At 37.7% G+C, this 57,671-nt stretch carries 45 protein-coding genes (2 of these 45 only partly in view); 30 read left to right on the top strand and 15 right to left on the bottom strand.

What is annotated here, in order from left to right:
* Positions 1-1,214, bottom strand: partial view of a DASH family cryptochrome gene (locus ACUN24_RS20185; RefSeq protein ID WP_445564137.1) — the 5' portion only. It extends 202 nt beyond the left edge of the window; only the first 1,214 of its 1,416 coding nucleotides appear in the window; its start codon is at positions 1,212-1,214; its stop codon lies off the left edge, out of view.
* A 520-nt stretch (positions 1,215-1,734) separates the two neighbouring features.
* Between ACUN24_RS20185 and ACUN24_RS20190 the strand changes: the two genes are divergently transcribed.
* The 4 genes from ACUN24_RS20190 to ACUN24_RS20205 all read left to right on the top strand — a co-directional run bounded on the left by ACUN24_RS20190 (position 1,735) and on the right by ACUN24_RS20205 (position 3,647).
* On the top strand, positions 1,735-2,307 hold the full coding sequence (locus tag ACUN24_RS20190; protein ID WP_445564138.1) for a hypothetical protein: 573 nt from the start codon (positions 1,735-1,737) through the stop codon (positions 2,305-2,307).
* Positions 2,308-2,320: 13 nt separating this feature from the next.
* The gene (locus ACUN24_RS20195; protein WP_445564139.1) at positions 2,321-2,491 is read left to right on the top strand and encodes a hypothetical protein; all 171 of its coding nucleotides are present in this window, start codon (positions 2,321-2,323) and stop codon (positions 2,489-2,491) included.
* A gap of 27 nt (positions 2,492-2,518) precedes the next feature.
* Positions 2,519-2,932, top strand: coding sequence for a hypothetical protein (locus tag ACUN24_RS20200; protein ID WP_445564140.1), 414 nt, complete (start codon positions 2,519-2,521; stop codon positions 2,930-2,932).
* Between the two features lie 292 nt (positions 2,933-3,224).
* Complete coding sequence (locus ACUN24_RS20205; RefSeq protein ID WP_445564141.1) at positions 3,225-3,647, top strand: hypothetical protein; 423 nt, start codon at positions 3,225-3,227, stop codon at positions 3,645-3,647.
* A 682-nt stretch (positions 3,648-4,329) separates the two neighbouring features.
* Here the strand turns inward: ACUN24_RS20205 and ACUN24_RS20210 are convergent.
* Positions 4,330-4,605 (bottom strand): helix-turn-helix transcriptional regulator, encoded by a 276-nt coding sequence (locus tag ACUN24_RS20210; RefSeq protein WP_445564142.1) that lies wholly within the window; start codon positions 4,603-4,605, stop codon positions 4,330-4,332.
* A gap of 298 nt (positions 4,606-4,903) precedes the next feature.
* On the opposite strand from ACUN24_RS20210, the gene ACUN24_RS20215 reads away from it, so the two are divergent.
* The 4 genes from ACUN24_RS20215 (at position 4,904) to ACUN24_RS20230 (ending at position 7,851) form a co-directional block, all read left to right on the top strand.
* The gene (locus tag ACUN24_RS20215) at positions 4,904-6,028 is read left to right on the top strand and encodes a hypothetical protein (protein WP_445564143.1); all 1,125 of its coding nucleotides are present in this window, start codon (positions 4,904-4,906) and stop codon (positions 6,026-6,028) included.
* A gap of 200 nt (positions 6,029-6,228) precedes the next feature.
* On the top strand, positions 6,229-6,813 hold the full coding sequence (locus tag ACUN24_RS20220) for a hypothetical protein (protein WP_445564144.1): 585 nt from the start codon (positions 6,229-6,231) through the stop codon (positions 6,811-6,813).
* Positions 6,814-6,925: 112 nt separating this feature from the next.
* Complete coding sequence (locus ACUN24_RS20225; RefSeq protein ID WP_445564145.1) at positions 6,926-7,354, top strand: MauE/DoxX family redox-associated membrane protein; 429 nt, start codon at positions 6,926-6,928, stop codon at positions 7,352-7,354.
* A 119-nt stretch (positions 7,355-7,473) separates the two neighbouring features.
* A complete protein-coding gene (locus ACUN24_RS20230) occupies positions 7,474-7,851 on the top strand; it encodes a hypothetical protein (RefSeq protein WP_445564146.1) in 378 nt (125 codons plus the stop codon).
* 58 nt (positions 7,852-7,909) lie between these two features.
* On the opposite strand, the gene ACUN24_RS20235 is transcribed toward ACUN24_RS20230, so the two are convergent.
* Genes ACUN24_RS20235 through ACUN24_RS20245 form a run of 3 tightly spaced genes read right to left on the bottom strand, consistent with a single transcriptional unit; the run spans position 7,910 to position 13,138 of the window.
* Positions 7,910-9,277: a RagB/SusD family nutrient uptake outer membrane protein gene (locus tag ACUN24_RS20235; protein WP_445564147.1), complete on the bottom strand. Its 1,368-nt coding sequence runs from the start codon at positions 9,275-9,277 to the stop codon at positions 7,910-7,912.
* Between the two features lie 17 nt (positions 9,278-9,294).
* On the bottom strand, positions 9,295-12,561 hold the full coding sequence (locus ACUN24_RS20240) for a SusC/RagA family TonB-linked outer membrane protein (protein WP_445564148.1): 3,267 nt from the start codon (positions 12,559-12,561) through the stop codon (positions 9,295-9,297).
* Position 12,562: 1 nt separating this feature from the next.
* Positions 12,563-13,138 carry a TlpA family protein disulfide reductase gene (locus ACUN24_RS20245; RefSeq protein ID WP_445564149.1) on the bottom strand — a complete coding sequence of 192 codons (576 nt, stop codon included), beginning with the start codon at positions 13,136-13,138 and terminating at the stop codon, positions 12,563-12,565.
* A gap of 642 nt (positions 13,139-13,780) precedes the next feature.
* Here ACUN24_RS20245 and ACUN24_RS20250 point away from each other — a divergent pair.
* The 4 genes from ACUN24_RS20250 (at position 13,781) to ACUN24_RS20265 (ending at position 16,827) form a co-directional block, all read left to right on the top strand.
* Positions 13,781-14,053 carry a helix-turn-helix domain-containing protein gene (locus ACUN24_RS20250; protein ID WP_445564150.1) on the top strand — a complete coding sequence of 91 codons (273 nt, stop codon included), beginning with the start codon at positions 13,781-13,783 and terminating at the stop codon, positions 14,051-14,053.
* A gap of 100 nt (positions 14,054-14,153) precedes the next feature.
* Positions 14,154-14,882 (top strand): LytR/AlgR family response regulator transcription factor, encoded by a 729-nt coding sequence (locus tag ACUN24_RS20255; protein ID WP_445564151.1) that lies wholly within the window; start codon positions 14,154-14,156, stop codon positions 14,880-14,882.
* A gap of 505 nt (positions 14,883-15,387) precedes the next feature.
* Positions 15,388-16,224, top strand: a complete 837-nt coding sequence (locus tag ACUN24_RS20260; RefSeq protein WP_445564152.1) for a sensor histidine kinase — start codon at positions 15,388-15,390, stop codon at positions 16,222-16,224.
* Positions 16,225-16,260: 36 nt separating this feature from the next.
* A complete protein-coding gene (locus ACUN24_RS20265; protein ID WP_445564153.1) occupies positions 16,261-16,827 on the top strand; it encodes a hypothetical protein in 567 nt (188 codons plus the stop codon).
* Positions 16,828-17,050: 223 nt separating this feature from the next.
* Here the strand turns inward: ACUN24_RS20265 and ACUN24_RS20270 are convergent, their stop codons facing one another.
* From ACUN24_RS20270 to ACUN24_RS20285, 4 genes are all read right to left on the bottom strand, one after another.
* Complete coding sequence (locus ACUN24_RS20270; protein WP_445564154.1) at positions 17,051-17,275, bottom strand: hypothetical protein; 225 nt, start codon at positions 17,273-17,275, stop codon at positions 17,051-17,053.
* Positions 17,272-17,496 (bottom strand): hypothetical protein, encoded by a 225-nt coding sequence (locus ACUN24_RS20275; protein ID WP_445564155.1) that lies wholly within the window; start codon positions 17,494-17,496, stop codon positions 17,272-17,274. The genes ACUN24_RS20270 and ACUN24_RS20275 overlap by 4 nt, the downstream gene beginning before the upstream one ends.
* Positions 17,497-17,536: 40 nt before the next feature.
* The gene (locus ACUN24_RS20280; RefSeq protein WP_445564156.1) at positions 17,537-18,622 is read right to left on the bottom strand and encodes a DUF932 domain-containing protein; all 1,086 of its coding nucleotides are present in this window, start codon (positions 18,620-18,622) and stop codon (positions 17,537-17,539) included.
* Between the two features lie 104 nt (positions 18,623-18,726).
* Entirely contained in the window at positions 18,727-19,107 is a 381-nt protein-coding gene (locus ACUN24_RS20285; RefSeq protein ID WP_445564157.1) for a single-stranded DNA-binding protein, read from the bottom strand.
* A 161-nt stretch (positions 19,108-19,268) separates the two neighbouring features.
* Here ACUN24_RS20285 and ACUN24_RS20290 point away from each other — a divergent pair, with 161 nt between their 5' ends.
* From ACUN24_RS20290 to ACUN24_RS20335, 10 genes are all read left to right on the top strand, one after another.
* Positions 19,269-20,174, top strand: a complete 906-nt coding sequence (locus ACUN24_RS20290) for a DUF4238 domain-containing protein (protein WP_445564158.1) — start codon at positions 19,269-19,271, stop codon at positions 20,172-20,174.
* Positions 20,175-20,228: 54 nt separating this feature from the next.
* Positions 20,229-20,834 (top strand): hypothetical protein, encoded by a 606-nt coding sequence (locus tag ACUN24_RS20295; RefSeq protein ID WP_445564159.1) that lies wholly within the window; start codon positions 20,229-20,231, stop codon positions 20,832-20,834.
* Between the two features lie 375 nt (positions 20,835-21,209).
* Positions 21,210-21,944: a hypothetical protein gene (locus ACUN24_RS20300; RefSeq protein ID WP_445564160.1), complete on the top strand. Its 735-nt coding sequence runs from the start codon at positions 21,210-21,212 to the stop codon at positions 21,942-21,944.
* A 119-nt stretch (positions 21,945-22,063) separates the two neighbouring features.
* Complete coding sequence (locus ACUN24_RS20305) at positions 22,064-23,338, top strand: hypothetical protein (RefSeq protein ID WP_445564161.1); 1,275 nt, start codon at positions 22,064-22,066, stop codon at positions 23,336-23,338.
* Between the two features lie 266 nt (positions 23,339-23,604).
* Positions 23,605-25,359 carry a site-specific DNA-methyltransferase gene (locus tag ACUN24_RS20310; protein ID WP_445564162.1) on the top strand — a complete coding sequence of 585 codons (1,755 nt, stop codon included), beginning with the start codon at positions 23,605-23,607 and terminating at the stop codon, positions 25,357-25,359.
* Between the two features lie 3 nt (positions 25,360-25,362).
* Complete coding sequence (locus tag ACUN24_RS20315; protein ID WP_445564163.1) at positions 25,363-27,978, top strand: DEAD/DEAH box helicase; 2,616 nt, start codon at positions 25,363-25,365, stop codon at positions 27,976-27,978.
* Positions 27,979-28,776: 798 nt separating this feature from the next.
* Positions 28,777-29,298, top strand: coding sequence for a hypothetical protein (locus ACUN24_RS20320; RefSeq protein WP_445564164.1), 522 nt, complete (start codon positions 28,777-28,779; stop codon positions 29,296-29,298).
* 282 nt (positions 29,299-29,580) lie between these two features.
* A complete protein-coding gene (locus ACUN24_RS20325; RefSeq protein WP_445564165.1) occupies positions 29,581-30,177 on the top strand; it encodes a VOC family protein in 597 nt (198 codons plus the stop codon).
* 858 nt (positions 30,178-31,035) lie between these two features.
* Positions 31,036-31,611, top strand: coding sequence for a hypothetical protein (locus tag ACUN24_RS20330; RefSeq protein WP_445564166.1), 576 nt, complete (start codon positions 31,036-31,038; stop codon positions 31,609-31,611).
* A 114-nt stretch (positions 31,612-31,725) separates the two neighbouring features.
* Positions 31,726-32,370, top strand: a complete 645-nt coding sequence (locus tag ACUN24_RS20335; protein ID WP_445564167.1) for a hypothetical protein — start codon at positions 31,726-31,728, stop codon at positions 32,368-32,370.
* 588 nt (positions 32,371-32,958) lie between these two features.
* Here the strand turns inward: ACUN24_RS20335 and ACUN24_RS20340 are convergent.
* Positions 32,959-36,699: a YobI family P-loop NTPase gene (locus ACUN24_RS20340; RefSeq protein ID WP_445564168.1), complete on the bottom strand. Its 3,741-nt coding sequence runs from the start codon at positions 36,697-36,699 to the stop codon at positions 32,959-32,961.
* Positions 36,700-37,771: 1,072 nt separating this feature from the next.
* On the opposite strand from ACUN24_RS20340, the gene ACUN24_RS20345 reads away from it, so the two are divergent.
* Positions 37,772-38,311: a phosphodiester glycosidase family protein gene (locus ACUN24_RS20345; RefSeq protein WP_445565148.1), complete on the top strand. Its 540-nt coding sequence runs from the start codon at positions 37,772-37,774 to the stop codon at positions 38,309-38,311.
* A complete protein-coding gene (locus ACUN24_RS20350) occupies positions 38,295-38,885 on the top strand; it encodes a hypothetical protein (RefSeq protein WP_445564169.1) in 591 nt (196 codons plus the stop codon). Before ACUN24_RS20345 ends, ACUN24_RS20350 begins: the two co-directional genes overlap by 17 nt.
* A gap of 269 nt (positions 38,886-39,154) precedes the next feature.
* On the opposite strand, the gene ACUN24_RS20355 is transcribed toward ACUN24_RS20350, so the two are convergent.
* The 4 genes from ACUN24_RS20355 to ACUN24_RS20370 form a co-directional block, all read right to left on the bottom strand.
* Positions 39,155-39,985 (bottom strand): hypothetical protein, encoded by an 831-nt coding sequence (locus ACUN24_RS20355; RefSeq protein ID WP_445564170.1) that lies wholly within the window; start codon positions 39,983-39,985, stop codon positions 39,155-39,157.
* Between the two features lie 90 nt (positions 39,986-40,075).
* Positions 40,076-41,170 (bottom strand): DUF4238 domain-containing protein, encoded by a 1,095-nt coding sequence (locus tag ACUN24_RS20360; protein ID WP_445564171.1) that lies wholly within the window; start codon positions 41,168-41,170, stop codon positions 40,076-40,078.
* A 202-nt stretch (positions 41,171-41,372) separates the two neighbouring features.
* Positions 41,373-45,386 (bottom strand): hypothetical protein, encoded by a 4,014-nt coding sequence (locus tag ACUN24_RS20365; RefSeq protein WP_445564172.1) that lies wholly within the window; start codon positions 45,384-45,386, stop codon positions 41,373-41,375.
* Positions 45,376-46,521 (bottom strand): SIR2 family protein, encoded by a 1,146-nt coding sequence (locus ACUN24_RS20370; RefSeq protein WP_445564173.1) that lies wholly within the window; start codon positions 46,519-46,521, stop codon positions 45,376-45,378. The genes ACUN24_RS20365 and ACUN24_RS20370 overlap by 11 nt, the downstream gene beginning before the upstream one ends.
* A gap of 283 nt (positions 46,522-46,804) precedes the next feature.
* Between ACUN24_RS20370 and ACUN24_RS20375 the strand changes: the two genes are divergently transcribed.
* From ACUN24_RS20375 to ACUN24_RS20400, 6 genes are all read left to right on the top strand, one after another.
* Positions 46,805-47,029 (top strand): hypothetical protein, encoded by a 225-nt coding sequence (locus ACUN24_RS20375; protein WP_445564174.1) that lies wholly within the window; start codon positions 46,805-46,807, stop codon positions 47,027-47,029.
* Positions 47,030-47,221: 192 nt separating this feature from the next.
* The gene (locus ACUN24_RS20380; protein ID WP_445564175.1) at positions 47,222-48,472 is read left to right on the top strand and encodes a hypothetical protein; all 1,251 of its coding nucleotides are present in this window, start codon (positions 47,222-47,224) and stop codon (positions 48,470-48,472) included.
* Positions 48,438-48,926 carry a three component ABC system middle component gene (locus ACUN24_RS20385; protein ID WP_445564176.1) on the top strand — a complete coding sequence of 163 codons (489 nt, stop codon included), beginning with the start codon at positions 48,438-48,440 and terminating at the stop codon, positions 48,924-48,926. Before ACUN24_RS20380 ends, ACUN24_RS20385 begins: the two co-directional genes overlap by 35 nt.
* Positions 48,923-50,785, top strand: coding sequence for a DUF3732 domain-containing protein (locus ACUN24_RS20390; RefSeq protein WP_445564177.1), 1,863 nt, complete (start codon positions 48,923-48,925; stop codon positions 50,783-50,785). Before ACUN24_RS20385 ends, ACUN24_RS20390 begins: the two co-directional genes overlap by 4 nt.
* Positions 50,786-50,887: 102 nt before the next feature.
* Entirely contained in the window at positions 50,888-51,799 is a 912-nt protein-coding gene (locus tag ACUN24_RS20395) for a hypothetical protein (RefSeq protein WP_445564178.1), read from the top strand.
* Between the two features lie 422 nt (positions 51,800-52,221).
* On the top strand, positions 52,222-56,724 hold the full coding sequence (locus ACUN24_RS20400) for an AAA domain-containing protein (protein WP_445564179.1): 4,503 nt from the start codon (positions 52,222-52,224) through the stop codon (positions 56,722-56,724).
* A gap of 823 nt (positions 56,725-57,547) precedes the next feature.
* Here the strand turns inward: ACUN24_RS20400 and ACUN24_RS20405 are convergent.
* A protein-coding gene (locus ACUN24_RS20405; RefSeq protein WP_445564180.1) for a hypothetical protein crosses the window boundary here: on the bottom strand, positions 57,548-57,671 show its end. Its footprint extends 185 nt past the window's final position; 124 of the gene's 309 nt are visible here — the last part of the coding sequence; the start codon falls outside the window, past its right edge — the gene reads right to left on this strand; the stop codon is at positions 57,548-57,550.

Consider the following 57,671-nt stretch of genomic DNA (forward strand, 5'->3'; position numbering starts at 1 on the left):
TGGTGGACGGGGTTGGTGTACCAGATCTCAAATGCCTGCATATGCCAGTTCATCCAGTTGGAACTCACATCGTAGTCAATCAACTTGCTTTCAAAATACGCTGCTCCCCAGGTCCAGTCAATCTTTAAATCGTGTGTGAGATAACTGGCACAGTTTACCCTACCCCGGTTACTCATGTATCCCGTCTGATTCAGTTGCCGCATGTGGGCATCTACAAAAGGAATTCCCGTCTGGCCTGAGCACCATCTCTCAAACTTTAGAGGGTCATTTTCCCAAGCTATTTCTTTGTTCTTATACCCTTTAGTCTTAAATATCGCAGTTCCTAACCGCATCCCCTTGAAGGTAAAGTAGTCCCTCCAAACCAATTCAAAAACCAACCACCAGGTACTTTGGTTTTTCTTGACTTTTGATTCGTACGCTTTTAACGTCTCATAGATCTCCCTGGCGGATATGCAACCCAAAGCCAGGTAGGGCGAAAGTTTTGAACTGTAATCCAGTCCATCTGATTTGTTTCTGCTCCACCTGTATCCTGTAAGCAGCTCGGATTTGAACGTATAATATTGCAGCCTTTCCAAGGCCGCAGTTTCGCCACCCTCCACTATCGGACTTGCATCTTTATATTCCTTTTCCTGCAAGCCATAAAGCTTATAAGAAGGAAGCCTTTTTGTTTTTACATCCTTAACAGCATTCAGTTCGAAAGGTGGGTCCATAGTTTGCCTGGGCTCGGCTTCACGTCCGGCAGGAATTCTATAGGCTTTGTTGGTTAGTGGAATCTTAGAAATCGTAAAAGGTATATCATCTTTATGGTACAGTGTTTTGCCCCAGAAAAAATGAAACGCTATGGCCGGAAGTCGATGCATCACCGCCTTAACTAAATTCAATTCGTAGGGCGCATATTCCTCTTCTCCATAAATGTCAGTTATCTCATAGGCTTCAACCAGCTCGGGTATAGTATTTATTGCTGAAGTTTCTGCAATAACTAGATGTCCGCCTAGAGATTCCAGGTTCTTTCTTAAATCAAGAACAGACTGACGCATGAACTTAAACCGGACAGCATCTTTTTTTCGGAAGCCTAACCCTGATTTTTCATAATCGCTTTGCTCAATACAATAACAGAAAACCAAATCGCTGCACTGCTGGTGAGCCCTAATCAGGGCTTCATTATCATGCAATCTTAGATCATTCTTAAACCAAACCAGACCCCGTCTTTTCATTTTAAAATTTTATGTACCTCAAACTGTGCAATGGTCAGGAGCTCCACGGTTTGCATGATTAAACACGTGGGTGCTTCCAGGTAATTGTAACACTATTCCCTATGTGAAAGTTTACGTAAAAGGTTCCTAACATTCATCATTGGCACAAAAAAATAAAACTTAACTGTCTGATTCCTGTTACATAAGAAGATTAATGAAGAAGAAACCCTTATACCTCCAAATTTTAATTCGGCTGGCATTTTTAATACTGCCAATAGTCGCCTTATATTTTTTGGTTGTGTTTAATTACAACCCCCACGAAAACGATGTAAATGGCGAACATCGACACACCATGGGCCCGATGTTTGGTTTTGTGATTTTCAGTAGCATTATCGCAGGCATTTGGCTAACAGCTGTTATAATAGAATTGATTTACAGGTATTTCAATAAAGATAAAAGAGTGGCTTATTGGCTTATCTTTTTAGTTGTTGCGGCAAGCACGGGCATTTTGTTTTTTGTATAAAATCCACTAATTCGACATATGAAATACTTCACCTTCTTATTCCTCCTATTAGCAAACGTTGCTTTCGCACAAACCACCCGTAAAATTGTAAAAGATTTTGATGGGGATGGAAAAAAAGACAGTGTATTTATAGATAGCGATAAAGATATTTTAATGCTTTGGCTATCTACACAAAAATATAAACGAGTAGAGAGCAAAAGAATCACACACCTGAATTTTGGTAATACATTGGTGGCAACCACCGAAGGTTTTGAGTTTTGGAACGATTACGATCGCTCAGGTTTTATCAGTGTGTTTGCATATGATAAAATAGCTAAGAAGATGCGGTTAGTACAAATGCGCAGAAGTGATGATCTATTAGGAAGAGATCATCCTAACGAAGGAATTTACGAATCGAGTGTAAACCTAATTACTAATAAATATGTGGGTATAATTAGGACTGAGATTAAGGGCAAAGTTGTTAAAACCATGATTAATGCTGAACTCGTTTTTCCGAAAACCTATTTGGAAACGTTTAGTGATTTGATAAATTTTGATTATCAAGATAAGTGTATCGCACTTTATAATAAAAGAACATTAAAGAAAAAATAGTATTTGATGATTTATGGGAATACAGGTATTAAATAACGATGCAGCTTTAGATGCAATAATTCGAAATGTCGAGTATTTATCTCAAGAAGACAAAATCGTTATTCGCAAAATGGTAAAAAATCTTAGTGAAAGTAATCCTGAACGTTTCAAAAATAAAGGTGATATTATTATCTCTAAATTATAACCGGAGAAGACCTAAAACCCTACGATCATGAATGTACTTCTGGCAATTCAATTATTATTAGTATCGCTCTTTCTATTATTTTTTTTCGTTTATTTATTTGCTACGAGAAGATTTATCACTGGGGCTATCAGGACAAATGCAAAGGTTTTAAGTATTAAACGTTATCAAGCTACCAAATCTTCTGTTTTTATCCCAACACTTTCATTTATGGATCAAACAGGACAGGAAATAACTATTGAGGCCAATATGTCGGGAGCCAGCTCTATGTTTCGCAAAACTTATCAAGCAAATGATATGATCGCTATTTTATATCAGCCATCAAACCCGAAAAACTTCATCACCGATAACCTGAGCGGACGATATATCTACACGTTCAAAAAAGCCGCTCCTGCTGTTTTAATACTCATCATAGCAGGGATGATTTTCATATTCACCAGATAAGGTCTCGAGAACAGGAAATCACAAAGGATACTGTTAACATAATGGACTTTTGTTTCATGCGGCTAATCACTTCATCCGAAACAACGCCACCCACGTTATCAAAATAGATGTCAACTCCTTCGGGGCACAGGTCATCCAATGTCTGCCCAATGTTGGCATTGCTCCTATAGGTTACTGCAAAAAGCATTAACCAGAGTCCTCCCCCACCTGAAATTTTAAGACAATGTGAGTATCATTTATTCGAAGTTTTGACTACTTTGGAAATTCAAAAACACTTTCCAACCATGCGCAAATGTTCTTCACAAAACTCAATAGAAAGACCCGAATTTTCTTGATTCTGCAAAGCACTGCAATGTTGATAGGTACAATGGCACATTTGACATGGGTCATTAAGAATGGATTCTTGTCAGTAAATTATCATGCACCTGTCTTTGCTAAGTTTTTTTGGGATGGGTTGACTTTTGTAGATCCAATTGCCGCGATCCTATTGGTTATTAAACCTAAAATTGGAATTTGGATGACTTTTATAATTATTACAGTTGATGTTTTTCACAATTTTATATTGTGTTTTAGAAATGCTCCGGATTCTAATTATTTTTCTTATTGGATTACTGGTAACTGGATGCTTATGTGTCAGATTTTCTTTCTTTTATTTGTGTTAGTAACTTTTAAAAGTAACATAAAGGAAGTGAAAATTAAATCTCTAGAATCTTAGTCTCCACTCCTCTAATAATCAATACTATATAGATTTAACCAAGTTTATTGGCAGCGGATTAAGAATTACCCACTTTAATGCCACTTCGCAAAGAAAATTTAGTTGATCAGTTTCTGCATAACCACTTTTTCTAATTTTCTGTACAAGTAAAGTTACTTGTATGCTGTATTGTCTCATTGTATTTATTTTGTATTTATTTTCCAGGCGAGTGGTAGTTTAAATCGCTGTTCGCCTGGTTATATCGATTACGGATTGTCTGCTAAACCATTAATTCGTTGAAAGCAAGCTCAAGTTTATATTTCATAAAGACGTAACAGTTGAAAAATCGGGATATAAAAAATAAAAAATGTTTTACAGAGGCATAAACATTTTGAAGTATTAACCTGCGTATTATTCGTAAAATGCCGAGCGCAAAAAACATTCTGTAATGGCGTTTATAACGCTGGCCGTTTATATTTTAAGAATGGCGTTGGCGATGAAAAATACACAAACCAGTCCTAAGAAATATTAAACAAAGAAGTACCAAAGCATTCCGGGGTTCTTATAGGAAAGATTATCAAAGTCGATTTTTAGGAAAAAAAAGATAAATGCGGTCGAACTGTAAAGCAGTTAATTTACTGCTATACGATGAGTTAGGAATATCTGTGGAGAATACTAGAATCTCCACTTTTGATCTTGCCGATCAGATCCTCCCCCTTCTCTTACTTTCCAAAAACTCCTCCCTCAGCTCACTTTTATAAAACCTGTCCCCACCTGGTAGCTTACTTGGCTTCAAGATCCCCTTTCTTACCTTTCTCTTATAGGTACTTTCACTTATACCAAGATACTCCATCACTTCAAGCCGGGTCAGCATCTGATCCTCCGGCAGTTTTAATTGGCCATAAGACTTAGTATATATCAGCTGCATAAGTTCATAAATTTTGAGCAGAACGTCCAGGATTGCATTTAGTTTTTCCATATCGGTTTCCGTTAAATCAGATAGAAAAATCTGGTTTTGATACAATAAACAGTTGATGCAAAAAGAATAATCTATGATCAAAGTGTCAAGTTGCAATACAGTGGTAAAAGTTACCACCCCATTTTTACACGCAATAAGAGCGAGTCTATATAATCATTAAAAAACCTTACCTAATAAATTTATCACGGCAGTAGCATCATTCATCCCTTCAGGATAACTCCTAGTGTAGTTTATTTACTAAAAAGCATTATCCCAACTAAATTTAGGAGAAAACTTAACGCCTCCTAAATTTTCAAATATGGATTTTCAACTGGATTATTTTAGACAGATTATCTATCTCATCAGCAACAACCTTGATCTTGATGATGATGATTTGACAACGCAGGCAGGGATAGAGGAAGAAACCCAAAGGATAATTAAAAAGATCGATACACACCAACCCAATGACATTTACACCTTCACCGATTTTATCCACTTTCAGCTTGGGGCATTAACAAGGACGGCTAAGGAAATAGAAGATATTATTTCATTCAAGGATGACCTGTCTGCTGATCTGGAAAAGCTACTTGAATTAATGCTAAATGGAATAGAAACCATCATTTGGCACATATACACTTACTTCCCCGACCAGTTTGATTATCACGCCCTTTTAACCAAAAAGAGAATTTCAGCTCATGTGAAACAACTTGATATAACAATTGAAGAATATCTTTTATTGTTTAAAAAATCCAATATAGACCAGGAACTCATCGAAATATTGATAGATGCACTATACTTAAGGTTGGAAGATCCCCCACGCTTCCGGCATTTAGCCTTCAGCAACCAGCTACTTCATTATCTTAACCAGCATGTAAAAAAGGATCTTCAAAAGGAAACACTAATAAATTACCTAATCTCCTGGAAATTTAACCATCCCAGGTTCTTTGAATATTACATACATAATATAAGCGGAAAACTTAGGGATTCTGTTACCATTTCAGAACATTTCAGGGAACTTATCTTTCTGAAAAAGCAGATCTCCCAGGTGCCAATTGAAAATACAATTCCCTATAACCCTCGTCTACCCCAAATAAACCGTTCACTGCTCCAGGTGATCGAATCTGAACTTGACTTTATGAAACAACTTGATTTCCTTAACTCAGAGCTGATGAATTCAGGAATACTCGACGCTAAGTATAAAGTCTCACTTTCTGTAAAGCAGCTGGCCTACCTTATTTTTCTTGCTGTAGAAGTGGGTATCATAACCGAGCGTAAAGCTAAAAGGGTACATGAATACATTATTTCGCATGTCAGTACAACAGAAACGGAAAGAATTTCGGAGAAAAGTTTCAGTAACGGCTATTACGTTCCAAATTCTGTCGATATCGGCATTGTAAGCGATAAGTTGGCTGAGATGCTTGCCAAAGCCCAAAGCCAATTTTAATCTTCATGATTACAAACTCCCCCTCCCAATAAATCGATGAATCTACAGGATTAAAAGCGTTTCCACGCAAATAAATAATGAATCAATGCCGGAATATCAAAATCAAAAAACTTCTTATGTTCATTTTTTGGGGTGGTATGAGGTGGTAGAAAATACCACTTGACCAAGCATTGAAATCCTTTTTATTTGGATTTAAAAACATGGATTACGAATCATTTTACACAAAGCTTAACGGGTACCATCCATTGAGCAGTTCGCTGAGGGCCTATCTAAAAGTTGTTTTAAGGGAGATCTGTTTAGTTGACAATAAGCCCATTGAGACACTTCACTGGAAGGACTACCCCCTGACATTCATCAGCAAAGGGACATTAAAAACAAAACTGGAAAGCAAGATTGATCCAGGAAGATCTCTATTGCTTTTCCATTTTGAAGGCATGGTCCTGCCACAGTTCCTCGAGAAGAACCTTGAGGACTTTCAACTAAAGACAACCACCATCAGTGGAGCTACATTGATGGCAATTCCCTCGGGCCACCTACACAATCTTTACAAACTGTTCCCGGAATTCCACAAAGTGATCGAAGGAATCAACCTAAATAATTTTACAGAACTTTTTCATCTGGCCTTCGACATCAAAAATGTAAAATCAGATGACCGCCTGGCTGCGTTGTTAAAACTCCATCCGAATATGTTTCAGCTGGCCTCATCGAAAGATATCGCCGATTCAATTGGCATGCATGCCCACACACTCAGTACACTGAAGAATAAATACTTCAACAACAAATAGCCTTCAATTCCGATTCAGGAACTAAAATCTGAATTCCGATATGCATTTGTCCATAAACAGGAACCCTAAAACAATCCGGCTGTGCCCAACTTTGATCGGTAATCATAAAAAAATGAAAGAACATATTATAAAATTTGCTTCAAGCTTGCTTATAATCCTCTGGATCTATACAGGTGGATCAAAATTAGTAGACTTCACTTCATTTGCGCACCAGCTCGCGCTGCAAAATTTTTCACCGTTTCTAACAGATATTTTAAAGTATACCATTCCCATAATGGAGGTCTTTACGGCGGTTTTGCTTTGTCTCAAAGTAACCTTTAGGGTTGGTTTGGTGCTATCCCTGATAATAATAGGCAGTTTTACGGTTTATACCATATTGGTCCTTACAGGTTTTTACCCCAAAATACCCTGCAGTTGTGGGGGCATAATCAAGACTTTAAGTTGGAGAAATCATTTATTCTTCAACCTGTCCATCTGTGCCATCAATATCACTGCGCTCAGTTTATCGATAATTAAAGAAAGGAGGCCTCGGCAAGTATAAGTATCGGGAACGCCCAGGGAAGTAAAGTACCTGACCCTGACCGAAAGGTCCAGCAATAATACATTACTTAAATTAAAGTGGCGCAGCCACAATCCCTAAATGTCAAAAACAACTTTAACATGAAAAATTCAAAAAAAATCTCGTCAGGCTTCTTAGCCTTAGTTTTCGGAATTGCATTGGTATTTACCCAATCCGCATTCAAAAACCCTACCTCTGCCAAAAGCGGTAAACGCATCCCTGTAACGGTATATTACCATGGCCCGGATTTTAGCCAGGCCAACGTGACTACTGAAAGCAACTGGAACACAACCCCAAATACAGGCGGATGTGACAGCGAACCTGAAGTTGCCTGTGCTGTAACCATTGATTCCGACTACTTATCAGGCAGTACTTTGAGGACAGAAGCCGATTTACAGGCCCTCGAGTCAACTTCAAGCAGATACTATATTTCCGGATCCGATGATCCATCAGCTGTTTATGTAAATAAAACCTTTTAACCAGCTATTAACAAGGTCAGGGCCATCCGGCCCTGCCTTGCTATTAACTAAACCTAATTCAATTCTGTGGGATACCTGTTTCCGCTATAATATCATCCGGCAGGGGAAGCGCATAAAAAGGCGCATTTGGTAAAAGCTCAGATAGTTCTCCATTGACCAATCTCTTCAAAGTGATCCCTGCTCCTATTTTGTTCAGCCGTTTGATATCAGACCACCTGATATTCCTCATCAAAAGTTCCTTCCGCCGTTCAGCGCGGATTCTGCTAAGTGCATCTGCTACATTAGATGCAGCAACAGGAACATAGGCCACGGTATTCTTCCACCTTGATTTTAACAACAGGTTAAGATCATCCATCGCCCCACTCAGGTTTCCAGCAACGGCCCTGCCTTCAGCCCTGGTAAGGTAAAGTTCATCAGTGGCAAAACCACTAAAAAAACCCGTAGCGCTGGAACTGTAGCTTCCCTTGAACTGTTGATAAGCTCCGTTGGCACGAAAAAATGCCCGCTTACGGAGATCATTGGCGGAATACGAGGCATATAGTACGGTATCGATCTTAGCCCTGGTTGTATTCAGCAATCCAAAACCAGAATACATTTCAGTATAAAATACGGTCTCCTTGTTGAACCTTCTAAAAGGGATATTCTGGTCTAAGCCAATAATATCCGGATCCCCGTTATAATCCATCAACCCGCCTTTTATTTTCAGGCATTCATCAGCGTACACCGCCGCATGTTCATAATCATTCATATAAAGATAAACCCTTGAAAGAAGCGCATAAGCTGCAGCCCTGGACGGTCGCAGCTGATTCAAAGGCGTCTCCGGGAGCAAAGAAAGAGATTCTTTTGTATCAGCGATAACCCTATCCAGGCAGTCCTTAACGCTGGACCGAACCGATCTTACATTAAAATCAGAACTAAGCCGGAGCACAATACCTGGATCAGTTAGAGAACCTGTTCCATCATAGGCAGCCCCAAAATTTACAGTAAGAAAATAGAAATAATAACTTCTGAAAAACAGTGCCGAGCCTTTAACATTGTCCCAGTCTCTGCCATTCTGTGAATTCCGCACAATACCGCCCAAGAGATCCAGGCAAAGATTGGCGTTATATATCGGCAGATAGGCTGTCGACCAGTCATTGGCAAAACGGTAGGGACTTTTTTTCCATCTGTAGATATCCTGCATCTTTTCCGAAATTGCATCATAATTTGCTTTGGGAAAAAAGAAATCATCACAGGAATTTTCACCATAAGATGGTGTCCTGGCCAGATTCATCAGGGTTGCATCATCAAGTACCCCCTGAAGGTCAGCAATGTTACCAGGGACCACCAATTTCGCATCGGACTTGACATCCAGATATTTTTTGCAAGCAGCAAATGTTATTATGGTCATCACGGCCATAGCTAACAAAACATGTATTTTTTTCATATTTATCCATTATTTGGTTAAAACGTCCCCCTAACACCCAGTGTGTAAGCCTTAGTAGCCAAAATCTGATTCTGAAAATCCGGATCAGCAACAGATTGATCAGCCTTCCATAACAGGCCCAGATTGGCAGCATTCAGAAAACACTCCAGGTTACGGAAAGGGAACTTCCACTTTATCGTATTTACAAGCCAGCTGAAATTCACATATTCAAGCCTGATATTATCTGCCCGTACCACATTGGGTTCAGCAACAGAATAAAAAGAATCCCTGGACGTATTCAGCGGATAGATAAATGCCGGGACTGTGGTCAACATTTCATCACCAGGCTTCTGCCAGCGTAATCCAAAGTCAGCATGTCCGATCCCTGAATTTACCAGCGTGGAGTATTCTATGGTCTTTTTCATTGCATAATAACCCAACCTGTAAGAAATGTTAAAAGAAACGCCAAAAGACTTATACCTGAAGGTATTGATCATAGACCCAAAGTGTTCCGGTGATGCAGATCCAAAATACTTAAGATTCCCCCCTGTCAGGTTCGCCTCGTTCAGCATCGCCACGTAATCTGTACTCAGCTTACCATTGAGGTACCCCTGCGGATTTCCAGAACCATCAAGCCCTCCCCATCTATAGGCAGAAATCGCGTAAAGCGGCTTGCCCACTATCGGATTGATCGACGCACCAGCGCCCAATAAACTGGCTAACGCGTTTATATTCCTTTCCAGGTACTTTGTCGTCTCACTTCTGTTAAAATTGTAATACAGATCAGTATTCCAGCTAAGCGCAGCTCCCGCTACATTCTTGCTGTGCAGCTCTGCATCTATTCCATAGCCCTTCATATCGGCAACATTGCGCATAAGCTGAGGCGCACTCCCCCATGTGGTATAATCATAATCAGCAAGTCCATAAAGATCCGTTCCCTTCTTCAGAAAGTAAGAAACCGAACCACTTAACCTTTGCCCTTTTGAAGCAAAATTCACCATAAGGTTAAACTGAGAAAGTTTCTCCCACCTCAGATCAGGATTATTGATGCTCCGGATCCTGGCAAATGGAAGTCCTAAAACCGCATTTGTACCGTAAACACCAACAGGTAATGCCGTTTTAGTCAGATCCACATTGCCGCTGTAGCCAAATGTCCCTGTAACGCGCAGCACAGGCAGCCAGTCAATATGGTAAAAACCCTCATCTGAAACAGTCCAGCCCAAACCTGCCGACCATAACGGTTTCCAACGGTTATTGGTATTAGCCCCAAAAATATTCGAGCCGTCCCGCCTGATACTGCCCGAGAATGTATACTTGCCCTTGTAGGTATAACCGACATTGGCATACATACTGATGAACCTATATTTTAAACTCGATAGCGCATCCCCCGATCCGATCTGCATTGAATTCCCCGTCACAAAGTCTTGGAAAATACCCGTATAGTCCACATTCCCAAAGCTCAGCGGATCCTCCTGGTAACCATAAAACATATTGGCATTACCTTTAGTATCACCCTGCCTAGCTTCAGTTCCAGCAATTACATTTAGGGAATGAACGCCAAAGAGTTTATTCAAACTCACCTGAACCCTACCTGTTGCCGAACTAACCTCCTCGTCCGTAGTCCGCAGCGTCCCCCCGCGCGGGATATTATATCTCAGCGTGCCAGTAGAAGGAATGATCTGACTGAAAGAATTAACCAGATTCCGTGCATAAAAACTCTCCGCATCAGAAATATAGGAAACCCTGGACCGCTGGTTCTGCTGCTGATAACCCACATCCAGGCTTAGATAATCGAATATCTGGTATTTAAGCAAAAGGCTTCCAAATAGATCTTGTCTCGAAGAAGTATTATAAGAATGCTTATATTCTTCAGTAGGAAAGTAATTCCAGTCCAATAACCTTCCCCTACCCAAAGTATCCGTAAAGGACGGCCTGTAAACCTGGGGCCACCGCAGCGGTTCGCCATTCTCGCCCCGCAGCCTAACATAAGGAGGCTGGCGGTTGGCATACGCCAGCACCCCGTATTCAGGCGCACCTGAACGCGAACCAGAAGAGTTGATATACAGGTTAGTAGAAAGACTCAACTTTTCATAAAGCTTAAAGTCCTCACTTACCCTCAAGTTATACCGGTGTGATCGTGCAAAATTCTGCTCCCTGACATGATCATAAGCTCCAGAAACAGTATAGGCATGCTTAGGGCTTCCACCCCTGATATTGACACCATATTGCTGCGTCAATGCGTTGGTATAAAATTCATCAAGGTATTCCCTTCTCAAATCAACTGTTTTTAGCTTCTCCAATTCGAGGTTAACCTGTTGGGAACTGATCTTTCCTGACCGTTCGGCCAGCAAAAGTTCCACCACAGGAGTCAGCGACTGATATCCCGTTGCTATCTGGCTATCAAAGAAACCTCTACCGAAAAGCAGTTTTTCAACATCTATATAATCAGAGGAACCCATCTGTGAAACCTCCGAAAGATCCGGTAACGCCCTCAAAGTAGCGTTTGCGGTAAAACTGATTGTTCTCGCCTGATTAACACGGCCTTTCTTGGACGTAATAACGATCACGCCATTGCCCGCCCTGGCGCCCCATATGGAAGCAGCAGAAGCATCCTTTAAAATTGATATATTTTCAATATCAAACGGATTTATATTGGCAATATCTCCATCATAAATAAATCCATCCAGTACAATAAGCGGATCCAAGGGGCCATTGATTGTACCCAAGCCCCTGACCGAAATTCCTGTTTTATTCTGTGGATTGCCGTTTGCTTTACCCACATTCAGCAGCACCCCCGAAGACTGTCCAATGATCCGATCGAGGACATTCGTCCCCGTCCGCGCATTAAGCTGTTTTTCATCCACCACCGAAACCGTACCGTTTATTTCATTTGGCCGCACCTTTTGATAACCTGTATTGATCTCAACCTGCCCAAGATCCTTAATGTCCGGCACCAGTCTGATTTTTACGGGTTGATCGGCATCAGAAAGATTTCTGATAATCCGTGTCGTGGTAAAATACCCAAAGGCCGATATGGTAACCGTATCAGGAAACTTCCTGATCGGTATTGAAAAATTCCCCAGCGAATCAGCCGATGTACTGATACTGGATTTCGCCCTTATAAAAATCTGCACCCTACTCAGGTCCGGAGCAAACACGTTCCCCTTAAGCACAGCCAGATTGACCTTAGGCCTGCTCCCTCCAACCTGAGCCAATGAGCTGGAAACCTGCAGAAAAAACATCAACAAAAAAGCAACTAAAGGAACACCGGACCTCCACAAATATTTGTTTATTAATCCCATCATCTTAAAATTCCTTAACAGGTATAACAAGATCCAGACCGGCGATGAGCCTGGCAATATTTTCATCCGTTACCGCCCTGGCATTGGTCACCGCCTTCAAGCGCCTGTCCGCCCCGATCCACACCACATGGGGATAAAGCTTATGGGGAAAAAGGACCTGCGTAAAAGTCCTTTCTGAAATTACCGGCAAGTGGACCTCCTCACCATCTGCTATCCTCTTTTCCAGAAACAGAGCGATATTTTCCACAGAATCAACATTTGAATCATTGACCAACAGCACCTGCAGATTCTTACCATACTTCTCCTGATATTTTTCCATCTTCGGAAAACCCTTAATGCAGCTACTGCACCAGGTCCCCCAGAAATCCAGGATCAAAGCCTTACCTTTCAGTGAAGACAAAACAAATGGCTTTCGATCGCCATTCACAAGATTTTGAAAGAGAAAGTCCGGAACCTTTTCCCCTACCTTCAATGGGATTTTTCCGTAAGGACTATCAATTTCTTGTTTTTTGCTTTGCGTATACCCCTTAAAAAAAAGGCATAGCACAGCCATTCCGATAAAAATTATCGATTTTTTCATAATTGTTCAGTTAGTTGATTAATAGGAAAACAGATCTAAAAGCAATTTTAGATCAAATAGAAATGCCTACAGCTGGTTTAAGAACCAATACCCAATCCATAATTAAATTTAAGCGTTGCCACCTGCAGGCAGAAGCAACATCATTCAGGATTTTTGGGTTTCAGTGCATACATCCGATCGAACGGGCATGAACACAGGAAAGAAATTTGAGACGATAAAAAAATAAGGATACCTGGGCCGTAGAAAGATAATCCACACCTAAAGTATTGGTCAATCACTCGGAAAAATGGATTACTTTTTTTCATACCCGTATTGGTTATACGAGTCTCTAGGAATGAAAAGCACTATAGCTGGGCTCTAAATACCGGACTGCAGGCTTCTGACGACCTTGGAACGATATACAATAGAGCCCATAACGCTATAGAGTGTACGAAAGTACGCAAAATATCGTCATGGGCATTAATCTATTGTCTCTTCCAATAGCAATTGTCAGAATTTGCAGTCGAGACTCTTTAATTAACACCAAAAAAATGTTGAGTTGATATTAAGGTATACCTACTTCAACGATAAAGATACAAAAAAATATTTATTGTGGCAATATTGCCACGAACATATTTTTAGATTAATTGGAATTTCATCCCAATGAGAGCGCGTGATGAAAAGTATTTTGAAATTATAGGAAAAAATGTTCGCCATTTCCGAATTTCAAGAGGGCTATCACAACAATCCCTTGCTGTTCTTTGCGACAAGATTGACCGTTCAAAAATTAGCGACATCGAAAACGCTAAAGAAGATTTCATGATGTCGACTTTGCTCGAAATTTGCGAAGGACTGGAAATTAGTCTGAATGAAGTAATTCAAGATCATGGAGACAGTTTTTACTCAACCATGGGTAGGAATTCTTCTGATAATTAATAAATACCAATTAAAAAACCAAAATATCCTTATTATTTACCTTTTAATTATTTAGAAAAAATGAAATAAATAAAGTATCCATCAAATCATCCTACAGCCTATGAAAAACAAGGTAAGATGCGTGATCATCGACGATGAGAAACACGCAATTTCGCTACTCAAAACCTACATCGGTTCAATGCCTAATCTTGAACTGTTTAAAACCTTCAACAATCCGCTCGAAGCCCTGTCAGGCATCACCGTTGAAGACGACATCGACATTATCTTCCTGGACATTGAAATGCCACATCTTTCAGGAATAGAACTTGCGAAGGAACTCAGGCCAAAAGCCAGGTCCATTATCTTTACAAGTGCTTATAACAGATCGCTCGAGGCCTTTGAAGTCAGGGCCAACCATTATCTGCTCAAACCACTTAACCTCGCCAAATTTACCCAAACCGTCATGGGTATAATAGATAACGAACTTTCCAAAGCCGACGGACAGGGAAAAAACATTAAATTTTTTAAGACAGGTGGGAAGGGGAAACTTTCCAGGATCAATAAACATGATATCCTTTATTTTGAAAGTGCAAAAAACTATGTCAGTATGGTTACAGCGGAAAAGAAAGAACTGATCTACCTGACATTAAAAGAAGTTGAAAAAATTTTCTGCAAAGATCTGTTTTACAGGGTACACCGTTCACACGTAATCAATGCAGATAAAATCCAGAAGATAGTGGGCAATACGATAAATCTGGGACATGGCTATCAGGTGCAGATGGGAGGCACCTACAAAAACGGACTTTTAAGATTTTTGGAAGAAAAGACTTTGTTAACCGGCCGGATTTAACACATCTTTCTATTTAACCGTTAACATCTAAGTGCGTTCCGGTAACTCTAATGGAGAGGCTGGTCACAGTTGGATCAGTGCTCTTGAGATTTCGGTCTCCTGCCGTGCGGAAGATAAAAACTGTTTTTTTCTTCAGCTTTTTTTGATTTTGTACCATAGTTTTTATTTATTAAAAGTTGTAACCCCATAGAGACAGTTTTTTCACCGTCAATAGAATAATGGAACTCCGTAAAATTATTACCTAATTAAAAGTACATTGTATAGTATAAAAAAGCACAAGATCCATTTGATCGCCTGGACAATCTTCATCCTATCCGAAATAATCATTATAGGATTTGCCACTGGTGTGTTCGGAAGTGTACAAAACTATATTACACATTATATAGTAAATATAATACTTTTCTATTTCTGTTCCCACATAGCTTACCCAATTATTTTTAGAAAAAAATTCTATTGGCTGATCAGACTTCCTATCATAGGTGGTATAACTTTTTTATGTTATCTGATGATTAACTATGCGATTGATAATCTGTTGATAAAACACCAAACTTGGAAGAGCATCCAAGAACTCGGTATGGGTTATAAATATATTCTCGGTGCATTGTGGAGAGCTGCACAATTTATGGGGCTTGGAGGCTTTTATTATCTCTTCCTCGTTTATCAAAAAGAGGTCAAAACCAGGGAGGAGGCTGAAAAAGCACGTTTCCAGATTGAACTCTCCAAAAGGGAAATGGAAGCAAAACTCGAACAGTCAAGAAATTCCTACCTAAAGGCACAGATCAACCCCCACCTACTCTTCAATACGCTCAGCTTTATCTATCAGGATATACTGGCCAGCTCGCCAAAAGCAGCTGAAGCAGTAATGACCCTATCAGACCTCATGCGTTATAGCATAAACTGTGAATTCACAGAGTCCACTATTCCACTGGAAGAAGAAATAGCACAGGTAAAAAGCCTGATCAGTCTTCACAGTACACGCTTTGAAGAGGAACTAAGCCTGACTTTTGAAACCGGAGATGGTACAGAAAAAATAAAGTTTATTCCGCTAGTTCTAGTTACCCTTGCAGAAAACATTTTTAAACATGGGATCTTTCTCGATCCCCAACATCCAGCTAAGTTAGCAGTCAGCCTGGAAAAAGGATTTCTTAATATCAGGTCACGTAACCTGTCCGACAGAAAACGTCAGACCATTAACATGCACAAAGGGTTGGAGAACATCCGCCAGCGGCTGGAGATCGCATACGGAAATGCTGCAAAGATGCATTATGGAATCGAGGATGGATATTTTTTGCTTGAGATCTCAGTCAGGATAGCCCACCCGTTTCCAAAAGATCAATTTTAATCCAATGACCAATTTAATTCAACAAATAGATACCACATGAAAAAAAACTCAATACTACTTTTACTGATCATCTGCTCCGCACTCTATTCTAAGGCTCAACTCCCCCAGACCAAATCTGTCTTCGGACGTCTATATACAGTTGAGGATGGCCTACTTCAGGTTCCACCTAAAGAAAAATATGCAAAGGTTGCGGACAGCCTGGATAAAAACCTCGAAAAGAACCAAAATGACACGGTAAGCCTATTTAACCGGGCATTGATCTATTATGCCTATAACCAGATGCTGGCAGCGCCTTACCAGCGCACCAAAGGTACGCTGGAAAACATGACCAGGGCAAAAGAGCTGATAGAAAAAGCAATAAGAACGGGTATGAATGATTTCAGGGCAAAGCAGCTCAGGGCACAGATTTACAGTGAACTCTGTTTCCGTTTCACGGGCGATGAATCCTGGATGTTCAATAAAGTACAGTTCGCCTCAAGAAAGAAATTATTCGAAAGCTACAAGCTGTTAGCCAACCGCTATTTTGATGAGCTTGCGGCGCAGGACAAAAACAATGCTTACGAATATAAAAAAAGGAAAGTAGACTTCATATATAACCATTAAAAGAGGCCTGCTATAAGGTAGATCTGAAATCCTGAAATCGGACAAAATTAAAGCAATTTCCAAAACGGAAACCGTTTAATCTTTTTTTTCGTATACTTGTTTTGTAAGGGGTGAGAGCCTTACATCAACTTTCAGTTGAGAGCGTTAATTTAGATTGGGGTAATCATTAATTTGATTATCCCTTTTTGCTTTATAAACGCGGGTTATGTCCTGGAAAATATAATCACATCTTAAAAGCGGCAGTCGGTTTTTGACCGGGCAATGTGCCATGGAAAACCGATGCCGAAAAACGGGCGGGCGAAGCCCGCCGCCAGGCAATTTTTAAAAAGCTTATAACCGTATCTGCTTTGAGCAGATACGGCCAAGGTTCAGAAAAAAAACCGGTTTTCCATGACGCCAACCCGTAACATCTGCCATAGGAATGATGCTTACCAAAATTTGTTCTCATTGTTTTACCTCCTTTATTTTTCTAAGTGCTATGCGCTTATTTCTATATAAAATCTCATACCCATTGTTACCGATTACATCTTTAATGATATTCTCTGCATGGCGGATGCGAACGGCATCACCTGCCGACATGCCCATTGCTGACAAATTATCGAAATGTGGCAAAGTCTGTGCAATTTCTAGTAAAGCACTATAATCTGTATTTTCTGCCAACCTGCTCATGATCTTAAGTTTTATGGGAGCGGAAACCGCTCCCGATGAATTAATTCAACTGAAAGGCCACATTGCCATTTTTCCCAAGGTCTAAACAAAGGTCAAAGGCTGACTGTCCTCTCTGCTTGGCAGTTCCCTCAATGATGGATTTAAATTTGGCTTCGCGGTCCTTAAACTTGCGGGCATTCTGATAGTAGCCCGTCACCGCATTATACGCCCCGAAAAGTGTGCCTTTGGTAGTATCGATCAACTGCGAGGGTGCACTCATGGCGTAACCGTAAACCTCATCCACAATATTCTTATATACGCTTGAAGTTTCATCGATCAGTCCTTTTTGCAGCTTGTCCAAAACCTCCCTGTTCGGTGCCATTGCCGTCTGCACCAGTTTTTTTAGTTCGGCATCAGTAATGCGCACCTTTGCCCAATGGTTAAAGATGGATTCCATTTCGTCCCCGATCCTACCCGAAATACCCATCAGGGTATGCGCCTGTTTAAGCCTGTCCTTAGCCCCTGAAGAATGACGGATACGAACAACATTAGACGAATTTTTCAATGCAGCATTAAGCGTATTGTTACATACGATACGCACAGGGGTAAAAGCCGCGGTAATGCTCCCAAAACCATCATGCGAAGTGGTCAGAAATAAGTATTGCTCGATCAGGTCATCCTTTCCCACCTTAATATAAGAGGGCAGTTTCGCCGTAATAAAAATACGCTCCCCCTTACCCAATGCGCCTGCAGTCTCGTAGAGGATACCCTCGCTACCGCCTACGATGCTATCAAAGAATGAAAATGCCTCTATATTCTGAACTACTTTATAATCCTTGCCTACCACCCCGAGCACTTCCTCGGTGTCCGTCCTAACCGTTGAATAATAGTTCGGCACCAAAATATCGGGCAAAAACCCGTCATACATTTCCTCCCCATCAGGACTTTTAAAAGTTGCAAGATTATGCGAATCCACGGTAAACAAAGGCCGCTTCTCCACTGTATAATCAAGCCCTGCAAATTTCAAGGCTTCGGCCGAATTGGGATAAGATTCCACTATGGTACCCAACCTGTGCCATGCTTTTTGCTTTACCGAAAAAAAACTGTGTTTATCTGTTCTGCTGTTATAATTTAAGTGATGTGACATGATGAAAAATTTTAAATTAAAGTTTAATTAAATTGAAAGCGTTAACCTTAGTCAAATAATGATCTTTTAAAAGGCAATGCCCCCGTCAAAGGCGCCAGGATTACCTAACTGCGTTTCTTCACTCTTGGCGACCCTTCGCCTCTATTTCTACGCGTTGGCACAGCTGCCTTCCCATTACCTCCCGTCGAACCTAACAGCTTAACTTCTGAGGTATGAAAGGTCAGCGATGCTTTGGCCTCGCCGTCACCACTGATATAGGCATGGGCACCCACCCTGCCGTAAAGCTGAACCCATCCCCCTTTTTTAAGGTATCCTGCAATACCCGTGTTCAACCAGTATGAACACTCAAAAAATGTAGTAATCTTCTTTTGTTCGCCACCACTGCGGTAACTGTCATTGATAGCAATAGAAAAGTTTACCACTTTCCGTTCTCCGCTCAACGTCTTTACCGTCGCATCTCCTGTTAATCTTCCTGTAATTTCCATGATCAAAAAATTTTAAGTTTTACATTGTTTTTGTTTCCTTTCCTTTTCCCAAAAAATCTTTTCAAAAGAAAAAACGGAAAAAAAGAAAGTCCGGAAAAACGGGTGCATAGAGAACGGAGAGCTATAAGTCCCGGAGGGTGTTCTGGCGCAGCCAGAACATTATGCGCTCGCAGAGAAAGGAGCGCCCGAAATTCACGGCCTTTTTATCCGTTTCGATTGGAAAGAGTGCAAGCGCGTTTAATCGATCCGTTAAGGATAAAGTTTTCGTTAAGTATATAAAAAGAAATGTACTAACATCAAGTAGTACAAGTAAGATTCTTCGAGAAAATTATATGTATGAATTTCCGATTTTAAATGAGCTGGATTTAGGAGAGCTAAAAAGGTTTATCTCCAACCTAAATTTTAATGATAGCGAAGTAGATGAAATCTTCTTGAATTTTGTAACTATCGTTAGTAGGGCATTTAGAGTTGGTAAATTACCCAATAGTGATATTCCTAAAATAAAAAATGGATTCTTCAGGAAAACTATAAAAGAAGGTTTTGAGCCCTTTTATACCCAAACTGAATTATTAGGCCAGGATTTGGTTGCTATTACAAGTGCCGAGGAATTGGCAAGCTTGCTAAGTATTGACTACTCAAAAATTTCTCTTTTTCTACTATTACAATATTTTAGAACTCAAAACATGAAAAGTAAATTATCAAATTTACTATCCAAGGATTCCGAACCACTTAGAAAAGCAAAATCTTTGCTGACACCAATCTTGATGGCATATGATATAGCGAGCCAAAAAACACCCAGCTTTAAAATTTTAGTTAATAGTAGTACTGAAAGTTTTGTCACCAGTGAACAGCCAGTAATTAATATTGCTAGGGATACTGACGAAAAAGGCAACTATTTAGATTTTGTACTATACTATCCGATAAATCCAAAATTAGCTATTGAAGTATCGTTCTCAAATGACGAAATGTATGTTGAGCGTGAAAGCTGTGATCATATTGGAGTACAATGGCACAATAAAATAATGCTTGAAAATGATATAATCATAAGTGATATTAAGTTAGATTAGTGTTGTGAAATCTCAAATAACTATTATATTTATTTAAAATTAAACGTTCCTATTTTGGCTACCAATAACGACAAATACAAAAACGACTTTCAAAAGCTCATTGAACTTGGGGGCAGTCTCTTTAATGCTATGCAGTATGAGGTATTTCCCGAAGAATTTAAAAAACAGGCAAAAAATGCCCTGAAAACAAACGAAAAGGTAGAAACTTTCATAAAGAAACTTCCAGATTTCGGCCCGGGTTACCAGAAATGGTATTCTGAGTCCGTTAAGCTGATTAAACAGCTTTTACCTGATCGTTTAGCGGACTTTGTCCGGCACTATGAAAAACCAAAAACTCGTAAGGAACTGACTTACGGAAACTATGTTCTTGAGGATTACCTTCAGGGCATGACCGTTACACACGGATATGAAAAAATAAAAATAGTAGGGCCAGATGCCGCAATTACGCAATTCCGTCAGCAAATCAATATCCTACAATCCCTTGAGGCCCGTTTCGAAAGCACTCTTTTTGATATCAAACAGTTGGTGCAGGCCGACCTTTTCGACACAGAGCTGCAATCGGCCAAAGAACTGCTTAAACATAAAATTTGCTCGTGCGGCTGGAGCACTGGCCGGGGTAGTGCTGGAAAAGCACTTGGCCCAGATAGCAGATGCCCATAACCTGACTTTAAAAAAGAATCCTGCGATCAACGAACTGAACGAAACACTAAAGAACAATAATGTCATCGATACCGCTCAATGGCGTTTTATCTAGCATCTAGGTGATATTCGTAATCTCTGTAGCCATAACAAGGAGAAAGAACCTTCGCAACAGGATGGGGAAGACCTGATTTCCGGCGTAGACAAGATCATTAAAACCGTTTTTTAAATCCAAAAACTGATTAAATAAATAAGACTATAATTATTTCTTATATTTTTCCTATGGACATCATTTTAAGAATCAATAATATAGAAAGCTAATCAGTTATTGTTTTATTATCTATATTATGGAAATATAATACACATCTTTGAAGCAAAAACTGGAAGAATACAGATATGGAAATATATAAAGCAGCTGATAATATATACTGGGTTTTCAGTTCTTCGGCTCAAGCTGTTGCAGCTTTTATCGGTTTTATATCTGCAGGATTTTTCTTTAGCCACGACCGGATGGACAGGGAAGTGGAGAGAGATGAAACATTGCTTGAAATCTATGCTGAGATTAAATCTCAGCATTTTGAAAAACTATGTAGCTTACTATGGTTGACTGGTCTTTCCATCATTTCTAGTCTGCTGATAGTATTTGTTAATGGATTTGATACTGGTAACTTTATTTATATTTTTGCCTTCATTGTAGCCTTACTTAACGGATATACAATTTTCCGCGCCGTGACACTAGTAATAGATATGGTTAATCCAAAAAAGGTTGAAAAAACCGCTGATAAACTTATTAAAGAAGAAACCAGCAGCGATGTAACAGGATCGTCTACACAAAACCTTTCAATAGGCAAATTCCTCGAAAAGTTTATCGAACTCGAACAGATTACCAGAAGTCTTCTAGAAAAAAAAGGTGGGGCTAATCATTCCTTATCCGTATCTCCAAAATTTTTGCCGTTTTCAACGGTAATCAGACAACTCAGTCAACTAGGAATTATTAAACCTACAGAGTTCAGTAGATTAAGTAAAGTAACCAAATTGAGAAACCTTGTTTCCCACGGGCAAATGGAAAAAATTAGTACCAGGGAGGGGAAAATTATTGATGACCTAATACAGCAGTTTAAAATGTTATAATACCTAAAACTAATTTTTGGATCTTAGTCTCAAAAAAAGAATATTTCTTTCCCCGTTATTTTTCCATTAATTTAAATTCAAGTAAATTACTTATTGCAACCTCTCTTAAAAACAAACAATTGGAAGAACCAAAAAGTACATACATTATCGGGTTTGAGGAAATTTTTATAAAGGAGGATCCAGGAAATGGTAGATGCATTTGGTGTAACAAAGCACAAAAATTCAATACCGCGCACATTTTATCTAAAAAAATCATAAGGAAAAATCACCCTTCAAATGTTCTTAAACGTTCAGTATGTACAGAGTGCAATAGTTATTTCGGGAATAAGATAGAAGACTGGTTTTATAAATATTCTCCTTTAGGTACATGGGCTAATCAATTAAATCGACCAGCAAACAATATATTAAGTAATTTAAAGTATGTACCGAACTTCCTTTGGAGCGATCAGATAAAGGAATGGATCATTGTTCATCATGATAAGGTGAAAGACATACTCGCTACTCAAATTCTGCTTAACGCAGAAAATAGGCTACTAACGCTCCACTATGATCAAAGCGGAAGCAAACAAGTTAACGACGTCTTTAAAATTAACCTATCGATTAGAGAGAAACTAATTAATGGAGAATTTACTGAGTATTTGGACCATAAGCTTCCGGAGAATTTTAGTCCTCGGATTATAATTTACAAAGACAAACTGATCTTAACGACTCGTACACTCGAAGACAAAGCGCGGTTAGTGAGTAAAGTAAGTGCAGAAGATGAGAACTCAAGTGACTTCCAATTGGCACACATTAATCCAAATATACTCGATAAACTGACAATACAATATAGTTGGTCACTTCAACGGTACTTTATATTATGTGCTAAAATTGGTTTTGAATTTCTAAGCCAGATAATCGGGCAAGAATTTAGCCAACACCGCCGTTTCGACGATTTTAAAAAAGGAATACACAAAGCTAGGCTTGATAAAATTATCATCCCTTTCATTGATGGGAAAGGATATCTAGTCAATCGACTGACACCGCCTGGATGGGTGGGTTATGTAAAAACAGCGAATAGCATTTCAGGATTTCCCATAATGACAGGCCAAAAAAAGAACTGCCATAGTATTTTTATATACAGTATGCAAGGTTATCTACTATTCGATGTAAAACTTTTTGCTATCGAACCCTGCCAGCTCATAATCGCTAAAAATTGTAATCTGAATGAAGTATATCATATTGAATATGATATAACAGAACAAAGTTTAAGGTTTTTTAAATTGGAAAAAAACAGAGTAATTATTAATAAAAATTTAGACTTTGAAAAGGCGCTTGATACTATCCGAAATGACCAACACTTGTCAATGGTCACATTAAGAGATTATTCGCCTCCTTCATTGTTAAAACAGTAAAAAAGCGTGGGTTCTTTGAAAAAACGACGTTATCAAAAACCAATTTCTAACTTACAAATCAAGCTCAAAATTAACATTACATAATTAGATCAAAGTAAAAAACTGTCTCAATAAACGAACTATTCGCCAGCTTTAGAGCTATTAATCCTCCGTAAAGCATTGGGCATAAAATAAATGAACTACTCAATAGTATCAATGAAACACGGACAAAAACAGACTTAAAAAAATTATCTTTACGGCTAATAACAAACAATTTAAATATATAGATGCCAACATTACACTGGATAGGAAAAGATAAAGTTATCAATCATCACATGGATGTTCCGTTTAAAGTATTGGACCACTCCTACGGTTTTGACAATGGAACACAAACCGAAGAAGAAACTAAAAGCGGAAATAAAATAATACATGGCGACAACCTTGAAGCACTAAAAGCCTTACTGCCAGAATACGAAGGAAAAATAAAGTGCATTTACATTGACCCTCCATACAACACGGGAAACGAAAGCTGGGTGTATAACGATAATGTAAACGAACCAAAAATCAAAAAATGGTTAGGGCAAGTCGTAGGCAAAGAAGCGGAAGACTTAACAAGACATGACAAGTGGCTTTGCATGATGTATCCTAGGCTCAAACTATTACAAAAACTACTTGCTGAAGAAGGTTCACTTGTTATTAGTATTGGTTATCAGGAAGTTTTTAATTTAATGCCAGTCTTAAAGGAGTTATTTGCTTCAAAACAGATTGCTTGTGTAACAATTCAAACCTCAGGGGGTAAGCCATCAGGGTCTTTCAATTATCAACATGAATTTTTAATATTTATAGTGCCGAATGACTTTGAAGCAAATCCAATGAATTTCACAGGTGGTAAAGAACGAACACCATTTGAAGGATTAACCCTTGCTACATTTGATAAGACACAAAGACCTAATCAAACCTATCCAATTTTTGTAAATATTGAAACATCGAATTTAGAAAGTGTTGGTGAATCATTACAGGAGAGAATAAAAAGTGGCAAATATCAAGGTGAGCTTTCTGAATTCGATTATGATTTTCTAGAAGCACCTGAAGGTACTGTTGCTGTTTGGCCTATAACTAGTAAAGGAAAGCCGTGTGTATGGCGACTATCACCTACTAGATTCTTAAGTGACTGGCAAAAGGGTTATATAAAAATAAGTCCAAATCGTCAAAAGGGTAGTTTGAACAGGTATAGTGTTCAGTATTTACCTGAAGGCGTTATTAAAAAAATTGAAAAGGGAATTTTAAAAGTAAATGGCAAAGATGCAAATTCTCCAACTTTAACTTTTGGAGAGAATAAAACAGTTGGAAGCGATATTCCTACTATTTGGTTGGAAAAGGAATTCTATTCTGTAAAGGGAACGACATTACTTAATGATATTTTTTCAAAAAAAATATTCAATTACCCCAAACCATTGCCATTAATAACTGAAATATTAAGAGCAATGACTTCACAGGATGATATAATACTTGATTCTTTTGCCGGTTCTGCTTCAACTGCTCATGCAACCTTAGATTTAAATACAGAAGACGGTGGCAACCGAAAGTATATTTTGGTAGAGATGGAAGATTACGCACAAACAGTAACAGCAGAAAGGGTTAAGATGGTGATTAATGGTTTTTCAGAACAAGAAGGAACAGGCGGGAGTTTTGATTTTTACGAATTAGGACAACCCATGTTTTTTGAAGAAGGTAATTTGAATGAATTGGTAGGTGTTGAGAAAATTCGCCAATACGTTTTCTACACTGAAACCAAAACGCCATTAACTGAAACTAAACATAAAGACAATAAACATTTCTTGGGCAAGAACAATGACACAGCGTATTACTTCAACTACGAGCAAGAAGAAGTAACAACCTTAGACCATGCCTTTTTAGCCACTATGAAAACGAAAGCTGAGCAGTATGTAATTTATGCCGACAACTGTTTGCTTACAAAAGATTTCATTATAAAGCATCACATCATTTTCAAAAAAATACCAAGAGACATAACAAGATTCTAAGCAATGGAATTAAAACCATATCAACAACAAGTAATAAACGACCTTTCATTGTTTTTGGAAAACATTCAGGAAACCAGAGACGTGAAAGACGCTTTTTATAATTTTTGGGCAAAGCACCCTAAAACACCATTGTTGCCGTTTGCTGGCACAGCAATAGAATCATACAAAAATAATGTGGCAAGAGTGCCACATATTTGTATTAAAGTTCCAACGGCAGGCGGGAAAACGTTTATTGCTTGCAACGCAATCAAAACCATTTTTGATGCCTTTACTTACGACAAACCCAAAGCGGTGGTTTGGTTAGTTCCGTCCATTATAATTTTAGACCAAACAATTAAAAATCTTAAAAACACAAACCATCCTTACCGAAGAAAAATAAATTCTCATTTCGGTAACAAAGTTGAAGTATTCGACAAAGCAGCCTTATTGCAGGGAAGCGGATTTAACGCAACTTCGGTTAAAGAACAGTTGAACATATTTGTTTTGAGTTTTGATAGTATTAGAACAGCCAACAAAGAAGGGAGAAAAGTATTTGAGCAAAACGGTTCATTGCAATCTTTTGAAACGCTATTAGGCAAAGATGAAGAAATTTCTTTGATGAAAGTAATGCGATACTTAAATCCTATGGTAGTTGTGGACGAAAGCCACAACGCAGAAACCGAATTAAGTGTGGATATGCTCAAAGAATTTAATCCTTGTTTTATACTTGACCTTACAGCTACTCCAAGAAAGAACAGCAACATCATTAGTTTCATTGATGCTTTGGAGTTGAAAAAGGAAAATATGGTGAAACTGCCTGTTATTGTTTACAACCATCAAGACAAAACCGAAGTAATCAATTCCAGTTTGCAACTTCAAAAACGTTTGGAACTGCAAGCCATCGAAGAAGAAAAGAAAGGCGGTAAATACATTCGTCCAATTGTTTTGTTCCAGGCACAACCCAAAAACGGCAAAGACTTTTTGAACGAAGAAGAAGAAAAATCAAATGTTCAGAAACTGAAAGAAAAACTCATTGAGTTAAAAATTCCTGCCGAACAAATTAAAATTAAAACGGCAAACATAAATGAAATAAAAGGAATTGACTTGATGAGCAAAGAATGTGAAGTCCGCTACATCATTACCATAAACGCATTAAAAGAAGGTTGGGATTGTCCGTTTGCATACATCTTAGCATCATTGGCAGACAAAAGTTCGGCAGTAGATGTTGAACAAATTTTGGGCAGAGTTTTACGCCAGCCTTATGTAATGAAACACAACTTTCCGTTACTAAATTTGAGTTATGTTTTAACGGCATCATCAAAATTTCTTGACACATTAGACAATATTGTGAAAGGTTTGAACAAAGCAGGTTTCAGCGACAAAGATTATAAACTTGCTGACCCTGGAATGTTAGAAGAAGCAAAGAAACAATACCCTTTGCAACAACTTACTGTATTTCTAAAAAGCGAGGGAACAAGAGAAGATATTACTTCCGACATTGATATATCACGAATTTCATTTCCTTCGGAAACTGAATTGCCAAATTCAACAGTTTCAGAAATTGAAAAATCAGCAATAGAACAAAATGAAGCCTTTGAAAAAACAGTATTCAAAATGGAAGCCAACAACGTGACGGCTTTACCAAACGAAATACAAAAGCTTGTGAAAACATATAGCATTAAAGACATATTCCAAGAACAGGCGGGACAAATTTATTTACCCCAGTTTTATTTGAAAGTTCCTGCTAACGACTTATTCGGAAAGAAAGAAGAAGAATTGCCTTTAGAAAAGGAATATCTTTTAGAAGGTTTTGCATTAAGCAAAGCCGACACCAACATTGCTTTTGACAGCATTACAGCAGAACTCTACAAAGTTGACTTAGACGAAACTAAAAAGGAACATACACCAACATTTGTAAGGCTTGACGGAGACGTGAAAGAAAGTATAATGGCTTACATTCTTGACCCATCACGAAAAGACAGCAGAGTAAAGAACTTTACAAAACGATTGATGGATTTAATTGGCAATATGTTTCCAATTCCCGACAAAGAAATTGAAAAATACATCAACAGAATTTTAGAAGATTTCAAAGACGAGCAGTTTGGAGATTTAGCAACCAACGAATATACTTACAAAGACAAAATCAAGTTTAAGATTATTGCACTCTCAGAGCAGTTTGCAGAGAAGAAATTCAAAGACTTTTTAGACACTGACAAAGTGTTTATTAAGCCATCTTTCACCTTAGCAAAAAGCATTTCACCAGGCGACACAGCGAAAGATATCACAAAATCGCTTTACGAAAAAGAAGGAAGCATGAACGGTTATGAAGAACGTGTAATCAATGAAATTGGTAACATGACAAACATTGCTTTTTGGACAAGGAACATAGAACGCAAAGGTTTTAGAATTAACGGTTTTGTAAATCATTATCCCGACTTCATCATTCAGACAAAAAGTGGAAAGACAATTTTACTTGAAACAAAAGGCGACCACTTGGACGCAGAACAAAAAATAAGACTTGGCGGACTTTGGGCAGGTAAAGCAGGAAATAATTATCGCTACTTCATGGTTTACGAAAGGCGGACAGTTGACGGAGCATATAAATTAGAAGACTTTTTGAACATTATTAAAAACATTTAAGAACTTGGCAATGATGTTAATTCAGTAAATATTATAAATTCGATCAAGAGCCAACTTAAGGTATTTAATGAATTTGTTGAAATCCCATTTAAAAACTAGTATAAAAAGTTTGAATAACTATATTATGGCATAAATCACCAAGCCGATACAAGATAATATCGAATAATTAGTATTAATCTCAAAAAACGAAGGATAAGAAGGAATATTATAGGCTAACAGATACACATAAAAAGGAGATTGCTCAAAATTTGATTGACATTATTGATAAGGATTGTACTCCCCTTTAAGAAACAACGATCTTTATTGTTAATTGGATAGGTACTGATCGTAGCGAAAAATTCAAGGCTTATTACGACGTTTGGGAAATAGTTTTGAATAATTTTTATCCAAAAACTAAACCTATACTTATTAGAAGTGTACCCCGAAAATCCAAACTAGAATACATTGGGAGTTTCACAAATTCAGCATATTCTGCCCAAAGATTTGGCGAAGGTAGAGGTTATTGAATAATTTGCGATACGAAAGATTGTTTGCAACCAACTCGGCCTAAAAACAGAGAAGGCAATTATAGAAATACTTTTTATCCCCTTAGTGAAGTATTACGAAAAGCTGAAGAGAAAGGTGGCTGGGGATTCTCAGATCGGTTTTTAAGGCAATGTAGTCGTGAGGCCGAATATGTTATGAGAATAGACTTTTCAGTAATGCAATTATTGAAATATATAGATCAATAAGTTTAAAATTTAATCTCAAAAAACGATACAATAAAGACAACTAATTAGTATTGAAACCGAAAAAGAAATGAAAATTCTAAATAATTCTAATAAATTATTTTACCTAAAATCAGCGAATGTAATTGGTGGACAAAACATTTTACTCTTCTTTAGACAGGCAGATAAGTATAATTTAAGAAACACTATAGAAAATCAATATGACTACATCAATGTGTCATTAATTTTATGGATGGAAAACCCGGACGATGCAAACAACGAATGCTTGAAAATTAAAGAATACTTTTTAGACGAAACAATATCAATAGACACAATTACTGAAAATGTAATTGAATTTATTGGTAACTACGATTATCGAACTAAGGTGAAAAAATATAACGAGGATATTACAGACCAGTTTGCAGAAGATTGGATTGACAGATATTTGTATGCAACGAAGTTTGCTTACGACCAAATGGCTATAGGTGGAAACTATTATAAATTGCTTAAAGAAATAATTGATATTGCAAAATCTTCAAATGAGGAAACAGCAACTAAAGCTATGAACAAAGTGATCTATTTTGAACAAGAAAATAATATTAAACTTGACTAAAAACTACCGCTAACAAGGGTTTGCCAAAAGCTGGGCTGAAGTGCTTCGGTTGAACATTTGTGCAAAAGTTCAACATCAGTATTCTATTGAATTTTGTGCTAAAATTTCCGCCTTCGGCAAGCCTTTGAAACGTTAGCTACGATAAAGCTTAATCTCAAAAAACGAATATTATAATTAGGAAAAAATATAATCTACATTTAGCATCTTTTAATGGTAATATAGAATAGTTTATTGTAAATGGCAATTTCAGGAGAACACAACAGGCAATAAACTTGATATTTCTTGTTGGTTTATTGCAGGAAATTTGAAGGCAAAACAATACTTTTAAACGGCTTAAAGAACAAAAAATTTTATCACGCCAGAGAAGGACAAATTGCAAAAAATCTTACCTTTAATACCTTTACATACAATCAAGTCAAAATTTACATCATGAACATAAAGTATGCGCATACCAACATTATAACAAAGGATTGGAAGGAACTTGCACGTTTCTATGAAATCGTGTTTAATTGCATAGCGGTTCCACCTATACGAAACTATCAAGGGGAGTGGCTTGAAAAAGGCACCGGCGTCTTTAATGCGAATTTACAAGGGGTACAATTACGGCTACCTGGCTATGGGGATAATGGACCGACATTAGAGATCTATCAGTATTCAGAAATGATTAATGCTGAAAGACACTTAGCTAATCAAAAAGGATTTGGACATATCGCATTTAAGGTAGAGGATATTGCGGCGGTTTTAGCAATAGCATTAAAGAATGGAGCATCGAAAATTGGAGAGCTAAGCGAACATCATTTTGATAATATCGGTGTATTTAGGTTTATTTACATCTCAGACCCGGACGGGAATATAATAGAACTCCTAAACTGGAGTTGATATTAATTTCGCAAACTTAGAAATTTGAAATCGAACGCTTTTTGGTTAGAAATCTTCAGCCATCTTGCGGCCTAAATATTATAATTATTGGAGAGATTTCGAGCTAAAATTTCAATAGAATGCTTTAAGACTAGGCATTTTATTTTAAAACCTGCTATTCATTAATTCCTGAAATGCCTCGTTGCTTAGAAATTGGTAATGTCAGAAGTATCTACCTGAAGAATATTGAACGAAAGACACTTTGCTAATTTAATTTTCCTTTACTTAAAGCTGAAGACACCCAATGAGCTAAGTAATTTCCTTGGTGGAATATCAATATTCCACCATTTAATGGTAGGAGTTTACCATAAACATACATGGCAAATTACTTTGACAAAATAGATTTAAGAAAGATTTGAGCGAATCCTTAGATGAACCCTTTTCATATTTCTTATCCATGATAAAACGTTTAAAAAAATAAATGCAACCTATAGATCCAACAAAATCAGTCACCGTTCAATAATGTTACATTTCGTGATAGTTGATGTTTCATTTCTAATTTACAGAACACAGTAAATTTCGAAAGAAAAGATGACTTAATTATAAATATTTATTCTCATAAAACGAAGCCTTTTGAATTCTGGTTGTTTGTAATTGGTTCTGCTACTGGTTTCATCGCACTTATTCTTAAAGTCATACGATTCTTTAGATCTTTAGAAATAATTAGTTTTCCTAGACTTTAATTTCAAAAATGAAGAAAAAAGACAAGACTTTAAGTTCAAATAATTATTTTTGGTGAAAGCCCATACATCTACCCATTTCCTAGGTAGATAATAATTTTTGATCTCTGTATTTTTATATTTAACTAAAAAACGTACAATGAAAAATCTATTTTTTTTTAGCATGACATTATTGAGTCTTTCTTCGCAGATATCTTATGGACAAAATAAAGCAAAAGGTAGTGAAAAGTTGGTTGTGGATAGTAAGCAAGGCCGGTCCAACCTCGATCGATCAAAGGGGTTTGGAGGGTTTATTTTTGGAACTTCAATAAAGTTATATAAAAATTTTAAGCCTACACACCGTACCGGAGAACCCTCCAAACAATATATTTCAAAGATTCCAGTGATCTATTACGGTATAAAAATAGATTCAACCAGCTTAGATTTCTACAGAAATAAATTGTTTAGTATAACCATGTATGTACATAAATCACAAATGCAAAAACTGATTTCATACTGTTTAAAAAACTACGGACCACGTGGGAAAGATTTGTACGATGATGGCAGCTATTTTTGGAAGGGCAAAATTAAGGATTTTGTTTTTTACGAAGTAGATAATGATCAATTAGAAGTTCTTTTTATTGATAATACTGATTCAATGAAAAGGATGGAAGAATCCGTAACTGATTCCCTCATTGATCCAGCTGATGCTCTGATTATTCAAAAGAATCATTAGAATTATTTTTTGCGGCTTCAAATTAGTCCTAATTTGTTATTAAACATTTACAAGCGAACACTGATCTAAACCGTCTCATAAAACGAACTATAACGCAATCAAAGTCTCAACTTAATGAAAATCCAGAAAATTAGAGGTCAGAAAAGAAGGTCAAAGAATATTGAAGATTGGATACACGCCAATTTGATTTACAATAAAAGCTACTTCTTTAAAAACCATAGTGATTATTGTGAAGTTCTGGTGCACCCTTGGTGCGATATCTCCATTATCAACAGCACAATTCCCGAGCCCAGGAGAAAAAACAGAAGAAAAATTATCGCAGGATTACTCGATATCTATGAATCCTGGAAAACCGAACTAGATTCCTTAGCTAAAAATTATTACCTAAAAATCTGGTTATTTGAAACTCATATTTCCAAATCACAGGTAGTTTGTGCAATTGATGAGAAGCTGCACTTTTATGATAATACTTTCCACCAATCAAATCCTCCGAAGGCATTTGGATTTAAAAGTTATGGTGAATTAGAAGAAAGAATAAAGCAATACCAATGGAAATCTTTTGAACATGAAATGACTTTAGAAGATGATCACTTAGCTGAGCCCGAAGACTATCGTAACCTAAAGGATTACATTGAAACGAAAAAGTGGCTTGCTAAAAAACTTAAAAAACCTCACCGTACATTTACGCTAATAGAAAATGGTATTGAAAGAACCTTTAATGCATTTCCACAGGGAACTATTTGGATTGGAGGCAAATAAGACTAATCACAATTTTACGCGTAGTTAATTTCAATAAATATTAACATTCATCTCACAAAACGAAGATTTGGTTACCAAAATTCCCACAGCTTGGTGATACCTGCAAGCGCTAAACCTATAAGTAGCAGAATCCAAATAACAGATTTAAGATAGTAATTCATTTTACTAAGATAATGATAGGGCGAGGAGATAACAAACTATCGCAGTAAAAGATAGTTTCCTCCCATTGATCTTTTTCTTTTAGCCGTAAGTCTAGACCACTATTTGGCATTGACAAAATAATAGTCTTAATCAACAAAGAATTTAAAAATATAATATACCATATACCAATAATGGTTAAACCAATTGCAACTGCTGCCTGTAGTTGAACAACGATATTTTATACTCAAATACCAGCTACTAAATTATCTTCTTCATATATGAAAAGTGCTTTTAAACATTCAGTCTTTCTTTCCGTTCGATATAAATTTACCAAAAACTAAAGCTGGAACATTCCCAATGAATATGGCTATCAAAAATGAAATTCCATTAATATCTCCCTTTAAATTCTGTCAAAAGTTGCCTAAGTCATTATCATTATTTATATCTTTAGCCATTTAGCTCGACTTTTAGCCATCTTGCAGAACGCTTGAATTTATTGATGATCCCTTTGGACATCAGTGCCGAAAGAAAGTTTTCGTTAATTTCCGTATTAGCAAAAACCGCCTCAGTCTCTGTTTCAGAAACGATTTTTAGAAATTCTCCACCAATATTTTCCAGCAGGTGCCCTACGGAAGGAGCTGTAAATTCATCAAGATAATTTAATAGGTACCGTACCTTAGCTTCCGGGGTAATACCTGTCCTAGAAAGCGCGATCAAAAAAGAATTGTCAATCTCCAATTTTTCAACAGCAAGTTCCATCGCCACCTGTTCTGCGAGGGAGGTCGACTGTGCGGGCTTTTCATCATCCATATTGATTATCAATTGAACACGTTGTTCACGGCCAAACATGGGCGAGGACATTAGTTTCTCATAATCTAGGACTGAAAAATCGAGGTCAGCCGAAACCTCATTAAATTCTACGGGCCATTGTTCGGCAAGTTTGATATGGAGATCATCAAATTGTTCCTTGAGCAGCTCATAGGTTTCAACATTGAATAGCAGCTTGCCACTATCTATAAGTAGAAACACCTTATCCTCTGGAAGGGAAGAAAAGTCCAGGTCAATATAATTATAGTTGATACCACTAGCAAGCGAACCATAGGCATCCAAAGACAGTTCACTCAGTCCAAGCAAAGCTCTAGCAAAAGAATCCATTTCAGCCTCAACTGCCGTAATTTTAGAGCTGCTAAGGCCAGATCTACCTAATGAAACTGCATTTTCGCTAAAGTTTAGGAACGTTATAAGCTTTTCATCAAAACCATAAACTGCATGGTATCCCATCACAGAATCCCAGTTGGCTGAAACCTTATTATTTACAAGCAGTGGGCCCCAAAGCCCCTCTATTAACTCTGAAATCCCTGCAATCCTTGTATGGGTTTTTTCAACAACCTTTATTTTACTCTCCAGATCCAATATTTCTTGCGGCATGTTATATATCTTCAATAGAGCTTCTTCCGTATCCCTGGTATTTCTACCAATTTTAAGATAAACATCATTAATGTAGGTACTAAAATTCGAATCAATATATTTCAGTAAGGGTTTCAATCCCGACAACAGGATCGCTCCGTAGTGCATAGTGTCCAATTTTTCATCCATTCTATCTGCAATATATTTCCGTTTATCGGTATATAGGATCACTTTTGCAATCATTACATCATTGAGTTTGTAGTGTTCATTCTGAATAATAAGTGCAAATAGTTCTGCATCCAAATCCTCATCCACCATCAAATCCTTAAACTTTATATTTAGCACCTTTAGCACCGACTTGATGTGATCGAACCCCTTATTCCGGTCTACCAACCTTAAAAAGTCATGCAGACCAACAATATAGTCCGCCAGTGAGCCATCAGCGTCCTGACTCTTGATGGAGGTCAACTGCGCATTATTTATCAGCAGCGAAAAATATTGCTTTTTCTGATCCTCGCTATACTCATGATTCCGCAGTATCTCATTCCATAATCCCGGATAATGCGAGGCCAATAGTGCAACAAAATTCTTGTGGTTAATATTCCGCCTCATATATTCCTCACGGAACCGGACGGCTGAAGAACTACCGGAGGACAGGTGCATCATGAATGCATCGAGCTCCGCGGTATTAGCCTTTTTGTTATCGGAAAGCATAAAATCCAATAATGTAAAGTTCATGATCTCAATCTGTTCAAAATCACGTAGACGCAGCTCACTGAAGAGATTTCCTACCTTATCGAGCTTATATTCAAATTCCAATGGACGGCGGTTATTGAGTGAAAGAATAAAGTCCTTATCCCGGCGTGAAATCTTCCCCGCATGGAAGTGAGTGATAAAATCTTGGTAATCCTCATCAAGAAAACCATGCCTGATAAGGTAAACAATTAAATCCTTTTCGAAAATAGCCTCAGTCAACGCCTGAACGGCTGGATGGACTATAATCTCCCCAAAGCTCATCGACCTGGCACGCTGCATCTCTCCCCTAATGCGCTCCAGCTCTAAACGCGCTTCCTCGCGCATGTAGTTGCTTCGGAAAAGAATTTTTTCCTCCCTCGCGCCGAAACTATTTTCGGACAAAACCTTTTCATCCATTGTTTCAAACTTCACCTTGCGCCACCCACTCCCGTCATGATGCAAAAGTTCGCCAGCATTCCTAAAAGCCTCAAAAATTTCTTCTTTCAAAAGATCCTGCAGGTCGTACCTTGTTGAGCTAATTGTTATTGCACGTTCGAAAACGCCAAATTTAATCATCAGTCTGAACACATATAGTTCACGCAGTTCCCGAGTATCATTAAGCACATCATCAGTGATGCCTGCAAGCGTAGCACTCAGTTCATCGACCTTGGCCTGATAATCGCCATTGATCACTTCAATTAGTTCCGCTTTCCGGCTAAAGAACTGATGAATATCCCCCTCATTTTTATTCAGACCAGCAAATTCTAAAGGTTCCGCATTTTTGAGGATCACAATTGCCAAAAGCTTTTCCTGATCTAGGTTTAGTTCACTTAAACGAGAACGGTAGAGTACATACTCATTGAACACATTCTTTACCAATCGCATATCGGCGATATAATAAGAAAGATCTATAACCAATTTATCGGAAATATTTGGTACAAGATCCATGGTGTGTAATCGGTCGAGCAGTTTGGAAGCAGAATTGGAGGAATTAACCAATGGTATTACCGGAATTATAAAATCGAAAAACTTCGTTTTGTGTTCACTCTTAGTAAAAATTTCCTCCCGGATAGCATACAGAAAGACAATTTTTCTGTCGATCTGCTGTGCATTATTGATCAAGATATTCAGTTCCCTAAGCTTGGTGAAGATTTCCGTCTCTTTAAACCGGTCCAGGTCCTCAAATATTACAACATCAAAATCAGTTGCATCGAAAAAATAAATAATCTCATCGAGGTTTTTATTGAGTATCGATGTATCTACCTGCGAGCCCAGTTCCACCTCCCCGGTAGAAAGATTCAGTTTATTGAACCTGGAATTATTGTATAACCTGAAAATAGAATATAATATGCCAAAAGTCAGCAGCACAAAAAAGAAAAAAACAACGTTAAAAAACAGATCCTCACGGCCAGTAATAGACTCGTGCCAGCTTAAAGGAAACTTAAAGGGTTTCTTGTCCAAAAGAGAAACTAGGCATAGAGTCCAAAAGAACATCAGCAGTACTTTGATGAAGATATTTGATGGAGAAAGTTTCTTAATACGCTTGAAGCGCGAATCCGGAATGCGTTTATGTTCCACATGGTAGAACATCTGTTGCAAGATACTGACCTCTAAAAGATCATCTTTCACCTTCTCATCTTTGAAACTTGCCAAAGAAACATTCAAGTACCGGTATTCGGGATGCTGCAACTGGTAAGTTTTTAAGATCGTACTCTTTCCAGATCCATAAGGACCGGTTACTGCAACATTGCGGATATCCGGGTGGCAGAGCGCATAGTCGATTGCCGCGGAATAACTTGGATCCCCCTCTTCATCAGCTTCTGGACTTAGCGGCTCATAACCCAATCGTTTGGAAGGACCGATCGAGCGGTTCAATTTTCGCAACAGGTTCTGAGAGAACGTGATGAGCTTTAACAGCACAAAACGCATCCATTCTTTCAACACCTCAAATAGCTGATCAATAATTTCCAGGATAATCCGAAGATAAGTTCCGGTAAGCAGAATAGTTACAAGACAGCCTGCTAGAAACAATAAGAATAAGAGCATAAGTTAATTTAGTAAATCAATTGAGGGCAATAACCAAAATTATAAAAAGATCTGGAAAAACACATCAAGTCTCTAATTATAAAAAACCCTATTGAGATCCTTTGTCCAGCATAATATATCATCAATTAATACATCATTTTAAACCTCCTATACATCAACTGAATGTATATTTATTGAATATTTTATTTTAATAAGCAAACGATGTAACAATGTCAAAGCATATCCTAATAAAAAGAAATAAGAAGTAGAATGAACCACTAAAAAACCTGTGGATGCTACAGCCTCACCGAATAACCTTATACCCTCTCCCCCATTCAATCTTCTCTTGGCGAGAAATGATATTTGTATAATTCGTTCTCACGGCTGGGATGATATGACTGCTGGCAATAAAGATGCGTGGGCTTACCAGGAAAAGGTAGTTCTGAGGTCGGCACTTAAGCAGGACTAATGCGTAAATTTAAGTTTCTGACCATTATGCGCCCAGCTTTTCTTGGATTGCGATTGTTCTTTGACCCATTTACCACATTCCTAGCCTAATGAACCTCTGCAAGAGATTATAGACAATGTGGATAATGATGTTGCAATGGATCTGATTTCACTTAAAATTCATCCATTTGGACAGGAATGGCAAAAGAAGACGAAGTGTATTTCGATAGATAAAAAATCAGATAAGAAATCGCCTGGCATCATAATAATAATTAGCACTCATTATAGCTTAGGCAACTCCAAAGGATTATATTTTAGCTAAATTTCCCACTTAGAGGTTGCAATACTGGGGATTGCAAACATTTGAAAAAATCGTTACATTTATCTTAATTTTTACACACTCAAGATGGTTAGCCTCCAAAAAAAATCTGCTTGGAACATTTCATTTTTGCTGCTAATTATGTTTGTTCCGCTCCTATTTTCTTTTCAATCCGAAATGTAGAATAGCGAGAACAAAATCATCCATTACCTGGCAGACCCATCCCGGTCGACAATACGTTTTTATTGGAGAAATTCTAAAGGCAGAGTTTACAACGACTTTTGGACATTAAGGGATGAGCTCATTAAGTCGCAAAGAAAACTTTTACTGGCGCTCAATGGGGGAATGTTCAAATCCGGTTACATTCCTTTAGGGCTTTACGTTGAGGGAAGACAAAAATATACGGAGCTAAATAATGGCACTGGCAATGGCAATTATTACCTGGGACAAAAAGGTATATTTTTTGTTACCGGCCGTGGTAAAGCGGATGTTCAGCCATCTACTAAGTCACTGCCAAAAGACCTTTTATATGCAACACAATCTGGTCCGATGCTACTTGTAAATGGAACAATCGAAAAGAACTTTCCATCGAGTTCCTTAAACAAAAATATCAGGAGCGGCGTAGGCACGTTAGCTAATGGAAAAGTTTTATTTGCCATTTCCAGGCGGCCCATTACTTTTTATGAACTCGCGGCGTACTTAAAAAAAGCTGGTTGCGTAAATGCAATGTACCTGGACGGCATAATTTCTTCGCTTTATTACCCCTCCAAGGGATTTACTAAAAATAATCAATATCCATTCGGTGTCATAATAGCCATCGAGGAGCCGCTTAAAAATAAATTTCAAAAATATGACACCTCCAATTAAAAAACGTAATCAGGTAGATATTCTCATCGGCTTTCTTCAAAACAACAAGTTCACCGGAGCAATTATTTTTTTGGGGATTATCCTCATCGCTTTTGCAAAGGTTACTGAATCCGGGGATCAGTTGATGAGAACCTTTGGCCTGATCAAGACCTATGAAGTTGGCCAGGAAAGTCCGCGTGGGCGCTTTTCGGCAGCACTTATAGAAAACGCCTGGAATCGAATATTCTGGATGCGAAATTATACACGTAAGGTTGAATTGGGTGCCACTAAGGATGAGCAGGCAAAATCTTGGGACAAACTCATCCAGGCGACTGAAGGTTGGAGTTCGAATCTTATGAATTATTATATTGGTTTAGATGAATATTATCCTGACGGCGTGAAGCGGAAGCTACTGGAAAATGTTATACAACCAAAATTTGAGGAATCAACATCAATGATAGTGGACATTAAATATAACATGGATTCACTAAATCAAGCTGAACTTGGTGAGCGAATAACGAAAGTTAAAAATTCAGTTGATTTGCTCAATTCCGAACTCTATCATTTAGTTGACCAAAAGGAACCCAATAAATGATCATGGTACCAATGAGCGACATTAAGAATATTTTTTGCCGTTGTGCTCCAGCAATTACCCCAGTTAGTTCAATGAAAGAAGGTCGCCCGTCCGTGGAGGCAAATGCATGAATGAAAGGTAGTGCACTGGGGATATTTTAGGCAACCGCAAATGCCGATTAAAGCTGCTCATAACTGGGTGGCTTTTTTTTATTCTTTCCTTTGCCAACGGATTCAAATTTAGGAACAAGCGGAAAAGTTGGGGGGTTGAGAAGTTTATTTAGTTTTGTACTACGACATTATTATTTTGGACAACTCAATACTATCATTAATTAATATAAGCTTTTCGATATGAGAATTCCAAGAACCGGGGATGTAATCCCCTACCATGGTCACAGGCCTTTCATAAGTAGAATCCCTGAAAGAGACTTCCACCTCAGCTTTATTTTCTACGAAAATCACTTCTCCGTGGCAATGGGTTTCCCTTGCCTCAAAGGTCACGAACTGACAACGGTATAGTGAAAATTCTTTAAGAAAAGTCGATTGGTCGAGACTATATCCTCCTATACAATTAGAAAATTTAACCAGCTTATGAAATGTTGTAGAATAGAAATTGAATAACATTGAAATATTAAAACCTATTATTCTCACTTCGCCCAAAACAGTGCTATTAACAATATCAACGCCTTCCATTTTAGAATTTTCGAATTCAAGGAATGGCATTTTAGTATCCCGGTGGATCAGAATTTTATGCTGGAGATTACAATTCTTGATAATGAAGCGGTTATTCACTTCACAACCTGAAAAACTCACTGAAAAAGGAGAACCGTCAGATAAAAATGATGGGTGGTCACCTGCGGTACAATTATTGAATGTAAGACCATATTGAAAGGCACATTGTTCGAATTGAATTCCTCCTCCCAGATTTGTATTTGTAAAATAGAGATGTCCAACAAAATGGCAATTTTTAAAAACAACTAGTTTACATTTCCAGTCCAGATCCAAAAAATTTGGCGAAAAATCGAACTCATAGTCCATCACAAAACATATATTCTTATCCCATTTGGATTCATTTACTATTTTGACAAATTCCGCCCGACGTTCTGATTCAATTTTTTTCATCTTTTGTTTTTTTGGGCTAAAGGTTTTAGTCTTAATGTTATGCCAATTAAAAGAAATCCTACTACTGACAAAATATATAAGTAAACCCTACTACAGTGCATTCACTCCACCATCCCTATTTCTTTTCAGCCGTTCAATATTTTCCCGACTGATCCAGTCCCTTATCTCTGGGGTACGGATATGATCAAAACTCTTATTAACATCATATTTTCGCGCTTCTTCACCTTCTCTTACAAATGAAAAACCGAGAGAAAGTTTATGCTCAAGTTGATAACTGAACATACATTTCACAGTTGGCTTATCCGGACAGGGAACGAGCTCGCTAATAAACACCGCTTTTTTATTTTTCTTACCTTCTAATGCTATGCTTTCAATATATCGCCTCTGATCTTCATCAGAAAAGTAAAGAATTGAATCGGCAGAAACTGACTGTAGGAGATTGACATTGTAAACATCAGAAGCCTTGAAAACATGGATCTGGTTACTTTCATTTGCCCTAACATCGTAGGTTTGTCTGTCTAAAAACATTAGGCAGCAACTTGGACTTATGGTAAACAAAAGAATAAGACCTTTATTTATTGTATTATTAGCATTCCAGTATCGCTTTCTCGCCTGCATAAAAGGATTAAAAATAACAAGAGGGTTGTCGGATATAATAAAATCTTTCCGGGTATGGTTTACTAATAAGAAAGCTTCGAGATCCGCAGCAACAACCCACATATCCATAAAACTTGCCAGATTGAATGCTGCTGGTTCTGAATGTTTAAGCCTGTATTTATTAAAATCTATTTCCTTTAACCTTACATCGTACTCAGACAATGACTTAAGGGAATTGTTTATATAATCCTCTGTATGTTTTACACTTGCCTTTGTCCGCCACTGGTAGAGTGCAATAAAATGTAGGAGATATCTGTAACTCTTATCATCAAAATTTGGGATGACCAGTTTGGCCAAAATATCTTTTAATATGGGTGCAGTTCTATCTTCCGTCATCCCTAGATATTCTTCAAAAGCCAGATCAGATCCATAAAAATAATCTGATTGGGCTTGGGTACTTATTGGTGCATTTGAAACATGTCTACCTGAATCCCGGTCAAAAAGATGGATGTATTTTCTTTCTCCGTTATTAGAAAAATTTTTAAGGAGAAACTGAGATATGTAATGCTGTTTCTTTTTATAAGCCATAGAAGTCAACTGATGAATGTTTCCAGCTAATTAATACATATTAATGAGAAGCTTTCATTTAATGAATATAAAATTATTAACAGATAATTAAATTTATATGGTAATCATGTTTTCGGCCAAAAATTGTCTTTTCCTATTAAATTTGTCCCATAATCTATACGAGGGACACTTCTATTAATGTTAATTAAGAACTTCATTTCAATTACCTAAAGACTTCATCAAGTTTCCATAATAATTCCAGCGCATCAGGCCATCCGGAGTCCACATAAATTGTTAAAAGAGCCATAATCTGAGTAAACGCCTCAGGATCGGCCAGCATATTTTTATGATCAACAAGCAACTTTTCGGTAAATCTTACCACTTCCTGAATTGCAGAGCGGTCAAAAGAGTATGCCGTTCCTGCAGTCATTTGGGTAATTCTGGTGATGGATGAAAGGGAAAAAGCAGCATCAAACTTCAGTGCCTCGGCCATAATTTCTATAAAATAATGTGCTGTATGAGCCTGTATGAGCCCCCCAACAAGACCTGAAGATATTTCAAGTATTCTTTCCAAAAGGGGTTTAACGAAAAAATAGAATTTTTCCCGATCTTCATCTGTTATCGCTAGACGGTCCTTATGCATTTTATTCAGCCGCTCATTGACCTGCATTGAAAAATATATCCTTTGAATCATGGTGTCGAGGACAATAAAGGATTCTTTCAATTCCTCAGATTCATTTTCCTCATTGACACGAAAAGTCTTCAAATAAATCTCAGCACGATCCAAGACTGAAAGAAGTATTTCTACGATTCTTTTATTTAGTTCGACATCCTTTGGATCAGCATAATTCCGATAAAAATTTGCGGGCTCAATAATCTGAAATGCATGATAGATCAGGTTCTTCAATAATGTTGGATTTTGACTGAGGCAATCTTCAAGAATGTTTTTGATAGATTCGTTTTGGCTCCTTCTGTAAAATCCAAGGGCGATTGTCAAATAATTTTCAAGGAATGAATTGTTTCCACGAAGCTTTATAATGCTTTCCTTACCCATTTCAAAGGCCTTAAGCAACCGGTCAGAATCATTTTCAAAAATAACTTTGTTATCTAGATTTCGGATTACTGAAGCTTTAGTAAAAGAATCACTCTCATTCTGCATTCTATCAAAAACAATAGACCAGAATGTTTCTGGATAGGACTGGTATAAGACATAAAGCGACTTAAGAATATGAAATCTGGTAACTGCATTTTTGTCTTTGGAAAAAGTATCCATTACAGCCAACAACTCCTTATCCTGCGAGATACCAAACAAGTATGGAATTCCTTGCGCAGCTTCACTTCTAGGGGTAGAAGTATAACCGCTAGCAGGGGAATAATTTTCTTCAGCGTAATCATCACTTTCGGTGTGAAGATTTAAACAATAAAGCATTATTTCTTTGATAGTAGAATATTCTATTGGTAATCTTATTGAATTTACCCTGTAAACTGAATTTAATATTATCGAGTAGAAGGCAGCTATTTCCTGCAATATAGTCTGGCTAAGACGCTTCGGTATATGATCATTTTCTTTTATGGAAAGAAAAAGCTTAAGGGCAATTTCACTGGGATCCAAAAAGATCTCAATATCGGGAAACTGATTTTGATAAGTCCTATTGAATTGCTCCAAAATAGCATTCATTGATAGCAATTCTTCATTTTTAGGCTCGCTGATATCAACACCAACATCAGAAAGAAACATTTCAGTTGTAACCGGGCCAAACGAGGAAGTATATTTCACCACGGGCTCATTAGGTACCGGAGTTTTGTCTCCTAAAAAAGCCAGGGAACGCTCATCTCCAAGTTTATCTTTTGGAATTCTACCAAGCAACCTGATCACCCTTGTATCCACATTATCAATATCTTTTTCTTTTATGAACCCGCTGAGACTTAGGATTACATTTTCAATGGCAAGAATCTGTGGATCGGATAAAAGCTTGGCAATCTGCTCCAGAAATCGTGCTGCCTCAAAAACAGTATCAGACCAATACAAAATTGGTGGCTGAAGAAGAAGTTCATAAAGTAACACATAAAGCTGCTCCGGCCGTTTACTGCCCAGGTCGAGGATCGCTTTCCAATTGAATGCAAAATCTGCATGGGCAATATATATGTTGAGCATATCGCTGATATCCCACTCATCTGGAGTAGTGAGCGTGCTTTCTAAAAAATCAATGATCAGGGCAGTGTGAGAGAATGGTTTATGCAAGTCAATATTCTCTGCCCACATGGCTGACATATCAACCTTATATAATGCAGGTACACCATTAATTAACATAGCCTGCGGAATAGCAATGCGATTTGCAACTTCTATTTCTCCATTATTTCTCTTGCGGATAAATGCATTGACGATATTCAAACCCAACGGTATGCAAAGGCTAGGGTAAGCGCTAAGGAATTCAGGAAAGAAACGCAATAACCTAAAATGACATAGTTCAAAATCATCCCTTCTGTTAGTTTTGAATGTCATCAATACACTTGAATGTGTGATAGTGGGTGTATTTTCGATTTCACGGCGTGCAAAAACACCTGCATATATCTCTGCCGCAAACTGAGGATCATGCTTATAAAAATAAACAAGGCTCTCACTCAAATAGGAAATATAGGAAATGGGAAAATCTTTCTCCTCCATGATTGACATCACCCTTCTAAGAATTTCCTTTGATGCGGGCACATCAGTTGCAAATGTCCTGGCGACCATCTCCGTCCCACGGTAGCTTGCTAGTTGATCCAAATTCTGGTTTGGTGATTTTATTCGCTCGTCCAAAAGATAGCTCATCAGATTTCGTGAACTGGTCCCGCACATGGAAAACATATTCTTACTATCTATAATATCCGGATCGCGAACCAGCAATTCAAGGACTATTACAAAATCCCAAATGAATGCCAATTCTAGACGGCTAGATAGCACCAATAATAGTCCCAGGTGAGAAAATTTATTGCTTTTCTCACCAATAAACCGAATTGCCTGCAGGATATTCCTGACCTGGATGGTTTGGAGGTTTGCAGGTCCCTCAAAAATTTTTAATTGATCTACATCATCAAATTCACGGGCGATAACTGTGGCAGGTATCAGTTTATTGAAGAGTATTATTTGAGGCAGTTCTGATATAGATAACTCTTGATAAATTTCCCAGAACCTCTCATTTTGTAAATACCATAAACTAGAAAAAAAATAAATAAAACTTGGCCTTAAAAAAAATGGGCGAGCATTGTCTTCAAGGATAAATTCAATAATCTGAGCTGCAGTATCTCTTAATAGAAGCCTGCTAACTGCATAATCGAATAAAATATTATGAGAAAAGCCTAGTTTGGATGACACTGTCTCCTGTTCGGACAAAATGTTCGCACTTAGCAATTTAGCGAATACAGCAACATTGCCCATACCAATTACTGCAAGATAATCCAGTTTATTAACGGACAGTGTTTTAGCATCCACCATGCTTTTGGTGAGATCCATTAGCAACAATTCAACCTGATCTGAAAGATCAATTTTATAAATAACTTTTTCCCAGTACATTTCTAACAACTGGATCTCTGATCTCAGCAACCTGATATCTTCTATGTTTTGGGCATCGTTCGCCAAAATCAATTGCAATAGATTCAAGAAAAAAGGAATCCTGAGAACTTCTTTGAGTTTTTGCTCACCGCCATGAAATACAGCACTGATGCTTGGATTTACCTGAAAAAAGGGATCAAGTTCGCTTCGGCTTAATACAGGGATTAAAAATTTGCGGCAATGAATGCCATCGTCACTGAATTTTGCAGGGAACAAATCTATTAGCTTTTGTGACTTAGCCGCATCATAGCTTCTCACGCTAACCAATATGGACCATTCTGGCAGTTCATTCTTAGCTCTGGAAATCTGACGGATCAGAATATCCTTTAAACGCTCATCTCTTACGGAATCGAAAGAATCAAAAATTAATACGCCTTTTTTACCATCGGGTAGTTGGATATTCTTTAAAAGAATAAGCCAGTCAGAAGTAGGCATTCCTAAGCTCTGAGCTATTTCAGGATCTGTTGCCTCTAGGAGAAAATCCATTCGCACCATTGCTGCAGGAATCTTTTGGGCCAAAAGTGCACTCATTAATTCGCTTAGCGTATATGTCTTTCCAACTCCTGGATTACCTATTATTACTCCACTGGCAATTTGAGCAAATGCTATTAACTGTTCAAGGAGCTCTTTTCTATCAATTTTCATTTCTAATCTCCTTACTTAACGTTTTATTCTGATCATTCATCCAATTTGGAAGTTCTTGCTTTCCATGATCCAGGGATTCCTGTTGATCCTTTTCAGGTTCTGCGATAGCAACTGGTGCAGCGTTGTCCTTGAGAATACTGGAATGTGTGGAAACAGAAGCGCTTATCTCATTTAAGAATTTCGCAAAGCCTGAATAGGTCTTATCATCATCAAAAAACACACATTCAATACCAAATTTCCTGAGTTCTTTTTCTGTTTCCAATGCTTTGATTACTCCACCTTCAGCAAGCCTAAAAACGGCCATATGTACTTCATCATTATAGGTATTAAGATCATCCTTAACCATGTTAAGCATTTCTAGGAAGTAGGGATCTTCTATACTAAATCCCATAAAAACTACCCGCCTAGTGGCCAGTAGGGACCAGAGAACCTTGCGGTGGGTTGTCCACCGAAGAGAGCTTCTGCTGAGTGCATTATTGATCTGATCCTGGGTTAGCTCAGGGTTCCCTAGTTCAGCCAAAATTTCTGGCGTTGGTTGGGTAAGTACGTAGCCATACTTTTCCATGTATTCTGTCTGGCTAAGCAGAATCGTATTGGTTGCAAAGTGTACGCCGTGAATGTGGAAAATCTTCCTGGTATTTGGCTTATTAAAGTTCAATGATTTGAAAAAATCCAGGAGTACTTTGGCATTAACGCCGTCATCAATATATACAGGCAATTGTGGCTTCCTGGTTGCCTGAGTCAAGGCATTTTCCAGCACAAGATCGTAATTGGTGGTCACAAAACCTTTAAATGGCATACTTACCATAAGCTTATGGTAGTCTTCAAACTCATCGGTACGGAATGTTTGCATGATGACATTTGTATAGATGGGCCCGTTGAGTACCAACTTAACTCTGTCAAAAAAATCAAGATACGTTTCATCGTCACCATTAAAGGGCACAAAATCTGGTTCAGCCTCAATCGCAGCCTGTTGAAATTTGTCTACTAAACCTTTCCAGGTCACAAACATACTCGCTGTTACACCTGCTCCCGCTAATAGAATGGCTTCTCCGGAATCAATAAGCTCAATAAGTTTCTTCTTATTCTTATCGCTACGATCAAATATTTCCTGACGTAATTCTTCTTCAGGCATATTTGTTCGGTTTATTGGTGCATAAAAGAGGCAATAGATGATTATTAGGCGTCATTTTTTGAGACATGGTTAATTCGGAGAACAGTGGGGTGATTCGGCGTAAGTTGATAAATCCCGACTTATGCTCAATTGTTCCACAGCTAATTTATAACAAATTGACTGAAATTAAAAATTGAATGAAAGTTCAACATGACCTAAATATCTCAACGCTTAGTGTCCGATACCTTAAACTGCTTTATATAATTGGTACACAGCTTTCTTGTTGTATCCTTGAGACCACAATATGATTCCAGATTCTAACAATTGGATTAAGTTTATGCTCAAGAGCGATAAAGGTTACGGTATTTATAATGGACCTGATAAAAGCTTTATTCAAAAAGCATTTTCTAAATATGGTGGCAAAATCATAGGTGACCTACAATTTTTGGTCGACTTTTTATTTTTACTTGATGTCTTGATTTTCAAAAGCTCCAAAGCCTACATGCTTAAAGAAGAATTAGTACAATAGAAAAGCATAAATTAATGATGATATCAATTAATTACTTGTGATCGGCTTTCCATCGTTTGGAAAATTAACAAAATTAACAGTAAACATATGCCATTGGAATATCGTTTTAACTTTTAATGCAAATTAAACTAATTCCCCATTATCTCATTTGTATAAAATTTTGTACATTTCATTTTTTACCTAGCGTTGCAAATGTCAAAAAGCTCTCCATACATTGATAATCTATCGGCAGCTGATAAACAGGCCGGCTTTGACTATCAATTTTACGTCTTCCTTTTAAAATGCCTAGAGATAAAAACAGGTCAGATAATTGGATATGAAGAAAAAGACGATGTTCATATAGAATATAATAATGTCACGACTTACATACAAGTGAAACATACGATAGCATCAGTCAAGAATGGTTCTCGGCCAAACCTCACTCAAAAAGATACAGATTTATGGAAAACTATTTCCAACTGGGTAAATATTATAAATGATCCAAACTCGAAAAGAAATAGCGGCACAGATCAAATTAAATTCATAGATGGATCGGAATTTATTCTTATTTCGAATAAATCGTTTTCGGACACCAACACTGTTATAGATATCGTCGATAAGTTCAATTCCGCAAAGAAAACTATTCGAGATGTAAGAACCATATTAAACATGCTCATTACTGAGATTGACCCAGGTAAATACAGTGAAGTAGATAAATATATTTTGAGTTTTACTGGTCAAAATGATGCATGGCTCTCGAAGTTTTTAAGCAAATTATCTTTTACCCTTGAAGAAAACAATATTATTAAGACTGTTAAAAATCAAATAAAAGAAAGGTATATGATCCAGTCAGATGCTCAAGCTGACGATGTCTTCAATTGTTTGTTTTCCAATTTAAAGACGGACATATACAACCATGTTTCGAGTGGAAATCGGAGTATAAATTTCACCTATGACGATGTAAAAGGTTTTACTGCGGCGTGTTTGTATAGAATTAACAAGCCTATGGTACGAACATATCAAACTTTAGATCTCCCTGAAAACCTTGAAGATCAGAATTTCATTAAGCAACTGATTGACATGGGGGATATCCATACGGGGGACACTGAAACTATCGTACAATATACTAGATTCAAAGTTTTAATGGCCCAAAACATGAAAGATTGGGAACAAAACCATGAGTTGCTACCCACGTCAAAAAATGCATTTATCGACAACTGTATTTTAAAATGGAAGAATATTCATACAAAGCACCATCGACCTCCGTTCGGCGACGCGTTAACTGAGGATAAGCTTAGGAAGGCGGGGCTTGATTGCATAGACGAAATACGCCTCATTGAGTTGTCGGTAAGTGAGGTTTCACTTGACTCCATGCTTAGCAATGGACAATTTTATTCTTTAAGCGATGAACTCAAAATTGGTTGGGCTCATGATTGGAAAACTAGGTATTTTATCGATGAGTAAATCCAATCATTCCTCACCATTCTATGACAATATTGCGATAGGCACGCTAGTTATTGAAAACGTTGTGAGCACACTGGGCCAGATATCACTCGCAAAAGCAGTATTAATACTTCCTTTATTATTGCACGACCCAATAATAAAACGTTTGTCAACTGCCGTAAAATACAGAAGCATTGACGAGTTTTTGGTCAAGGAAAGGATTAATTTAGGAGATATAAACCTAAGATTGGAAAATATGCTACCCCTAACAATTAACTGTATTTCAATTCTTAAAGATTTAACAAGAATTCGACAAGATGGACAAACAATAATCTCGGTAACAAAACTTGAAGGAACTAATAAAATTGATATCGGAGTGAGAGCTGCCAAGATTATAAAAGTTATTGATAAATCCAGCTTTCTCTTCAACGAAGATGATTCATCTACATATCTAAAATTTAATATTGCATTATGAAATTTCATGTAAAGGATATCTATCTTTGGAAATCAGCAGGTACGGATCCACGTATATTACATTTTTTACCAAACAAAATAAATGTAATAACCGGGGGAACTGGAACAGGAAAAACAACAGTGATTCATATTATCAATTATTGCCTTTTATCCTCAAAACCGAAGATTCCAACTCCATTTATTAATGATTGTATTGAATGGTACGGTCTTAATTTCAAAATTAATAATAAGGACTTTTTTATTGCCAGAACAAGACCAGATCAGTTTGACGAACCTACAGGCGGATACTACTTCTCAGGCATTGGAGATATTCCAGCATACCCCTCATCGACTATAAGTGAGGCTGAACTTAAGATTATTTTGGAACGCGAATTTGGAATAGAAGATAACTTGGTCATGCCTTACGGAGGCAAATTGATCAAGGCGGGTTCAAAAATTTCATTCAGGTTCTTTCTATTAATGAATACCCAACATGAGGATACAATTGCAGATTCCACGACTTTTTTTGATTATAAAATCCATGAAGAGGTCAGATATAAAGAAGCGTTTGATCGGATATTTGATTTGGTGCTAGGTGTTGGCAGTGTAGAAAAAATAATACTACAGCAAAGGTTGGGCGAGCTTCAGCGGCAGTATGGATCAATACTAAATAAAGAAAAGGCCCAGTTGAAGGCCCAAAACGAAGTAGATTCTAATATCTTAGAACTTGTAGCGAAAGCTCAGAACTTCAGCTTAATGGATAACCGCTTATATACCCCATCGGAAGCTAAGGAAGAATTAGTCCAATTGATTCAGGAAGTTAAAACAGATCTAAAGGTCTCTCCTTTGAAAGAAGTTGAAGAACTTAAACAGCGTAAAACACGCCTGATGCTCCAAATACGAAATATGGAAAGCCTGGAACGTAATACGGCTAACTACCTGATAGCAGAGGGCAAGGATCAAGACAGCTTGAAGCCAGTCAATTTAATAAAAGGTTATTTTGAAAGTGAAATTGTTAAAACGTTTGAACTGAAATATCTGATAGATGGAATAACTGAAAACTTAAAGCAGGTAAAAGAAAGCATAGAAAATCGCAATGCTTTTGTAATTAACATGCAAAAAGAAATCAATATACTAAAATCACAACTTTCGGAAGTAACGGAACAGATAAGTTCATTTCCAGAAGACCTTGAAGAACTTCGAGGGGAAGCCAGTAAATATATGTTTATCGGAGAGTTACAAACCTTACTCCGCCTGTATGACGAAGTAGCAAAAGAAAGTCCTTCTTTTACGACTATGAACAAAAAGCAAATCGAAGATCAGATAACTGATATAGAATCTCAATTGGAAGACCTTCAAAATAGTAGAGGTATTCAAAATTCTTTATTGAATGAATTCATTAATAAAACAAAAAAGTCAGTAGAAGAAATGTTAGGGTCATATAAAGATTATAGAGCGCATTTTAATACGAAAGACAAGGTTTTGAATTTGATTCCACCAGGAAGTGCTACACCTGCGAGTAATATTGGGAGCAGGTCCAATCACATGTATATGCATTTAATAATGATGTTTGGGTTTCATGAACACATGATTAATAATCAGAACAAGTACGTTCCGCAATTTTTGATTTTTGATCAACCCAGTCAACCCTATTTTGAAACAATCACTGGTGAAAATCTAGATAGTTTAACAATCGAGGATCGGAGGAAACTACAAAATGCGTTTAAGATGATGGATGATTTTATTTCACTCGTTATAAGTCAATATGGTAATGATTTCCAAATAATACTTTTAGAACACGCAAGAGAGGATCAATGGACAGGACTTGACAACTTTCACTTGGTTGATGATTTCTGGGACGGAAGAGCATTGGTAATGTAATTTAGGTAAGGTACGAAAAGTTTAATTTTCACTACATTTTCTTCCTAGCTCGGCCTGATATAAATGACTTATTTTCACCTGATATAATTATCATCACGTTAGATGAACATTAAACAAATTGAAGAAAAGATTGCCCAGTATGAAGCTAAGCTTCAAAGGAAAGAAAACTATGTTGCAAGAAAAGGCGGAAAAAAAGTCATCAAGACAAAACCTATAGCTGGACATCTTGCCAAATACTATCGGGAAGAAATTGCGAAACTTACAAATGAAAAAAAATATGTCGAACAGAAAAGCCAAATCCACGATGTCCCTTGGAACCAGGTATACTTTGAACAGAACCAGATCAAGGTCATGTTCAACAGTAAGTACTCTTTACCATTCCCTTTCCAGCCATCCAGAAAATCTTTTGAATATATTAAACCCTATCTCAACAGGATAAACCTGCCACCATTAGAAGTAACGATCCGGGGCAGAGAGATCTTAAAGATCGATAATCTGGAATATTTCTCTCAGGTTGTAGAGATGTTAAATTTCAAAACCAGGATCGAAGGGTATTTAAGGGAAGGACAACCCCAAAGTATTTCGACCATAATAAGTTGCCTAGATACACTCAGCAATAAGGCTATTAAGGAACTGCTCAGTCTCCAAAATAAAGGCCAATACCTATCTCATCTTTGTGATATTCAGGCATCGGAATTTAAGATTATTCCTGTTCCCGAACTTTTTATATATGCCAACAGCTTAAAGGAAGAAGACACTTTCATTTTCACCGTAGAAAACGGCGATAATGTGCAACTAATATGGGAGAGTGTAAATTTTGCCAGAGCCACTTTTGTTTTCAACGTTGACCAGAAAAGCTACCTAGATAAATTATATACGGTTTTTGGGTACATTATCAGCCCAGAAAGGCACAAGAGGACTTCTTTAAGGGAACTTATCCCGCAAACTGAAGCCATTAAAGTTATTCAACATGATAATTTTGAAGAATGGAAATTGAAGATAACGAATGTCTAATTTTTTACAATTACGAAATGTCTGTGTTAACTGAGCTACAATAGAACATTTTTTGAAAACGCAATCCTTGAAGTTGCATGCGAGAGCAGGGATTATATGGAAAGGATAATCAGTTCGATAGAATCAAAAAAATCCTTCATTTAAGTTTTCAAAAGCCTTTAAAGACGTCTATTTGCAATACTTCCCTATATTATATCATCGAACAACCACCTCTACAGAACAACAAATTGTAAATTTAACATTGCCTGTTTGTATTCGCTAGTGTATCTCATAATTAAACCGCCGACTTTTCGGTCACCCGGCTTAAAATCGGAAACGAGCAGGCATTTTTCCAGAAATACCTAGCTTGAGGGATGAATTATTTTCAGTTTGAATTCAAATTCAATAGATGTACATTAGCGAACAGCTAAATTACGCTTGCCATGTCATCAAAAATTTTTCTTCAGGCACTCCAAAGTAAACTTAAAGGAGGTAACTCCCGATCAATACATCTAAATGCTTTACCTGGTAGATTTGCCACACGGATGGATCTTAAGCAGCTAGACCTTATTGATGAGGGTTTATCGCATAAATTTTTGTACAATCTGCTCAACAAATCAAGCTTCGAATTTGGAATTTCATTCGACACTATTGATCTCAATGAGCAAGATCAGCAAGCTCAAAAAAAGCTTGGGATTATCTCCAAACGGCTCAATGCTATCATCATAGAAAATGAGGATTATTTCAAGGAACATGGAACCAAAACACTGGGGTTTGGTTATCCTATATTGATCAGGCGTTCTACTAAAGACCCCACAAAAATAATTAAAGCCCCCTTATTCATCTGGCCTTTAGATGCCATAAAATCAAAAAGCAAAGTTAATGAATGGACATTTTTCCGAAACAAGGTCCTTTTGTCCAATGGTAAACTTGGAGAAACAGATATCCATGGGGTTAGTATAAATGAAGTACTATTATCGTTTATTAAAGGAGAAGACGATATTCTCCTGCCAGGAATAAACCCGGAGATACTTGATGATTTGTTGGTTGATCAGGGAGAACTCTTACGGGCATGTGCTGCCGTACTCAGCTCCCTCAATGCTGGATCCGAGCTCCAACACCTGGAGGTATTGGAGCACAATTTCCTGAATCCAATAAATACATTACCTGACGTGAATGTAATAGACGAAATAGCAAATAGTAAAGCTTACATTCATTTTGGCGGAGTTTTCGGGCTGTTCCGCGCTCAAAAAGAAAGTATCATAACTGATATATCAAAATTGCTTGAACGCTTTGATGAATTTGCATTTGATGATCTGAAGGTAGAAAGCCTTTCTGATACACCATTCAGTGCTGTTAGCACCGACCCTGCCCAGCAGGCAATCATAAGCACACTAGGTTCTGAAACCAATCAAATAATTCAGGGCCCACCAGGAACCGGGAAGAGCCAGTCCCTTACAGCACTGGTGACCAATGCACTGGCAAATGGACTCAAATGTCTTGTTGTCTGCGAAAAAAAGACCGCATTAGATGTTATTAAACGAAATATCGAACGCACACACAAACAAATGGCCCAACTGGTTGCTGTGATTGATGATGTAAACGAGGATAGAGAGGCAATAGTAGATTCTGTGCGGGAACGGCAAAATGCGCTTCCAGCTTATCAAAATACAATACAGGCAGCAAATTATTATAATTCTTCTAGAGAAAAGCTAAGATCAGTTACACAGTCAATCAACACCCAGCATCTTGCTCTTGTTGAACCTGTTTATGATGACCGTAACTGGAATCAACTGGTAGGAAGATTTCTTAAGTTGAGAAAAAATTTTCCTGAGCTCCCGCTGAGACATGATTTAAAGAAAGACGGCTTCAGGTTTTTGGAGGACCCAGATGAACTAAAGACAATACTCACCTGTTTAAGCAAGGCAAATAACTTATTTCTGTCAGCTGTGGAACATGATGAAATATTTAGGCCTGTACTCGACAACATCTTTGATAATCGCAATATCGGTGAGGCAAGGATAATCCTTGAAGATTTTGTTACAAACGTAAAAACCAATTCCGCTCAAATTCTGCTTACCGTCGACAAACTTGAAAAAGTTGGGAAAGACGCAGTACAAATGTCGTTTGAGCAGACACCCAGGGCGATATATTTTGAACTATTGCCCCACTTAGCTTTTATCGAAGGTAGAGATTTATCCAATTCAGATTTCCCTGAGCAATTCTTATTAGAAGAAGAATTAAAAAAAGACATAGAATATTTTCAAATTTTGTTAGATGATAGTATTAGACTAAAGAAAAACTATACGGATCAACTCGGGATCCATTTTAACGAATACGGACAAAACCTGTTTTCAGCCATTGATTCTTACCTCAGTTTCATTGATAATCATCTGTCTGCCCATGGTTCTTCTTTCCTTTCCAATACTACCGGTGCTAAATTGAGAACTAAAATACTCTCCGTCTTTTCAAAAAAGCAAAGAGTGATAAGAGATGCCAGGATTGAGGTTGTAAGTCAGATAATGAATATCAAAGTAGTCCAGCAAAGAAAGAATTATCTCAGCCATAATTTTATTGATCAGTCGGACAGCGCTGACCTGAGTATCTTCCCCGGCAACATCCGGGACTTAAATGAAAAGTTGAAAAAATGGCTGGAAAAAGTACCCGCTGAAATCCGGATGTACGCGGATGAAATCACGGAGAGCCATTATCATCCCGATTTTACATCAGTCAAGGCTGATGTAACTGAAATCTTGCGAAGATACAATCGTTTGATTTCAAACTTGGCAGACAAAGAGCTTTTAGAGAAAACTGTTCCACTAGCAGAAATCAATGAGCTATCAAATAAGACCCCTGAGATAATAGTAAAATTAAAAGAATATCTCAACATATTTGATGCGCACCGCAACTATCATCAAAAAATCAAAGCGCAGTACCTTACGCTAGGTCAATCAATAATAGGAATCACAAGGGTGAACAATATTGATGTCTGTGACAATCCCTATAAAGAAGAAAAGAGTTTGGATTTTGCCCGAAATTGTTTAAAAATCATTTCAAAATTTGCTGAATCCATTGACGCAGATCTGGGACATTTCCGATCATACTTTGAGTGGAGAAATTTTTATCTGGGATGTAAAAAAACAGAGCAGAATCTGATCGATACCATGATAGTCAAAACGACAGGGTCATGGGAGGAAAGTTTTGAGTGCTGGTATCTTTTCTGGATACTCACACAAAATGAACCGCAACAATTACCAAAAAGTGATTATGACATTCATCTATATCAAAGGCTGAAGAGCGAATTTGACGGGAATCAACTCAATAACATAATGGCGAAATGGCTCGAACGTCAGGTCGGTGCGGTAAGGGTTTTTAAGTCTAAAGGCATGGGTATCAATAGCCTGTTCAATAAAAAAGGGACAAAGGGAATGCGAAGAAATTCACTTCGTACAATCGTAAAAAGTGAGTTCGAACTTTTCACAGACTTCTTTCCCGTGGTACTCCTTAATCCTTCGGTGTGCAGTTCGATTATTCCTTTAGAAGAAGGGATATTTGATCTGGTCATTTTTGATGAGGCCAGTCAATTGCGCCTTGAGGACACTTATGCAGCCTTAGTTAGGGGAAAAGCAAAGATTGTTTCCGGGGATAAGCATCAGATGGCTCCATCCTCATATTTTGAGGGCAGTGGAGCATTGCTTGACCCTATAGAAGATGAACCTGAAAATGAAGAAGAAACGGAGGTTGCGCTATCCTTGAGCAGAACAGATCTGTCTTTGGCTGACAGTGAGTCCCTTCTTGCATATGCAGTTGACAGAAACTTCAAGGAATCATACCTAACAGTTCACTATAGGTCTCAACACCCCTATTTAATAGATTTCAGCAATCATGCGTTTTATGGTAAGCGGCTAATACCGGTGCCAGCGAAAAAAGAATACGTACCCATTGAATTCCTACAGGTAAACGGAACATATGAAAATTCGACAAACCGCACTGAGGCTTTAAGAGTTGTTTCCATTTTGAAAAACAAGATCGTCCAAAATCCGGATGGAAGTTATCCATCAGTTGGGGTGGCAACCTTCAATCTTTATCAAAGGAATTTGATACTTGAGGAAATTGGAGCTGAGCGAAGGATATCTTTGGAATTTGACGCTCTTATCGGCGCTTTAGGGGATGGTTTCTTTGTAAAGAATTTGGAAAACATACAGGGGGACGAACGTGATATCATCATAATCTCCACAACATTTGGGTATAAACCAAATGGCACATTTTCACAAAGCTTCGGCCCTATAATACAGGGAAAAGGGCATAGAATGCTGAACGTAATAATAACCCGGGCCAAGATAAAAATTTATATCTGCTGCTCATTTTCCGAGGAACATATTTCCCAGTATCCGCAGTTAATTCAACAGAAAGGTAATAAAGGCCGGGGTGTATTGTATGCTTATCTTTCATATGCAAAATCAGTGAGCGAAAAAAATGAAGAGCAGAGACTGGCAATTTTAAACCTCTTGAGCCAATATTGTACCGATCAATATTACGACCGTTCGGATCCCGGCCTTGGATCGGAGTCTCCTTTCGAAGATGAGGTTTATTCGAGGTTGATTGCACACATTGATCCAAAAAGAGTCGAACAACAGTTTAAATTGGGCGGCTTTAGGATAGATATTGTCGTTCACCCAGAAAATGCGCATGGATTTAGGATCGCAGTTGAATGCGACGGCGCAAAATTCCATACGAGCCCTGAGGCTTATGCCTGGGACATCTTTCGGCAGCAGCAACTGGAAAAATTCGGGTTTAAGTTCCATCGGATATGGTCCACAAAATGGTGGGATTCTGCTGATCGGGAACTGGAGTCTCTTTTAACATTTATCAGAAATGATGGAAACTCAGACGACAAGGGCCAAGCGTCATTGTTCGAAGAGCGTAACTTTAAAAACATTGATTGATGGGCTATCAGTATTTACAACCCTTTAAACCTTAAAAAGTGTCCTCGGAACTATTCCGAAGGCTTTTTTGTAAGCTTAAGAGAAATGTGAGATATTGATAAACCCAAGATCAAGGTATATTTCTATGGGCCGATAAAACTCCTGTTCTATCAGATATCTGGCTGAGTAGTTCGGCAAAAGTGTTTACAATAAGAATTTGCATTAAAAAATCAATAGAGGTGAGCATTTGGTGCCTCAAGGTATAAACAGAATTACACTTCCCTGATTTACAAATAGGTAAATAGAAAGGTTCGACCCCCTTTCGTTCCATCCTAAATATCATGGGAGAATCTCGTCCTTTGCAATAGGGATAGCAGCGGATACCTGCCTGCGCCTAAAGCCAGAAGGCGTATAAGCGGATAGCCTGGCAGTTGCCCAAAACAAAGATACTAAAGGTAAAAACGCCACTAGTCTCTACCAATGGAACTAAATGATAAATCTTAAATTAGAAACATACCTGATCCCTCCCCCTTTTATTACTTTCTTTCTATTCATCGAACTCACATGTTCTCTCTATTTCAAGATTACCGAAGCGTAAAGGCGGCCACTTAATACTTATCTAATACAACACGGGCAACCTTTTACCATTCCTGACGAAATCGAATTCCGACAATTGCGCTACCTCTTCGATTCATGACACAAAATTAAGAAAAGGGAATTCCTGAAAGACAATCAGATATAAATTTTAAAAGGTTATCTGACCACGTTTTTTTGTTAAAAATCGCAGGCTAATAGCGTTTTAACGATCGGTATTACTGTAACAAGAATAGCCGGTTAATTTCAATTACAAGTTATTAAAAGAGAGATAAACAGATAATAACCATACATTTGCAACAAACAATAAAAATAGCACAACAACAAACAATAGAATTAGCACAACTGGAAACAACACCACAATAAATGATTTT

Source organism: Pedobacter sp. WC2501 (assembly GCF_052682415.1).

Bases quoted from the DNA above. Each gene is read 5' to 3' on its own strand.
- ACUN24_RS20190 (WP_445564138.1), top strand. From the start codon at position 1,735: ATGAAATACTTCACCTTCTTATTCCTCCTATTAGCAAACGTTGCTTTC.
- ACUN24_RS20195 (WP_445564139.1), top strand. From the start codon at position 2,321: ATGGGAATACAGGTATTAAATAACGATGCAGCTTTAGATGCAATAATT.
- ACUN24_RS20200 (WP_445564140.1), top strand. From the start codon at position 2,519: ATGAATGTACTTCTGGCAATTCAATTATTATTAGTATCGCTCTTTCTA.
- ACUN24_RS20205 (WP_445564141.1), top strand. From the start codon at position 3,225: ATGTTCTTCACAAAACTCAATAGAAAGACCCGAATTTTCTTGATTCTG.
- ACUN24_RS20210 (WP_445564142.1), bottom strand. From the start codon at position 4,605: ATGGAAAAACTAAATGCAATCCTGGACGTTCTGCTCAAAATTTATGAA.
- ACUN24_RS20215 (WP_445564143.1), top strand. From the start codon at position 4,904: ATGGATTTTCAACTGGATTATTTTAGACAGATTATCTATCTCATCAGC.
- ACUN24_RS20220 (WP_445564144.1), top strand. From the start codon at position 6,229: ATGGATTACGAATCATTTTACACAAAGCTTAACGGGTACCATCCATTG.
- ACUN24_RS20225 (WP_445564145.1), top strand. From the start codon at position 6,926: ATGAAAGAACATATTATAAAATTTGCTTCAAGCTTGCTTATAATCCTC.
- ACUN24_RS20230 (WP_445564146.1), top strand. From the start codon at position 7,474: ATGAAAAATTCAAAAAAAATCTCGTCAGGCTTCTTAGCCTTAGTTTTC.
- ACUN24_RS20235 (WP_445564147.1), bottom strand. From the start codon at position 9,277: ATGAAAAAAATACATGTTTTGTTAGCTATGGCCGTGATGACCATAATA.
- ACUN24_RS20240 (WP_445564148.1), bottom strand. From the start codon at position 12,561: ATGATGGGATTAATAAACAAATATTTGTGGAGGTCCGGTGTTCCTTTA.
- ACUN24_RS20245 (WP_445564149.1), bottom strand. From the start codon at position 13,138: ATGAAAAAATCGATAATTTTTATCGGAATGGCTGTGCTATGCCTTTTT.
- ACUN24_RS20250 (WP_445564150.1), top strand. From the start codon at position 13,781: ATGAGAGCGCGTGATGAAAAGTATTTTGAAATTATAGGAAAAAATGTT.
- ACUN24_RS20255 (WP_445564151.1), top strand. From the start codon at position 14,154: ATGAAAAACAAGGTAAGATGCGTGATCATCGACGATGAGAAACACGCA.
- ACUN24_RS20260 (WP_445564152.1), top strand. From the start codon at position 15,388: ATGATTAACTATGCGATTGATAATCTGTTGATAAAACACCAAACTTGG.
- ACUN24_RS20265 (WP_445564153.1), top strand. From the start codon at position 16,261: ATGAAAAAAAACTCAATACTACTTTTACTGATCATCTGCTCCGCACTC.
- ACUN24_RS20270 (WP_445564154.1), bottom strand. From the start codon at position 17,275: ATGAGAACAAATTTTGGTAAGCATCATTCCTATGGCAGATGTTACGGG.
- ACUN24_RS20275 (WP_445564155.1), bottom strand. From the start codon at position 17,496: ATGAGCAGGTTGGCAGAAAATACAGATTATAGTGCTTTACTAGAAATT.
- ACUN24_RS20280 (WP_445564156.1), bottom strand. From the start codon at position 18,622: ATGTCACATCACTTAAATTATAACAGCAGAACAGATAAACACAGTTTT.
- ACUN24_RS20285 (WP_445564157.1), bottom strand. From the start codon at position 19,107: ATGGAAATTACAGGAAGATTAACAGGAGATGCGACGGTAAAGACGTTG.
- ACUN24_RS20290 (WP_445564158.1), top strand. From the start codon at position 19,269: ATGCGCTCGCAGAGAAAGGAGCGCCCGAAATTCACGGCCTTTTTATCC.
- ACUN24_RS20300 (WP_445564160.1), top strand. From the start codon at position 21,210: ATGGAAATATATAAAGCAGCTGATAATATATACTGGGTTTTCAGTTCT.
- ACUN24_RS20310 (WP_445564162.1), top strand. From the start codon at position 23,605: ATGCCAACATTACACTGGATAGGAAAAGATAAAGTTATCAATCATCAC.
- ACUN24_RS20315 (WP_445564163.1), top strand. From the start codon at position 25,363: ATGGAATTAAAACCATATCAACAACAAGTAATAAACGACCTTTCATTG.
- ACUN24_RS20320 (WP_445564164.1), top strand. From the start codon at position 28,777: ATGAAAATTCTAAATAATTCTAATAAATTATTTTACCTAAAATCAGCG.
- ACUN24_RS20330 (WP_445564166.1), top strand. From the start codon at position 31,036: ATGAAAAATCTATTTTTTTTTAGCATGACATTATTGAGTCTTTCTTCG.
- ACUN24_RS20335 (WP_445564167.1), top strand. From the start codon at position 31,726: ATGAAAATCCAGAAAATTAGAGGTCAGAAAAGAAGGTCAAAGAATATT.
- ACUN24_RS20340 (WP_445564168.1), bottom strand. From the start codon at position 36,699: ATGCTCTTATTCTTATTGTTTCTAGCAGGCTGTCTTGTAACTATTCTG.
- ACUN24_RS20350 (WP_445564169.1), top strand. From the start codon at position 38,295: ATGACACCTCCAATTAAAAAACGTAATCAGGTAGATATTCTCATCGGC.
- ACUN24_RS20355 (WP_445564170.1), bottom strand. From the start codon at position 39,985: ATGAAAAAAATTGAATCAGAACGTCGGGCGGAATTTGTCAAAATAGTA.
- ACUN24_RS20360 (WP_445564171.1), bottom strand. From the start codon at position 41,170: ATGGCTTATAAAAAGAAACAGCATTACATATCTCAGTTTCTCCTTAAA.
- ACUN24_RS20365 (WP_445564172.1), bottom strand. From the start codon at position 45,386: ATGAAAATTGATAGAAAAGAGCTCCTTGAACAGTTAATAGCATTTGCT.
- ACUN24_RS20370 (WP_445564173.1), bottom strand. From the start codon at position 46,521: ATGCCTGAAGAAGAATTACGTCAGGAAATATTTGATCGTAGCGATAAG.
- ACUN24_RS20375 (WP_445564174.1), top strand. From the start codon at position 46,805: ATGATTCCAGATTCTAACAATTGGATTAAGTTTATGCTCAAGAGCGAT.
- ACUN24_RS20380 (WP_445564175.1), top strand. From the start codon at position 47,222: ATGTCAAAAAGCTCTCCATACATTGATAATCTATCGGCAGCTGATAAA.
- ACUN24_RS20385 (WP_445564176.1), top strand. From the start codon at position 48,438: ATGATTGGAAAACTAGGTATTTTATCGATGAGTAAATCCAATCATTCC.
- ACUN24_RS20390 (WP_445564177.1), top strand. From the start codon at position 48,923: ATGAAATTTCATGTAAAGGATATCTATCTTTGGAAATCAGCAGGTACG.
- ACUN24_RS20395 (WP_445564178.1), top strand. From the start codon at position 50,888: ATGAACATTAAACAAATTGAAGAAAAGATTGCCCAGTATGAAGCTAAG.
- ACUN24_RS20400 (WP_445564179.1), top strand. From the start codon at position 52,222: ATGTCATCAAAAATTTTTCTTCAGGCACTCCAAAGTAAACTTAAAGGA.